Here is a 57,347-nt window from a genome sequence, read left to right on the forward strand (position 1 = left end):
GTGACGCCTTCGGCCTGGAATTCCTGCACCAGGGTCGCCGCGGCGGACTGGCGTCCGTCGCTGGCTTCGATGCGGATGACGAGCGGCTCGGTCCGGTCCGGCGGGAACACCACGCTGGCCACGTCCTCGCAGGCCATGGACCAGACGATGCCCATGGCCGCGGGTTCGGCGTAGCTGCCGGACACGGGGCAATCGCGGGACAGGTCCAGGCTGCCGTCATGGCCCGCCACGAATACCGCTTGCGAGCGCCATGGCGCGCCGCACATCGTCATGCTGGCCGTGACCGTGATGAAGGCGTAGGCCGGAAAGCCGCTCACGCGGATCTCGCGCGTCACGTCGAGCAGGGCGCGTTCCGGGGTGACGGTGATGCTGGGTTGTTCTGCCACGGTGGCTCCTTAGCTCTTCAGGTCGGTCTTGGGCACGCCGTTGGCCTTGATGACCTGGGCCCACATGGCGGATTCATCGGCGATGACCTTGTCCAGGTCGGCCGACGAGGTGAACTCCACGGTCACGCCCTGGTCCGCGAACTGCTGCACCAGGCTGGGATCGCGCGTGCCTTCGCGCACGGCGTTCTCCAGCGCCGCGACCACGGGCGCCGGCATGGCGGCCGGACCCGAGATCATCATGCGGGTATAGAGCTCGAAGCCGTCCACGCCCGCTTCCTTCATGGTGGGAACGTCGGGCAAGCTGGACAGGCGCTTGTCGGAGGTGACCGCCAGCACCTGGAGCTTGCCAGACTTGATGTTGGGCAGCGCCGAGGTCGGGAAGTCGAAGGTGCTCTGCACCGTGCCTGCCATCAGGTCCAGCAGCGCGGGGCCGCTGCCCTTGTAGGGCACGTCCTGGAACTGCGTGCCGGTCTTGGACTGGAAATGCAGCAGCGCCAGGTGGTTGATCACGCCGCGGCCCGCATGCGCGCAAGTGATGTCGCCGGGCTTCTTCTTGGCCAGCGCAATGAATTCCTGCACGTTCTTCACGCCCAGGTCGGGATGCACGATCAGCAGCATCGGCGACTTGCCCATGGAGCCCAGCTGCTTGAAATCCGACTGCTGGTAAGGCAGGTTGTTGTAGAGCAAGGGATTCAGGATCATGCCGTTGGTGCCGGCGAAACCCAGCGTGTAGCCATCGGGCTCGGCGCGCGCCACCGCCACCGTGGCGATGATGGCCTGGCCGCCGGGACGGTTTTCCACCACTACGCTCTGCTTCAAGGTCTTGCCCATGCGCTCGGCCAGGGCGCGCGCCGCGATATCGGTCAGCCCGCCAGGGGCAAAGCCCACCAGCAGGCGCACGGGACGGGTCGGAAAGGTATTCTGGGCCCAGGCGGGGCGCGAGATCAGGGGCAGCGCGGCGAGCGCGCCCAGGGCATGGCGGCGGGTAAATCGCATACAACTCTCCAGGCAAGGACAACGCCTCCGCGCCCGGGAGAGGCCGCGGGGCAAAGCAATCGAAGGGAAAGGACGCGCGGGCCGCTCACCTTACGGCGAGCTGTCACGGCGTCAGTATGTTGTATGCAATACCGCGGACGGGCTATCTAGGGATATCCCGAGGCTCTCCGTGGAGCAAGCGAGCGTTTTATTCCGAACAGCGGTATTTGGTATGCGATCTGAGGGCGCTAGGCCTTGGTCATCAACTTCTTCCAACCTTCCAGCCCCAGCCGCTTCATCGTATCGATGTTCTTCTCGTAGATTTCGGCGGCGTCCGGGAAGGACTCCACCGCGCGGTCGATGCTGTCTTCGCGCAACAGGTGCAGGATCGGGTACGGCGACCGGTTGGTGTAGTTCTCGATGTCGTCCGGCTGCGTGTCGGCGAACTGGAACTGCGGATGGAAGGTGGCCACCTGCAGCTCGCCCACCAGACGCATGCGCTTGAGCAGACGGTCGGACAGGTCTTCGAAGTCATTGAAATCAATGAAATCGTCCAGCGCGTCGGGAATGATCAGCAGCGTGGTGTCGATCTTTTCCGGATCGGCTTCGGCCAGCAGCGCCAGTTCGTCCTGCAGGTCGGTCAGAACGCCTTCGGCGTCGGTGGCATCGCTGACGGCAAAGCGGATCTGGTCCTTGACCTGCACCGCCTTGGCGAAGGGACAGAGGTTCAGGCCAATCACGGCCTGGTTCAGCCAGTGCTTGGTCTCAGCGACCACGTTGGCGTAGGCGTCGGAAGAGGAAATCATGGGTGTCCGTCCTGGAAAAAAGAAAAGCGCGGGCGTTGCGGCCCGCGCTTTGAAGAGCGTCGCCGCCGCTTACGCGGTGGGCATGGCGGCCATGGTCTGGGCCACGGCTGCGGTCAGTTTCTTGCCGTAGGGCACGTGCAGGAATTCATTGGGGCCGTGGGCGTTGGACTTGGGGCCCAACACGCCGCAGACCATGAACTGGGCCTTGGGAAAGCCCTTCTGCAGGATGCTCATCAGCGGAATGGTGCCGCCCTGGCCAATGTAGCCGCAGGAAGCGCCGTAGTATTGCTGCGAGGCCGCATCCAGCGCCTGGGTCAGCCAGGGCGCCGAGGCCGGGGCGTTCCAGCCGGTGGCGGCGCCTTCGTTGGCCTTGAAGATCACCTTGGCGTTATAGGGCGCGTCGGCTTCCAGCAGGGCCTTGATCTCTTGCGAGGCGGCCACGGCATCGATCAGCGGCGGCAGGCGCAGCGACAGCTTGAATGCAGTGCGCGGGCGCAGCACGTTGCCGGCGCTGGACAGCGGCGGCAGGCCTTCGGCGCCGGTCACCGACAGCGTCGGACGCCAGGTGCGGTTCAGCAGCGCCTGCTCGGGTTCGGTCGTCATGGGCAGCACGAAGCCGCCGTCGGCGCCGCAGCTCCAGGGGAAACGGCGCCAGACTTCGTCGCCCAGGATGCGCGCGGTGGCGTGCACTTGTTCCACGCGTTCGGCGGGGATCTCGCAATGCAGGCTCTGCGGCAGCAGGCGGCCGGTGCTGCTGTCTTCCAGGCGGTCCAGCAGATGGCGCAGGATGCGGAACGAGGACGGCACCACGCCGCTGGAGTCGCCCGAGTGCACGCCTTCGTCCAGCACCTGGACTTCCAGCGTGCCCGACACCATGCCGCGCAGCGAGGTCGTCATCCAGAGCTGGTCGTAGTTGCCGGCGCCGGAGTCCAGGCACACCACCAGGGCCACGTTGCCCAGACGGTCGCGCAGCGCGTCCACATAGGGCAGCAGGTCGTAGCTGCCGGATTCTTCACAGGTTTCGACGATGCCCACGCAGCGCGGACGCGGAATGCCCTGCTTGTCCAGCGCCATGATGGCGGTCAGCGAGGCGTACACGGCGTAGCCGTCATCGGCGCCCCCGCGGCCGTAGAGCTTGCCGTCTTCGAGCTTGGGGGTCCAGGGGCCGAGGCCTGCGCGCCAGCCGGAGAATTCGGGCTGCTTGTCCAGGTGACCGTACAGCAGCACGGTGTCGCCGTTGTCGCTGCGGGTGGCGGGCGCGTCAAAGAAGATGACGGGCGTGCGGCCCGGCAGGCGCACCACTTCCAGCTTCAGGCCGGAGACCTTCTGCGCCTCGACCCACTGCGCGGCGTCGCGCACCACGCGCTCGATGAAAGCGTTCTTTTCCCAGTCCGCGTCGAACGCCGGGCTCTTGGCCGGGATGGCGATGTAGTCGGTCAGCGCCGGGATGATCTCGTTGTCCCATTTCTCGTCGACGAAAGCCTGCAGGGCCTTCGGGTCCAGGGTGGGAGGAAGAGCGTCTTCGGGGATGCGTGCGTTCATGGCGCGGGATCCTGTGTGCGGGAGGGGGTAGGCAATCCGCTATTTTATGCCTGTGTGGCGCGGCTGGCACCTTTTGTCCCTGGTTGTCGTCGGCGCCGGGAAATGGTGCCGCCATGTAGTGCCGCCATGTGGGCCGCAGATCTGGCCCATGAACAAAGCCCCCAAGGCGCAAACACGCAGGGGGCTTTGGTTCGGTTCACGGCCAGCCCTCCGGGCCGGCCGCCTTATGGGCCAAGGTCAGCGACGCAATCAGGCGCCGAGCAAAGCCGGTTCGCCGTTGCGGCCCACGGCCGGCGCGTCGGCGTCGATCACGCGGCCGGTCTGCAGCTTGAACACGGCCACGGCTTCGCGCAGGCGCTGCGCCTGGGTTTCCAGCGAGGCTGCGGACGCCGCGGCCTCTTCGACCAGCGCGGCGTTCTGCTGCGTCACGCTGTCCATCTGCGACACGGCCTGGTTGACCTGCTGGATGCCCTGCGACTGTTCTTCAGATGCGCTGGAAATTTCGTTGATGATGTCCGTCACGCGACGCACCGAGACCACGATTTCCTGCATCGTGGCGCCGGCGGCTTCCACCTGGTCCGAACCGACCGATACCTTCTGCACGGAGTCGTCGATCAGGCCCTTGATTTCCTTGGCGGCGGCGGCGCTGCGCTGCGCCAGGGCGCGCACTTCGCTGGCCACGACGGCGAAGCCCTTGCCCTGCTCGCCGGCGCGCGCCGCTTCCACTGCGGCGTTCAGCGCCAGGATGTTGGTCTGGAAGGCGATGCCGTCGATCACGCCGACGATGTCGGCGATGCGGTTGGAGCTGTCGGCAATGCCGCGCATGGTGCCGACCACGTCGCCCACGGCCTGGCCGCCGCGCGTGGCCACTTCGGACGCCGCCACGGCCAGTTCCGAGGCGCTGCGCGAGCTTTCCGCGTTGTTGCGCACGGTGGAAGACAGTTCATCCATGCTGGCGGCGGTTTCTTCCAGCGAGGCGGCCTGCTGCTCGGTGCGCGAAGACAGGTCGATGTTGCCCGCGGCGATCTCGCGCGCGCCGGTGTGGATCTCTTCCACGCCCAGCCTCACGGCCGACACGGTACGCGCCAGGCTATCCTGCATGCGCTTGACGGCGGCGTAGAGCACGCCGATTTCGTTGTTGCCGCGTTGCTCGATGCGGTTGCTCAGGTCGCCGCCGGCGATGCGGTCGAACAGGCGTCCGGCTTCATGCAGCGGACGGAACACCGCGCGGCCGAACACCGCGTACAGGCCCACCACCAGCGCGGCCACCACGACCAGCAGGCCGATCAGGACGGCGATCGCGCCGTTGATGCGAGTGGAGGCGTCGCGCGCCACGCGCTGGCCGACTTCGTCGGCGTAATCCACGTACTTCTGGATGGCGGCGGTAAAGGTCAGGCCCAGCGGCGTGACTTTTTCCAGGTTGAGGCGGTTGGAATCCTGTGCGTTGCCGGCACGGATGGCCGCGATCATGGGCACGATGGCGTCGCGGTGATAGACGTCGTAGGCCGCCAGCGCCGCGTCCAGCAGCGGCTTGCCCTGGGGCGAGGTTTCGGGTGTCTTGCGCGCTAGGTCGATCAGCTCGCCGGCCTTCTTGGTGTAGCCGTCCAGGCGCTGCATGCTGGCCAGGTTGTCCAGGCTTTTGCCTTCCATCAGCGCGGTCTGCGCGGCCAGCAGCACCAGGCGGGCGCGCAACAGTTCGGCGCCAGCGCCGTTCACCGCATTGGCGCGGACCAGGTTGGTGTCCAGCAGCACTTCGATGGAATTGCGGTTGGAGGTCAGCTGCTGGTGGACGGCGATGCCGGTTAGCAGGAAAAGCGCGAAGAAAACGGCTAAAGCGGTCGTCAAGACCGCGCGAATACTGAGATTCTTGAACATTGGGGTCACTCCGGGTTGCGTGTAGCGGCTACCTATGCTTTACGACAGGTTGCAATGAAAAGTTAAACATCTCATTTGATTGCATGAGGCATTTCGTTCCGCGCCGCGCTTGTCCAACACAATTAACAACGATTATCATTTGCAGTTTTGGACCTGACGGGAACCCATCGTGACGGCGGCCACCCAGCCCACGGCGCACCATGCCTTGAACCTGCTCTACCGCGACCATCACGGATGGCTGGCGGGCTGGCTGCGGCGGCGGCTGGGTTGCGCCCACGACGCCGCGGACCTGTCGCACGACACCTACGAACGGCTGCTGAACTCGGGCCGGCTGCCCGAAGCCGGCCAGGCGCGCGCCTTTCTCACCCAGATCGCCCGGGGCCTGGTGGTGGACCTGTACCGCCGCCGCGCCCTGGAAAGCGCCTACCTGGACGCCCTGGCCAGCCTGCCCGAAGCGCACATGCCTTCGGCCGAGGCGCGCGCGCTGGCGCTGGAAACGCTGATGGCGGTGGACGCCGCGCTGGACGCCCTGCCCGCCCGCGCCCGCCAGGTCTTCATCCTGTCCCGGTTCGAGGGCCGGACCTATTCCGACATCGCGCAAAGCCTGGGCGTGTCGGTGGCGCTGGTGCGCAAGCACATGCTGCGCGCCGCCCAAGCCTGCCTGGCCGCGCTGTGAGCGCCCGGCACGGGGACATCCCCGAACCGATACTGGCTCAAGGACTGGAATGGCTGGTCATCCTGTGGTCCGGCGAAGCCAGCGCCGACGAACGCGCCGCCTGGCAGCGCTGGCGCGCCGCCCATCCGGACCATGAGCGCGCCTGGCAGCAAGTGCAGCGGATCGATACGCGGCTGATGGACGTGTCGCCCGAGGCATCGGCCCAGGCTCTGGCCCGCTCGGGCCGGCAGGCGGGACGCCGCAAGGCCCTGCGCTTGATGGGCTGGGCGGTGCTGGGCGCCGGAGCCGCGGGCCTGGCGGCCCAACGCCTGCCTTGGCAGGCCTACGCCGCCGACTACCGCAGCGCCGTAGGCGAACGGCGCGAAATCACGCTGGCCGACGGCACCCGGCTCGTACTCAACGGGGACAGCGCCGTGGACATGGAATACACCGCCGACACACGCCGGCTGGTCCTGCGCCGCGGCGAGATCTACGTGCAAACCGGCCACGGCCCGGCCGCCGCGGGCCGCCCCTTCTTCGTCGCCACCGCCTTTGGCGACGTGCAGGCGCTGGGCACCCGGTTCACGGTGGAGCAGCAGCGCGACCGGATACGGGTCGGCGTCTATGAAGGCGCGGTGGAGATCCAGCCCTCGCGGGGCCGCCCCCTGCGCCTGGACGCGGGCCAATCCGCCGCGTTCACGCCGCTGGCGGCCGAGCCGATGCCGGAGGCCTTGCAGCAGGCGCCAGCCTGGCTGCGCGGCCAACTGGTGGCCGAACGCCTGCGCCTGGCCGATTTCCTGGACCAAGTCGGGCGGTACCGGCGCGGCGTGATCCGCTGCGACCCGCGCGTGGCCGACCTGATCGTGTCGGGCGTGTACGCCCTGGACGACACGGACCGGATCCTGGCCTCGCTTGCAAGAGCCCTGCCGTTGCGCGTGTCGCGCTACACGAGCTACTGGGTGGTGGTGGAACCCAGATAGCCCTCCATAAAAAAATTTCGCGAAAACCGTAGCACTTTTTATTTCTCGTTCGGGATACCTGCATATCCGCAGCATTCACGTCCGCAACGAGGAACCCACTACATGCAAGCCCGCTCCACTCCCAAGCCCGCCCGCAGCACGCTGGCGCTGGCCCTGACCGCTTTGGCGCTGGCCGCGCCCCCCGCCGCCATGGCCGCGGAACCGGGCGCCCCCTCGCCCCAGGAGCGGGCCGCCAGAAGCTACGACATTCCCGCCGGCCCGTTGGACCAGGTGCTTAACGCCTATTCGCAGCAGGCAGGCGTGACCATCACCATCGACGGCGCCCTGACCGCGGGCCGGCGCAGTCCCGGCCTGCGCGGCGCCTATGGCCTGAACGCGGGCTATGCCGCGATCCTGGCCGGCAGCGGCCTGGCGGCGCGCCTGGAAGGCGGCGGCTACGTGCTGCGTCCGCTGCCGCCCGGCGCGGCCGGCGTCTCCACGCTGGAGCCGGTCACCGTGCGGGCCTCAAGCGTAGCGCCCGACAGCTACGTGGCCGAGGAAACCCGGGCCGGCACCAAGACCGACACGCCCATCCTGGAAGTGCCGCAGTCGATCTCGGTGGTAACGCGCGCGCAGATGGAAGCGCAGAACGCGCAAAGCGTGACCGAAGTGCTGCGCTACGTGCCTGGCGTAACGGTGGAAACCTACGGCGTGGACCCCAAGGGTTTCGACTGGGTCATGCTGCGCGGCTTCAACGCCCAGGCCACCAGCGACTATAAGGACGGCCTGCGCCAGGCGACCTCCGGCTACACCCTGTTCCGCAGCGAACCTTATGCGCTGGATCGCATCGAGGTGCTGCGCGGCCCCTCTTCCGTGCTGTACGGCCAGGGCGACGCGGGCGGGGTCATCAACCGAGTGAGCAAACTGCCCTCGGCCACGCCGCACTACGAGGCCGAGCTGGAGTACGGCAGCTTCCAGCGCAAGCAGGCGGCGGTCGACCTGACCGGCCCGGCGACCGAAGACGGCACGCTGATGTACCGCGTCATCGGCGTGGCGCGCGACGCCAACACGCAATTCACCTATCCGAACGGCGACCGGATCTCCGACGACCGCCTGTTCCTGGCGCCTTCGCTGACCTGGGCCCCTTCCGCCGCGACCCGCTTCACGCTGCTGACGGAGTACCTGCGCGACCGCTCCGGCGGCACCATCGGCACGGTCACGGTCAACGGCAAGCCCACCAATCTGCGCAACGGCGATCCCAATTTCAACCGCTACGACCAGGACCAGAAGAGCATCGGCTACCTGTTCGAGCACCGCTTCAACGACACGCTGCAGGTACGGCAGAACCTGCGCTACGGGCGGGTCGATTCGATCCTGGACAACATGTTCCTGGCCGGCCTGACGCCCACCGGCATCGCCCGCACAGCCCGGCGCTACGACGAAAGCATGACCGCGCTGGCGTTGGACAACCAGGCTCAGTTCGACCTGCGCACCGGCCCGCTGGCCCATACGCTGCTGCTGGGCCTGGACTTCAACCGCAGCAGCGCCGACGTGTCGCGCACCATGGGGCCGGCGCCCAGCCTGAACCCGTTCGACCCGGTCTATGGCGTGGACGTGCCCACGCCAACCATACCGCTGGCCAACTACCTGGAGCGCACGCACCAGACCGGCCTGTATCTGCAGGACCAGGTCCGCTTCGATGAACGCTGGGTGCTGACCCTGGGCGGCCGCTACGACTGGTACAGCCAGAAGACCGAAAACCGGATCCTGAACAACGACACCGACCAGAGCGGCAGCCGCTTCAGCGGCCGCGCCGGCCTGAACTACGTCATGCCCAACGGCGTCGCGCCCTACGTCAGCTTCGCCCAGTCCTTCCTGCCCAATACCGGAACCTCTGCGCCGGCCAATGGCAGTTCTCCGTTCGCGCCCTCGCGCGGACGCCAATGGGAAGGCGGCATCAAGTTCCAGCCGCCCGGGTCGAATGCGCTCTACACGCTGGCGGTCTTCGACATCAAGAAGAGCAACGTGCTGACCAATGACCTGCAGAACCCCGGCTTCCAGGTCGCCTCGGGCGAGGTGCAATCGCGCGGCGTGGAACTGGAAGGCAAGTTCAGCCTGGGCGATGGCTGGGACTTCACCGGTTCCTATACCTATGTGCGTGCCCGCATCACCCGCGCCAACAACGGCACCGAAGGCAACCGTCCGGCCCTGGTGCCCGAGCACAGCGCCTCGGGCTGGCTCAACTACACGGTGCGCAACAGCGCCCTGGCCGGGCTGAGCCTGGGCGCGGGCTTGCGCTACGTGGGCTCGACCTACGGCGACAACGCCAACACGCTGAAGATCGCCGGGCGCACGCTGGTGGACGCGGGCGTGTCCTATGCGGTCGACAAGCACCTGACGCTGTCGGTCAACGCCACCAACCTGTTCGACAAGGAATACCTGGCGACCTGCTCCGACCTGAGCGATTGCTATCCGGGCAGCCGGCGCAGCGTCATCGGCCGGGTGAAGTACCAGTTCTGAAGTACCAGTCTTAAACGCCGCAATGAAAACGCCCCGCCAAGTAGCGGGGCGTTTCGCGCAAGCGCCGGGTAACGAGCCCCGGCGCCAGCGCATGGCTTACTTCAGCCAGACGCGCGCGTTGCGGAAGATGCGCATCCAGGGGCTGAACGCGCCGCCCTTGTCCGCCTTGCCCCATTTCTCGGGCGCCCACGACATCATGACGTTGCGCGTCACGCGTTCCGGGTGCGGCATCATGACCGTGAAGCGGCCGTCGGCGGTGGTGACCGAGGTCAGGCCGCCCGGGCTGCCGTTCGGGTTGAACGGGTAGGCTTCGGTGGCCTGGCCGCGGTTGTCGATGTAGCGTGCGGCGGCCAGCAGGCGGCTGGCGTCGCCCTGCTGCGAGAAGTCCGCATAGCCTTCGCCGTGCGCCACGGCCACCGGAATGCGCGCGCCTTCCATGCCGGCGAAGAAGATCGACGGCGACTTGGCCACTTCGACCATCGCCAGGCGGGCTTCGTACTTCTCCGACAGGTTGCGCGTGAAACGCGGCCAGAACTCTGCGCCCGGGATCATCGGCGCCAGCGCAGCCATCATCTGGCAGCCGTTGCAAACGCCCAGCGCGAAGGTGTCGGGACGCGCGAAGTAGGCGGCGAACTGGTCCGACAGCTTGCTGTTGAAGCGGATGGTGCGTGCCCAGCCTTCGCCGGCACCCAGCACGTCGCCGTAGCTGAAGCCGCCCACGGCCACCAGGCCTTGCACCTGAGCAAGATCCACGCGGCCGGACAACAGGTCGGTCATGTGCACGTCGACGGCTTCAAAGCCGGCGGTGTCGAAGGCCCAGCCCATTTCCACCTGGCTGTTGCAGCCCTGCTCGCGCAGGATCGCCACGCGCGGACGCTTGCCGGTGTTGATGAAGGGCGCGGCCACGTCTTCCTGGGGATCGAAGTCCACGTTGGGGCTCATGCCCGGGTCCGTGGCGTCGTTCCAGACGTCGAGTTCGGCCTGGGCGCAGGCCGGGTTGTCGCGGCGCGACATGATGCGGTAGGACACTTCGCTCCAGGCGCGGCCGAGTTCGGCGCGCGGCTGGCCCCAGACCTTCTTGCCGTCGCGGTAGAACTCGACTTCGTCGGCGCCGTTCAGGCCGCCGATGACATGCGAGTGCGCCGACAGGCCCGCGCCGCGCAGCACCTGCATGACGGCGTCGCGCTGGGCGGCCGGCACCTGGATGACGGCGCCGGCTTCTTCGGAGAACAGCGCCTTGAGCGTCAGTTCCTCGCGCTGCACCGCCACCTGCTCGGGGCGGATCTTGTAGTCGCCCCAATCCGCCGATTGCGGATCGAAGGTCAGCATGTCCAGGTTGACCGAGATGCCGGTGCGGCCGGCGAAGGCCATTTCGGTCAGGGTCGCGAACAGGCCGCCGTCGGAACGGTCGTGGTAGGCCAGGATGGTGCCGGCCTCGGCCAGGGTGCGGATGGTGACGAAGAAGGCGCGCAGGTCTTGCGGCGCGTCGATGTCCGGCACGGTTTCGCCGACCTGGTTATAGGCCTGCGCCAGGATCGAGCCGCCCATGCGATGGCGGCCGCGGCCCAGGTCGATCAGGATCAGCACGCTGTCGCCAGCGTCGGTGCGCAGCTGCGGGGTCAGGCTGGCGCGCACGTCGGCCACGGGCGCGAATGCCGTGACGATCAGCGACACCGGCGCCACCACCTGGCGCTGTTCGCCGTCCTGTTCCCAGGACGTCTTCATGGACAGGGAATCCTTGCCCACCGGGATCGACAGGCCGGTGGCCTGGCAAAGTTCGCTGACGGCCGACACGGTGTCGTACAGCGCGGCGTCCTGGCCGGCAACGCCGCAGGCGGCCATCCAGTTGGCCGACAGCTTGATGTCTTCCAGGCGCGCCACGTCGGCGGCGGCCAGGTTGGTCAGGGCCTCGGCCACGGCCATGCGGCCGGAGGCCGGCGCGTCCAGCATGGCGATCGGGGTGCGTTCGCCCATGGACATGGCTTCGCCGCGGAAGCCCTCATAGTCCGCCAGGGTCACGGCGCAATCGGCCACCGGCACCTGCCAGGGACCGACCATCTGATCGCGGCTGGACAGCCCGCCCACGGTGCGGTCGCCGATGGTGATGAGGAAGGATTTGTTGGCCACCGTGGGGTGGCGCAGCACGCGGTAGGCGGCTTCGGTCAGGTCGATGCCGGCCAGGTCCAGCGGCGCGGACACGCCGGGCAGGCGCGTGACGTCGCGGGTCATGCGCGGCGGCTTGCCCAGGATGACGTCGATCGGCACGTCCACCGGACGCACTTCGGCTTCGCCCTGCGGACGGATCGAGTCCAGGCCAGGCAGTCCCTCGCCGTCCACCACGCGCAGTTGGCGCTCCTCGGTGGCCACGCCCACCACCGCGTAGGGGCAGCGTTCGCGGCGGGCGATGGCGTCAAAGCGTTCCAGGTCCTTGGGCAGGATCGACAGGACGTAGCGTTCCTGCGATTCGTTGCTCCAGATTTCGGCGGGCGACAGGCCCGATTCTTCCAGCGGCACGCGCTTCAGGTCGAAGATGGCGCCGCGGCCGGCGTCGTTGACGAGTTCCGGGAAGGCGTTGGACAGGCCGCCCGCGCCCACGTCGTGGATCGCAATGATGGGGTTGTTCTCGGCCTGCTGCCAGCAGCGGTCGATGACCTCCTGGGCGCGGCGCTCGAGTTCAGGGTTGCCGCGCTGGACGGAATCGAAGTCCAGCTCGGCCGAGTTGCTGCCCATGCTGATGCTGGAGGCGGCGCCGCCGCCCATGCCGATGCGGAAGCCCGGACCGCCCAGCTGGATCAGCAGCGCGCCCGGAGGAATCACGTCCTTGTGCGTCAGGCCTGCGTCGATGCTGCCCAGGCCGCCCGCGATCATGATGGGCTTGTGGTAGCCCCAGCGCGTGCCGCCGGCGGTCTGCTCGAACGAACGGAAATAGCCCAGCAGGTTGGGACGGCCGAATTCGTTGTTGAACGCCGCACCGCCGATAGGGCCGTCGATCATGATGGACAGCGGCGAGGCGATGCGCTCGGGCAGGCCATGATGGTCGGCTTCCCAGGGTTGCAGCGCGTCGTCAAAGCGCAGGTGCGACACGGTGAAGCCGGTCAGGCCGGCCTTGGGCTTGGAGCCGCGGCCGGTCGCGCCTTCGTCGCGGATCTCGCCGCCCGCGCCCGTCGAGGCGCCGGGGAACGGCGCGATCGCGGTCGGGTGGTTGTGGGTTTCCACCTTCATCAGCGTGTGCACGGTGGTGTCGCGGCGGATGTACCTGGCGCCTTCGACGCCCTCGCCGGTCACGCCCGGCACGCCTGCCTGGAAGCGCTGGGCGGGGCCGCCTTCCATGATGGCGGCGTTGTCCGAATAGGCGACCACGGTGCCTTCGGGCTGCGCCTTGTGGGTGGCGCGGATCATGCCGAACAGCGTGTTGGGCTGTTCCTGGCCGTCGATCACCCACTGGGCGTTGAAGATCTTGTGGCGGCAGTGTTCGCTGTTGGCCTGCGCGAACATCATCAGTTCCACGTCGGTCGGATCGCGGCCCAGGTCGGTGAAGGACTTGGCCAGGTATTCGATTTCGTCGTCCGACAGCGCCAGGCCCAGCGAGATGTTCGCCTCGGCCAGGGCTTCGGCGCCGCGCGCCTGCACGTCGACCGTGCGCATGGGCTTGCCGGCCAGCGGCTGGAACAGCGCCTGGCCGTCGAAGCTGGCGTCCACCACGGTTTCCGTCATGCGGTCGTGCAGGCAGTCGGCCGCGCGCGCCAGCATGGCGTCGTCGAAGGACTTGGTACCCAGCAGGCCGCGCTCGGGAGTGATCACGTAGCGCACGCCGCGTTCGATGCGGTGCACCGACGCCAGGCCACAGTTGTGGGCGATGTCGGTGGCCTTGCTGGCCCAGGGCGAAATCGTGCCCAGGCGCGGAATCACCAGCAGGGACAGGCTCTTGGCCGGCGCGTCGCCGGTGGCGGGAGTGCCGTAGTCCAGCAATTGGGTCAGATGTTGCTGCTGTTCGGCCGTCAGGGCCGCGTCGGTGCTGACGAAGTGCTCGTAGCGGGCGGATATGTCGGCCACCGGCAAGCCGGCTTCCTTCAATTGCGCCAGGAGGCGATCGCGACGGAAGGAGGACAGGACGGAGGAACCAGGCAGATGCTGAACTAGGGACACGATGCGGGCGCCGTATAAAGAGAGGAGAGCAAAAAGAGATTTTACCTGTTTAGGGGGTTTTCCCGGAGCCGTTGTTCAATCGATCCCGAACGCCCCTGTTTCGGCCATTGTTACAAAAGAATTCCGAAGGCCGCGCACCGGGATGGTGCGAAGCAGCATCCGCGCCAACTCCGCGCCGCTGCGAATCTTTCCCAATACCGCTCGGCGCCCTGCCTGCGGTTTTATATTGCGTTGCAACATGTTGCGCTCATCCCGCACCGCGGGAAAACACGAACTTCCGGCCCCACGGCGCGACGGTAGGATGCAGCGACCCCCATTAACGCATGGCGCCTACCCGCGCGCCGGCCGCTGCCTCACATGTCCCGCCCCGAAGCCCCCGCCGAGCCTGTCGAACCGATCATTCCCGCAGAAGCAGATCCCGCAGTCAAAGTACCGCTGGCCATCGAGGACTGGCTGGCCGTGATCCTGCTGGCGACCCTGGCCATCATCACCTTCCTGAACGTGCTGGTGCGCTATTTCACCGACCAGTCCTTCGCCTGGACGGAAGAAATCTCGGTGTTCCTGCTGATCGTGCTGACCATGGCGGGCGGCAGCGTCGCCTTCGTGCGCAACCACCACATACGTATCGAGATCCTGGCGGACTCCGGCTCCCCGCGCCGCCAGCGCATCATGGCGCTGATCTCCAACGGCTGCGTGCTGGCCTTCTTCCTGCTGCTGACCGTGCTGTCGGTGAAGCTGGTTGCCGACGAATATATCTACGAGGAGACCTCGCCCGCCATCGGCGTGCCTACCTGGTGGTATTCGATCTGGCTGCCCGTGATGGCCGCGGCGATCTCGCTGCGCACCATCGGCACGCTGCGCCGCATCGCCAAGAGCGGACGCGCCGCCGGGCAGGATCAGCAATGATCGCCGCCATCCTCTTCATCGTCTTCATCGTCCTGATGCTGATCGGCGTGCCGGTCGGCGTGGCCCTGGGCCTGGGCGGGACCGTGGCCATCGTGCTGTCCAACCTCGACACGCCCTGGTATGGCCTGTTGACCGTGCCGCAGAACTTCTACGCCGGCCTGGCCAAGTATCCGCTGCTGGCCATCCCCATGTTCGTGCTGGTGGGCTCGATCTTCGACCGCTCCGGCGTGGCCAAGCGGCTGGTGGATTTCGCCATTGCCATCGTCGGCCGCGGCCCGGGCATGCTGCCGCTGGTGTCGATCGCGGTGGCCATGTTCCTGGGCGGCATCTCCGGCTCCGGCCCGGCCTGTGCCGCAGCGGTGGGCGCGGTGATGATCACCGCCATGTCGCGCGCCGGCTATCCGGGCTCGTTCTCGGCCGCCGTGGTCGCGGCCGGCGCCGCCACGGACATCCTGATCCCGCCCTCGGTGGCCTTCATCATCTACTCGGTGCTGGTGCCCGGCGCCTCGGTGCCGGCGCTGTTCGCCGCCGGCATGATCCCCGGCATCCTGGCCGGCATCGCCCTTATCGTTCCGGCGGTGTGGCTGGCGCGCAAGCACAAGATGGGCGCGCTCGAAGCCCACCTGCCCCGCCCGCCCTTCTGGGCCAGCCTGCGCGAAGCCTCATGGGGCCTGGCCGCACCCGTCCTGATCCTGGGCGGCATGCGCATGGGCTGGTTCACGCCCACCGAAGCGGCCGTGGTCGCAGTGTTCTACGGCCTGTTCGTGGGCATGTTCATCCACCGCACCATCAAGCTGCGCGACCTGTACACCATCCTGCGCGAAGCCGCCGAGCTTTCCGCCGTCATCATGCTGGTGGTGACGCTGGCCGGCATCTTCGCCTGGGCCCTGTCCACGCTGAGCGTGATCGATCCCATCACCCACGCCATCGTCAACTCCGGCCTGGGCGAATGGGGCGTGCTGGCGCTGCTGATCCTGCTGCTGATGACGGTGGGCATGTTCCTGGACGGCATTTCCATCTTCCTGATCTTCGTGCCGCTGCTCATGCCCATCGCCAACGCCTATGGCTGGGATCCGGTGTGGTTCGGCGTGATCCTGACCTTGAAGGTCGCCCTGGGCCAGTTCACCCCGCCGCTGGCCGTGAACCTGATGGTGTCGTGCCGCATCGCGCGCGTGCCGATGGAGTCCACGGTGCGCTGGGTGGTGTGGCTGCTGGGCGCGATGTTCCTGGTGCTGGTCGCGGTGCTGGTGTTCCCGCAGCTGGCGCTGTGGCTGCCCAAGAAGCTGGGTTATTGAAAGGGCCGAACGGGGCGACCTCAAGGGGCGCCCCCAAGGCCGGCGGTACCGGTATTCATTACAACAACAGACACGCAAAGAGAGGAGACGCAACATGAAATTCCGCAACCTGATCGGAGCAGCCCTGTGCGCGGCTGCCGTCGTCGGCATGGCGCCCGCGCACGCGCAGAACTACAAGTCCGAGTACAAGCTCTCCATCGTGGTCGGCACCACCTTCCCCTGGGGCCAGGGCGCCGAGATCTGGTCCAACCTGGTGCGCGAGCGCACCCAGGGCCGCATCAACATCAAGGTCTATCCCGGCACGTCGCTGGTCCAGGGCGACCAGACGCGCGAGTTCACCGCCATCCGCCAGGGCGTGATCGACATGGCCGTGGGCTCCACCATCAACTGGTCGCCGCAGGTCAAGCAGTTGAACCTGTTCTCCCTGCCCTTCCTGATGCCCGACTATGCCGCCATCGATGCGCTGGTGCAGGGCGACGTGGGCAAGGAGATGTTCAAGCTCATCGAGAAAGCCGGCGTGGTGCCGCTGGCCTGGGGTGAAAACGGCTATCGCCAGCTCAGCAATTCCAAGCACGAGATCAAGAAGCCCGAAGACATGAAGGGCCTGAAGCTGCGCGTGGTGGGCTCGCCGCTGTACATCGACACCTTCACCGCGCTGGGCGCCAACCCCACGCAGATGAGCTGGGCCGATGCCCAGCCGGCGCTGGCCAGCGGCGCAGTGGACGGCCAGGAAAATCCCCTGTCGATCTACACCGGTTCCAAGCTCTACACCGTCGGCCAGAAGTACCTGACGCTGTGGAACTACGTGGCCGACCCGCTGATCTTCGTGGTCAACCGCGAGGTGTGGAATTCCTGGTCCGAGAAGGACCGCGACATCGTGCGCCAGGCCGCGCTGGACGCCGGCAAGCAGCAGATCGTGATCGCGCGCAAGGGCGTGACGCCTGAAGACCCGTCGCTGCTGAAGGAAATCGCCGGCCACGGCGTGACCGTGACCTCGCTGTCGCAGGCGGACCACGAGGCCTTCGTCAAGGTGACCAAGCCGGTCTATGACAAGTGGAAGAAGCAGATCGGCGAAGACCTGGTGAACCTGGCTGAAAAGTCGATCGCCAGCCGCAAGAAGTAAGCCCGCCAGAACAAGCAGCAAGCCCCAGGGGAACGGCGGCGCAAGCCGCCAACCGAGGCAGGGACGTCAGATCCCGCCCACCAACGGGCGCCAGCCACAAGCTGGCGCCCGTTTTCTTTCATGCGGGATAGCTGACTTCCAGGATGTCCAGCTCTTCGATCCCGCCGGGCGTGCGCAGCACCACGGTGTCGCCCTCCTTGGCCTTGATCAGCGCGCGCGCCACCGGCGAGATCCAGCTGATCTTGCCCGCCAGCGGCTCGGCCTCGTCGACGCCCACGATGGTCACGTTGTGTTCCTCGCCGGCCTTGTCCGAATACAGCACCGTGGCGCCGAAGAACACCTGGTCGCGGTTGGGTTGCGCGGCCGGATCGACCACTTCGGCGATATCCAGCCGTTTGGTCAGGAAGCGCATGCGGCGGTCGATCTCGCGCAGGCGCTTCTTGCCGTACAGATAGTCGCCGTTCTCGGAACGGTCGCCATTGGACGCGGCCCACGACACCACCTGCACGACAGAGGGGCGCTCCACGTTCATCAGGTGCGTGAGCTCGCTGCGCAGGCGCTCGTAGCCGCCGGGCGTCATGTAGTTCTTGGTGCCGGCAGGCAGCGCCTGGGCTTGCGGCAGATCGTCGTCGTCCTCGTTGTCCGACTCTTTGACAAAGGCTTTGTTCATGGCGGTTGCGCCGGTCGGGCGCGATTACAGTCGATTGTGTGCAAGGGCTGGCGACATGGCCGCCGCCTGCGTCAGAACCAGTCGTGCCAGACCGGTTTGAGGTCGGGCGGCAGCGCCGGCAAGCGGCCCAGGTCCACCCGGCTTTCCTTCGGACTATGGAAGTCCGAACCGCGCGACGCCAGGAATCCATAGCGGCGCGCCACATCCGCATAATAGCGGGCCTCTTCCGGGGTATGGCTGCCGGTGTTGACCTCGATGCCGAGGCCGCCCAGCTGCAGGAATTCGTCGAACAGCGCGGCGAACTGTAGCGGCGTGTACTTGTAGCGGCCGGGATGCGCGATGACGGCGATGCCGCCCGCGCCGCGGATCCAGCCCACGGCTTCCGCCAGCGTGGCCCACTGCATGGGTACGTGGCCCGGGCGGTCGTCGCCCAGGTGCTTGGTGAACACGGTCTGCACGTCGGGGCAATAGCCGGCTTCGACCAGATAGCGCGCGAAGTGCGTGCGGCTGATGAGTTCGGGGTTGCCTGCGAACGGCAGCGCGCCTTCGTAGGCGCCGGGCATGCCCATTTCCGCCAGGCGTTCGCCGATGCGCTTGGCGCGTTCGGCGCGGCCGGAGCGGGTCTTGCGCAGGCCTTCGGCCAGCGCGGCGTTCTCGGGGTCGAAGCGCAGGCCCACGATGTGCACGGTGACGCCCGCCCAGGTCACGGAGATCTCGACGCCGGTGGCGAAGTCCATGTCCAGCTCGCGCGCCGCGCGGGCCGCTTCGGCCAGGCCGCCGATTTCGTCGTGGTCGGTCAGGGCCCAGACGTCCACGCCGTTGGCATGCGCGCGCTGCGCCACGTCGCGCGGCGCGAGGGCGCCGTCCGAGACGGTGGAATGGCAGTGCAGGTCGATATTCAATGTGCGCGCGTTCATCCAGCTATTGTAGAGAAGGCCCGGCAGCGTGGATAGCGCCGAGCCGTCCCTTGTTTACGGCGCGGTCAGGACAGCAGAAAGGACGCGACCGGATCCACCTGCTCGTCCGAGATCAAGGTGGGCGCATGGCCCACGCCGGCCACTTCATGGGCCTGCGCCCGCGGATTGCGCTTGAGCATTTCCTCGACCGTGGCGCGCGTCAGCAAGTCGGATTCCGCGCCGCGCACGATCAGCACGGGACACGGCAGGGAATCATACGAACGCCACAGGATCTGTTCGCCAGCCGCCAGTTCCTCGGGAGTCTGCGCGGCCAGGGCCTGCGACAGCGCCAGGTCGTAATGCTTGACCCATTTGTCGCCCTGCTGGGGATACAGATAGCGCGCCAGGTCCGCCCACTGCGCGTCGGTATGCGGGCCGAACGTGACGGAGTTGGCGCGCATGGTGGCCACGGCCTCTTCGAAGCTCGCGAACTCGCCCGGCTCGCCCACATACTGGCCGATGCGCGCCAGGGCGCCCGTCTCCAGACGAGGCCCGACGTCGTTGAGCACCAGTTTGTCCAGGTGGAAGCCTTGCTCGGGCGGCAGCATGCCCGCGTGCGGGCGCATGGCCAGCATGGCGCGCGCGAACACGGCCGCGCCCGACAACGCCAGGCCGATGAGCCCGCCCATGGACGTACCGACCCAGGCCAGCCGCGCCGGCTTCAGGCGCGCCAGCAGGGTCACCATGTCCGAGACGTACTGCGGCACCGTGTAAAACGCGGGATTGGCCAGCCAGTCGGAACGGCCGCGTCCCACCACGTCCGGGCAGACCACGCGATAGCGCCCCGCCAGCCGCCGCGCCAGCGTATCGAAGTCCCGCCCGCTGCGGGTCAGGCCATGTACGCAGACCAGCACCTGGTCGTTGCCCGGGTCGCCCCATTCCCAGTAGGCCATGCGGTGCAGGCCCGCCGGGCTGGCGCATGTGACGAAATCCAAACGGGGTTCCAGGCTGGCGTCCACCATCGATACACTCCACGAGTCGTTGCGCGCCATGGCGAAGGCGCGCCAGGCCGGTATCTTATAGGACGGCAGGCTGCGCCGCCGCAACACCCGGCGGTGGGGTTCTGGACTATCGGCCCGGTCGTCGCTACGATCCTTGCATCCGGATCGCCGCCCCCACCTCCACGCACCGCGGGGTGCCTTTGCCTATCGAGGCGATCCAATCATTAAATTGGAGTTGCGGACCTGTTAGGATCAGACTCGGAAGTTTCAAGCATTGCCAGATCAGTCATCCCAAAATTGATATGGAGTCCGTATGCAGCAGAGCAGTCCTTCCTCGCCGTTGGCCGCCGGCCATCAATCCGCCAGTTCCCCTCCCCCCGAACCTCCCAAAGTGCTCCAGGACGTCCTGGCCCGCGCCGATGTCCGCATCAACGGCAACCGCCCCTGGGACATACAGGTTCATGACAAGCATATGTACGAGCGCGTCTTCGCCAGCTGGTCGCTGGGCCTGGGCGAATCCTACATGGACGGCGAATGGGACTGCGACCAGCTCGACGAACTGTTCACCCGACTGCTGCGCGCCGACATGGGGTCGGCGGCGCTGGGCCTGGCGCGCGTCAAGCTGATCGCCGAGCACCTGCGCCACAAGCTGTTCAACCTGCAGTCCAAGAACCGCGCGTTCGAGGTCGGCGAACAGCATTACGACGCGGGCAACGACGTGTTCGAGGCCATGCTGGACAGCCGCATGATCTACTCCTGCGCCTACTGGGAAAACGCCCAGACGCTGGAAGAAGCGCAACTGGCCAAGCTGGAGATGATCTGCCGCAAGCTGCAGCTGCGCGAAGGCGAGACGCTGCTGGACATCGGCTGCGGCTGGGGCGGACTGGCGCGCTTTGCCGCCGAACGCTATGGCGTCAAGGTCACCGGCGTGACCGTGTCCAAGGAGCAACTGGCCCTGGCGCAGGAAAGGGTCAAGGGCCTGCCCGTGCAACTGCTGCTGCAGGATTACCGCGACCTGCAGGGTAGTTTCGACAAGGTGGTGTCGGTGGGCATGTTCGAGCATGTCGGCCCCAAGAACTACGACACCTACTTCAGCAACGTGCAGCGCCTGATGGCGCCGGACGGCGTGTTCCTGCTGCACACCATCGGCATCGCCTCCACCAGCCAGAGCACCGATCCCTGGATCGACCGCTACGTCTTCCCCAACGGCAAGCTGCCGTCCGCGCGCGAGATCGCCGCCGCCGTGGAAGGCCGCTTCATCATTGAAGACTGGCACAACTTCGGCGCCGATTACGACCGTACCCTGATGTCGTGGTGGGACAACTTCGAACGCGCCTGGCCCGGACTGGAATCGCGCTACGGCAACCGCTTCTACCGCATGTGGAAGTACTACCTGATGTGCTGCGCGGGCTTTTTCCGCTCGCGCGAGGGCCAGCTCTGGCAAGTGATGCTGACCCACCCGCAACGCCAGGAAATGTACCGTTCGCTGCGCTGAACGCGGTGACGCCATCGCCAGAAAGCCGCCCTTTAAGGGCGGCTTTCTTTTCTGCCGCGCCCACGGTAGATTCAGCGCCCTGCAGCGTCCTCGCGGATCATGTCGGCGGCCCGCTCCGCGATCATGATGGTCGGCGAATTGGTGTTGCCCGACGTGATCAAAGGCATCACCGAGGCGTCGGCCACACGCAGGCCCTCCAGGCCATGGACGCGCAGCCTCGCGTCCACCACCGCCCCGCCGTCCGCGTCGCGTCCCATCGCGCAGGTCCCTACCGGATGGAAGATGGTGGTGCCGATCTTGCCGGCCGCTTCCCGCAACTCGGTGTCCGTCTGGAACGCAGGTCCCGGCAGCCACTCCTGCGGCTGGTAGCGCTGCAAGGCCGGCGCCGCCGCGATCCGCCGCACCAGGCGGATCGAGTCCGCCGCCACGCGCAGGTCTTCCTCGGTGCTCAGATACCTGGGCGTGATGGCCGGCGCGCCCTGCGGCCCCTGCGCATGCACGCTGCCGCGCGAGGTCGGCCGCAGATTGCACACGCTGGCGGTGAAGGCGTCAAAGCCATGCAGCGGTTCGCCAAACGCGCCCAGCGACAGCGGCTGCACGTGGAATTCGACGTTGGCGCGCGCCTGGTTCGGATCCGACTTGGCAAACGCGCCCAGCTGCGACGGCGCCATGCTCATCGGGCCGCTGCGCTTGAGCAGGTACTCCAGGCCGATGCCGGCCTTGCCCAACCAGGTGGAGGCGATGCGGTTCAGCGTCTTCACGCCCTGCACCTGGATGATGACGCGCAGTTGCAGATGGTCCTGCAGGTTCTCGCCCACGCCCGGCAAGGCGTGCTGCAAGGCGATGCCGCTTTCGCGCAGGCGTGCGGGCTCGCCCACGCCGGAGAGTTCCAGCAGGTGCGGCGTGTTGACCGCGCCAGCCGCCAGCACCACCTCGCGGCGCGCGCGCAAGGTAGCGCTCTGGCCGTTGCGGCGCAGCTGCACGCCGACGCAGCGCTTGCCCTCGAACACCAGTTGCTCGGCATGGGCGCCCGTCATCACGCGCAGGTTCGGACGCTTTTGCACCGGCCGCAGGAATGCCTTGGCGGTATTCCAGCGCCAGCCGCCGCGCTGGTTCACTTCGAAATAGCCGCAGCCGAAATTGTCGCCGCGGTTGAAGTCCTGCACGCGCGGAATGCCCTCTTGCTCGGCCGCGCCGGCAAAGGCTTCCAGGATGTCCCAGCGCAGGCGCTGCGATTCCACGCGCCATTCGCCGCCTGCGCCATGGAATTCGTCCGCGCCGCGGTGATAGTCCTCGCTGCGCTTGAACACCGGCAGCACCTGGTCCCAGCCCCAGGCGGGGTCGCCGGACAGTTCGGCCCAGTCCTCGTAGTCCTGGCGCTGGCCGCGCATGTAGATCATGCCGTTGATCGATGAACTGCCGCCCAGCACGCGGCCGCGCGGGTAGATCAGGGAACGGCCGCCCAGACCGGCTTCCGCCGCGGTACGGTACATCCAGTCCGTCCTGGGATTGCCGATGCAATGCAGGTAGCCCACGGGGATATGGATCCAGTGGTAGTTGTCGCGGCCACCTGCTTCCAGCAGCAGCACCTGCACGGCAGGGTCGCGGCTCAGGCGGTTGGCCAGCACGCAGCCGGCCGAGCCCGCGCCAACGATGATGTAGTCGTATGTCTCCATAAGCTCTTCTTATCTTCTTGCCGGGGCGGTACGCCTGCGGACTGGGTGAGCCGACCCGGCTCTGGCGACCTTGCGCGCGCCGGGCATCTACCGTGACTCTCGCGCAGCCGGGTGGAACTGTCCAATGAATTGTTGAAAAACGGTTTATAAGCAACTTAAATAATGTTCAGCCCCTTTTGCTCGCCGCCTACTCCGGGAATCGCCCCATGGACCTGAAGCACATCCGCACTTTTGCCGCCGTGGCCCGTGAGGGCAACCTGACGCGCGCGGCCGAGCATCTGCACCTGACCCAGCCCGCGCTCAGCCTGCAGTTGAAGAACTTCCAGGAATCGCTGGACCTGACCTTGTTCTCGCGCACCGCCCAAGGCTTGGCGCCCAACGCCGACGGCCGCGCGCTGCTGCCTTCGGCGCAGCGCATCCTGGACGCGCTGGACGACTTCCAGCGCGCCCTGGGCGCCCTGCGCGACACCGTCCAGGGCGATCTGCGCATTGGCACCATCCTCGATCCGGAATTCCTGCGCCTGGGCGCCACGCTGCAATACCTGGTGGAGCACTATCCCAAGATCCGCCCCACCCTGCGCCACGGCATGTCCGGATCGGTGGCGAAACAGGTACGCGCGGGCGAACTGGACGTGGGTTTTTCCCTCGGCCCGCAAGGACGTGACGCGGCGCCCGCCGGGCTTGAAGCAATGCCGCTCGCCTCCTTCGCCTATTTCGTCGTGGCTCCCAAGGGCTGGGGCGCGCAGGTGGCCGGCCGCGACTGGGCCGCGATCACCGCCCTGCCCTGGATCTGGACGCCGCCGGATTCGGTGCACCACCGGCTGCTGTCGGACAAGTTCGACGCGCTGGGCGTCGCGCCCAACGCCGTGGCCGAAGTGGACCAGGAAGCGTCGATGCTGGACCTGGTGCGCTCGGGCGTGGGCCTGTCGCTGGCGCGCGACTCCGTCGCGCTGCGCGAATCCCAGGCCAGCGGGCTGGTGCTGGTCAAGGGCCTGGCGATCCAGGCCGAACTCGCCTTCATCACCCAGGCCTCCCGCCGCAGCGATCCCCTGGTCGCCGCTGCCTTCGCCGCCGTCCAGGCGGCGTTTGCCTAGACCGCTGCGCTGCGCCAAACGGGTGCGGCGCCGCACAGGAATATGCACCGCCTTGATGCACGCCGACCGGGGCGGTGCGACGCGCGACGCGGCCGCAAAAGCGATCCTGAGGCCGCTTTCCCTATGAAGCGCCCGGCGCGCCCACTCCCGCCGCTGACCGCCGGCATCCCTGGCATGGACTTTGCTTGATGATTCATGCGCGGGCCGCAAGGCCGGCGAGACAACTAGAGCAGTAACGGCAATGGCGCCCCGACCGCAAGGTCCAGGGCGCCTTTGCGTTTTCTGAAACCCGAATACCCAAGCCCACGGGGACATCCCATGAAAGTAGCGGCCTCATCCGATTCTCTGCAGACCCTCGTCGTCATCGGCAACGGCATGGTGGGCCACCATTGCGTCGAACAACTCATCGCCGGCGGCGCGCTTGCGCGCTACCGCATCCACGTCTACGGCGAAGAAAGCCGCCGCGCCTACGACCGCGTGCACCTGTCCGAATACCTGAATGGACGCGACGCCGAATCGATGGCGCTGGGCGACGCGGCGCTGTATGAACAGGAAGGCGTGACCCTGCACCTGGGCACGCCGGTGCTGGAGATCGACCGCCGCCGGCGCGAGATCGTGACCGCGCGCGGCCGCGGCGTCTACGACAAACTGATACTTGCCACGGGCTCCTACCCCTTCGTGCCGCCGATCACGGGCGCGGAAGGCGCATCGCGCCTGGTGTACCGCACGCTCGACGACCTGAACCTGATCCGCGCGGCTGCGCACGGCGCGCGCCGCGGCGTGGTGGTGGGCGGCGGCCTGCTGGGGCTGGAAGCCGCCCATGCGCTGAAGTCGCTGAAGCTGGAGGCGCACGTGGTCGAATTCGCGCCGCGCCTGATGCCGGTGCAGCTGGACGAGCAAGGCGGCGCGGCGCTCAAGGCGCGCATCGAGGCGCTGGGCGTGGGCGTGCACCTGTCGCGCGCCACCCAGGACATCAAGCCCGGCACGCAGTACCGCTACCGCATGCGCTTTGCCGAAGGCGCGCCGCTGGAAACCGACCTGATCGTGTTTTCGGCCGGCATCCGGCCGCAGGTGACGCTGGCGCGCAAGGCCGGGCTGACGCTGGCCGAGCGCGGCGGCGTGGCCATCGACGATCAGTGCCGCAGCAGCGATGAGCACATCTACGCCATCGGCGAATGCGCGGCCTGGAACGGCAGCGTGTTCGGGCTGGTGGCGCCCGGCTACCAGATGGCGCGCACGGTGGCGGCGGCGCTGTGCGGCAGCGGCCAGCAGACATTCAGCGGCGCCGACATGTCCACCAAGCTCAAGCTGCTGGGCGTGGACGTGGGCTCGATCGGCGACGCCCACGGCGCCACGCCCGGCGCGCGCAGCTACCGCTACATCGACGAAGCCGGCGCCGGCTACCGCCGCCTGGTGGTGTCCGCCGACGGCAAGCGCGTGCTGGGCGCGGTGCTGGTGGGCGACAACAGCTACTACGACACGCTGCTGCAATACGTGCAGAACGGCATCGCGCCGCCCGCGGACCCGGCCAGCCTGATCCTGCCGCAGGGCCAAGGTGCGCCGCTCCTGGGCGTGGATGCGCTGCCCGCCGCCGCCACCATCTGTTCCTGCCATAACGTGAGCAAGGGCGCGGTCTGCGCCGCGATCGACGGCGGCTGTGCCGACCTGGCCGCGGTCAAGGGCTGCACCAAGGCGGCTTCCGGCTGCGGCGGCTGCGCCAGCCTGCTCAAGCAGGTGGTCGAACACGAACTGGCCAGCCGCGGCGTGGCCGTGGACAAGAGCCTGTGCGAACACTTTCCCCACACGCGCCAGGAGCTGTACGCCATCGTGCGCGTCAACGGCATCGAATCCTTCGACGAGCTCCTGGCCAGCCACGGGCGCGGCCAGCAGGGTTGCGACATCTGCAAACCCGCGGTGGGCTCCATCCTGGCCTCGTGCTGGAACCGCCCGATCCAGGATCCCCATCTGGTGCCGCTGCAGGACACCAACGACACCTTCATGGCCAACATGCAGAAGAACGGCACCTATTCGGTGGTGCCGCGCATACCCGCGGGCGAGATCACGCCCGACGGCCTGATCGCCATCGGCGCGGTCGCCAAGAAGTACCAGCTGTACACCAAGATCACCGGCGGCCAGCGCATCGACCTGTTCGGCGCGCAACTGCACGAGCTGCCGGAAATCTGGGCGGAACTGATCGCCGCCGGGTTCGAGACCGGCCATGCCTACGGCAAGTCCACCCGCACGGTGAAGTCCTGCGTGGGCAGCACCTGGTGCCGCTATGGCGTGCAGGACAGCGTCAAGATGGCGCTGGACATCGAACACCGCTACAAGGGCCTGCGCTCGCCGCACAAGCTGAAGTTCGCAGTATCCGGCTGCACCCGCGAATGCGCCGAGGCGCAAAGCAAGGACATCGGCGTCATCGCCACCGAAAACGGCTGGAACCTTTACGTCTGCGGCAACGGCGGCATGCGCCCGCGGCACGCGGAGCTGTTCGCCACCGACCTGGACGACGCCGCCCTCATCCGCACCATAGACCGCCTCTTGATGTTCTACATCCGCACCGCCGACAAGCTGCAGCGCACCTCGGTCTGGCGCGAATCGCTGGAGGGCGGCCTGGACTACCTGAAGCAGGTGGTGCTGGAGGACAGCCTGGGCCTGTGCGCGGAGCTGGAAGCGCAGATGCAGCTGGTGGTCGACCGCTACGAATGCGAATGGGCCAACGCGCTGAACGATCCGGAAAAGCTCAAGCGCTTCCGCACCTTCGTCAACGACGCCAGCGCCGACCCCGGCATCCGGTTCGTGCAGGAACGCGGCCAGCCCCGACCCGCTCCCGCGCGCGTCATCGCCATTACCGAGGAGATTGCCTGATGGACGCCCTGATCCACAAACCCCAAGACTGGCGACCGGTTTGCCGGCGCCAGGATCTGGTGCCAAATTCCGGCGTGGTGGCGCTGGTGGATGGCGCGCAGATTGCCTTGTTCTACGTGCCGCAAGCCGCGGGCGACGGCGTTTATGCGATCGATAACCGCGACCCCAAGTCCGGCGCCAACGTCATCGGCCGCGGCATCGTCGGCCACGTAGGCGGCGAACTCGTCGTGGCCTCGCCGCTCTACAAGCAACACTTCCGGCTCGCCGACGGCGCGTGCGTGCAGTACCCGGAGCAACGGCTGCGGACCTGGCGGGCGCGCTTGAACGGCGATGCGGTGGAGATCGCCTGAAACGCAACGCCGCCGGCTCAGCCCAGCCCGATGCGCCGGGCGCCCGTCCTGAACAGCGCCTCGGCATCTCCGGCCAGGCGGAAGGCCGCCAGGAAGTCGTCCACGCAGTATGAGGGATGCGTCTTGCGGATCGCGGCCAGCAGGCCGGCGGTCTCATCGTCCTTGCCGGCTATCGCCAGGCAGCAGGCCGCGATCGCCAGGATGTGCACATGGGCGTTGGGGCGGGCCGCCGCCTTCAGCGCCCAGCCGGCGGCTTCCTCGAACCGGCCCAGGCGTACCAACGCCAATGCGCGCACGGCCAGCATGCCGAACAGCAGCGGGTCGTACGGGCTCAGGTCGCGAGAATGGTCGGACGAGCCTATCGCGGCCTCGGCGTCGCCCGACTGGCAATGGACGAAGCCCAGGGTGTAGTGCGCCAGGGCGAAATTCGGGCTCAAATCCACGGCGCGCGTCAACTCGGCCAGCGATTGATCCTGGCTGCCGCGCAGCCATAGCGCCCGGCCCATGGCCCAATGCGCCGCCGGGTCGCGGTCATCGGCGATCAGGCCCTGGCCGGCGGCTTCGAACGCCATGTCGATGGCCGGCGCCTGCTCGCCCCAACGCTGGAACGCGTCCTGCCAATGGGTGAATGACAAGCCCGCGTAGGCCCGCGAGAACGTCGGATCGAGCCTCAAGGCCATCTCGAAAAAGTGCCGCGCCTGCTCGTTGTCGGCGCGGTTGAAGCGGTACATATGCCACAGGCCGCGGTGATGGGCCTGCCAGGCGTCCAGGGAGTTCGGCGGCTTCAGAATGGCCCGGTTGCGCTCGGCGGCCTCGATTTCGATGTCGATGGCGGCCACGATCCGGTTGCCGATTTCGTCCAGGGCCAACAGGGCATCGTCCAGCTGCCGGTCGTAGACGTCCGCCCACACGATGCGCGCGGTCCGGGCTTCTATGAGTTCAACGGCTACGGCGATGCGGTCTTGCCGGCGCTGCAGCCACCCGCTCACGACATAGTCCACATTGAGCGTGCGGCCGGCCTCGTCGGGTCCCACGTTGCGCTGGTCCAGCGCGAACACCGTGCCTTGCGCTATGACGAACAGGCTGCGCAGCTTGGCCAGCCGGGTGATGATGTCATAGGCCAGGCCATCGGCCAGCCCGCCGCGCACGCCGGCCTGCGCCGAGCGGTCCACGAAGGGCATCACCGCGATCGACGCGCGGCCCGCGCGCTCCGCGGACGCCGCCTCTGACGCCGCTCCTGGCGCCGCCTCGAGCCGCGGCGTCTCGCTTGCCCGCCCCCTCAGATTCCGCCACGTATCGCGCAAGGGCCGCCAGTCCAACCCGTCCGCCTCGAAGGCGCGGACCGCCGCGGCCAGATGCTCCTCGCCTTCGCGCCATTGACCGCGCTGCGCCAGCAAGCCCAGCAGCAGCTCATGCGCACGCCGGTCGAAGGGAGCGAGCTGCAGCCACTTGTCCAGGCAGGCGAAGGTATCGCCCGACCCTGCCGGAAGGCTGGCCGCCAGATGTTCCAGGACCGCGGCATGGCACGCCCTCAAACGCCGGCGCTGCGCGGTCAGCCAGTTGTTGAAAAAGGGGTTGCGGTCGATCTCCAGCCCCTCGAGGAAATCGCCCGAAAACAGCGCGGCCAGCGCTTGCAGCCGCCCGCAGTCCAGCTGGGCGATGCCCTGCTGCATCGCGCTGCCGATTTCGATGGCGTCGACGTGGCAGTCGACGAGGTCCAGCCTCACCGTGTCCTGCACGGTCTCCACCCTGCGCCGGCCGGGCTCGTCCAGCAGAGTCCTGGCCTTGCTGAGACACCAGCGCAGCTCGCCGCGCGGATCGTTCGGAACGTCCCACAGCAGTTCGCACAGATGCGCGCGTTGCACGGGATGCGGGGCCAACGCCAGATAGGCAATGAGCGCGCGCAGCTTGCGCGACGGCGGCAGCGCCAGGGCCGTGCCCGCCCGGCTGATCGCCATGGGTCCGAGCAGGCGCAACCGGACCTCGCCGCCGGGGTCGGAACCGGACGGCTGCGCGGGGCCGGCCGAACCCTCGGCCGATTCCACGCCGGCTACCACGCTCGCCTCCATGGCCCGCTCTTAACTTGGATTCCGGGAAGCACGGCACACGCAAACCCGCGCGGCGCCGGTTGCGGTTCCCCGGCAGGCCCGCATCGCGCACTGCCGCATACACAGAGCCTTAACGGAGACAGACCATGTCCATTTCCTCCCTCGCCACCAGCCCCGTGCGCGATTCCGCGCAGCCCGACCTGGCCGCCTTGAAGACACGCCAGCAGGGCACCTGGGCTTCCGGGGACTATGCCGTAGTCGGCACCACGCTGCAGATCGTAGGAGAACAGCTGTGCGAATCGCTGGACGTCCGCGCCGGACAGAAGGTGCTTGATGTCGCCGCCGGCAACGGCAATGCCTCGCTGGCCGCCGCCCGCCGCTGGTGCGATGTCGTTTCGACCGACTATGTGCCAGCGCTGCTGGGACGCGGCCGCGAACGCGCCGCCGCCGAGCACTTGAAGATCGAATTCCAGGAAGCCGACGCCGAGGCCCTGCCGTTCCCGGATGGCGGATTCGACGCGGTCGTCTCGACCTTCGGGGTGATGTTCACCCCCGACCAGGACCAGGCGGCCGCCGAAATGGTCCGCGTCTGCCGCGCTGGCGGGAAGATCGGCCTGGCCAACTGGACGCCTGACGGTTTCATCGGCCAGGTCTTCAAGACCATCGGCAAGCATCTGCCGCCGCCCGCCGGGGTCAAGTCGCCGGCGCTGTGGGGCATCCGGGCGCGCATCGACGAAATGTTCGGTCCGCATGCCTCGTCGATCCAGGCCGAGCCCCGCCACTTCGTGTTCCGCTACCGCTCCCCGGAACACTGGCTGCAGGTCTTCAAGACCTACTACGGCCCCCTGCTCAAGGCGTTCGGCGCATTGGACCCGGCGGCGCAAGCCACGCTGACCAGCGACCTCATGGTGCAAATAGACCGGTATAACCGCGCTGGCGATGGCACGATGGTCGTACCCAGCGAATACCTGGAGATCGTGGTGACGCGCCGGTGACCGGACCTTGATGCCTGGCTTGGGCCGGTCCGGGCCATCCACGCGGACAGCGGACGGGAAGCGATCCATGGCGCAACGCCTTCACGGCCGCCCGCGGAATGGCCCGGGCGGCCGATGTAGAGCAACCATACGATGAGGTAGGCAATGGCGTGCCGGCCATTGCCGGACGGGGTGCGAGCCCTTATGCGGAATCATACGCCCGCCATGGCTCGCGCGCCGCTATAGCGCCGAGGCCAGCGCGTACTCCATATACAGCTGCCGCAGCTCGCGGCACACGGGTCCGGGCCGGCCCGTGCCGATGGGCTGGCCGTCCAGCTCGATGACCGGCAGCACGAAGTGCAATGCCGACGTCAACACCAGCTCCGTCGCCCGCCGGCATTCGTCCAGCGTGAACTTGCGTTCTTCCACCGCCACCCCGCGCTTGGCGGCCAACGCCAGCACCGCGGCGCGCGTGCAGCCCGGCAGTATCTCGCGCGACAAGGGCCGCACCACGATCCGTCCTTGCGCATCCACCAGCAGCGCGCTCGACGACGAGCCTTCCGTCACCACGCCGCCGGCATCGACCATCAACGCCTCGAACGCGCCCGCGGCCTGCGCGGCCTGCTTGGCCAGCACCTGGGCGATCAGCGACACGCTCTTGATGTCGCGCCGCTGCCAGCGCATGTCCGGCACGCTTGCCACCCGCACGCCAGATTCCGCCAGCGGATTCACGCGCAAGGACTTCTCGCTGACGTACATCATCACGGTGGGCTCGACGTCGGCGGGAAATGCGAAGTCGCGCTTGCTGTCCGCGCCGCGCGTCACCTGCACATAGACGGACCCTTCGCGCAAGCCGTTGCGCAGCACCAGTTCGCGGCAACGCGCCAGCAGCGTGTCGCGCGGCAGCGGATTGCGGATGCCGACTTCGGCCAGGCTGCGCGCCAGACGGGCGGCGTGCCGCTCGAACTCCAGCAGCAGGCCGTCGATCACCGCGATCACCTCATAGACGCCGTCGCCAAAAAGAAAGCCCCGGTCCAGCGCCGGGATGACGGCCTGCTCGGCCGGAACAAGACTGCCGTTGATATGGAAAATGGAGGACATGGAAGTTCTTGTGGGTAAGGGAAATCAGTGGCTGATGATGCGGGACAGGAAGGCGCGCGAGCGCGCCGACGCGGCGTTGCCGAAGAACGCCTCGGCGCTGGCGTCGTCGACGATCTCTCCGGACTCCATGAACACGACGCGGTCGGCGACGCGGCGCGCGAATCCCATTTCGTGCGTGACGACCATCATGGTCATGCCGTCGCGCGCCAACCCCGTCATTACGTCCAGCACTTCGCCGATCATTTCCGGATCCAGCGCCGAAGTCGGCTCGTCGAACAGCATCACCACCGGGTCCATGGCCAGCGCCCGCGCAATCGCGACCCGCTGCTGCTGGCCGCCCGAAAGCTGTCCCGGATGCTTGCCGCCATGCGCCGCCACGCCGACGCGCTCCAATAGCGCGGCCGCCTTCTCCAAAGCCTGCGCGCGGCTGCGGCCCAGCACGCTGACCTGCCCCAGGCAGACGTTCTCCAGCACCGTCAGATGCGGGAACAGCTCGAAATGCTGGAACACCATGCCGACGCGGGCGCGCAGCTTGGGCAGGTCCGTGCCGGGCGCGCCGACGTCGGTGCCGTCGACCACGATGCGGCCCGCATCGAAGGGTTCCAGCCGGTTCACGCATTTGATCAGCGTGGACTTGCCCGACCCGGACGGCCCGCAGACCACCACGACCTCGCCGCGCCGCACGCGCAGCGAACATTGCTTGAGCACCGGCAGATCGCCGTAGCGCTTGCCGACCTGTTCGATCTCGATCATGTATGTAGACTCCTCATGGAAACAGCTTCAGGCCCCGATCCGGGCGCGCAGCGCCCGCACGCCGCGCGAAGCGGTGAACGAGATCACGAAAAACACCAGCGCCACCAGCATGTACATCTCCACCAGGCGGTTGTCGCGCTGCGCGATCTTGGTCGCGGCCCCAAGGAAATCCGTGAGCGACAGGACATAGACCAGCGCCGTTTCCTGGAAGATGACGATCACCTGCGTCAGCAGCACCGGCAGCATGTTGCGGAACGCCTGCGGCAGGATCACCTTGCGCAGCACCTGTCCGTGGGTGAGGCCCAGGGCGCTGCCCGCCGCATACTGGCCGTGCCCCACGCTGCCCACGCCTGCCCGGATGATCTCGGAGAAATACGCGGCCTCGAACAGGATGAAGGTAATGAAGGCCGACCCCATGGCGCCCAGCACGATGGGCCGCTCAGCCCCCGTAACCGCCTGCAATGCGTAAGGCAGGATGAAATAGATCAGGAAGATCACCAGCACCAGCGGCAGCGAGCGGAACAGGTTCACATACACCGTGGCGGGCCAGGCCAGCAGACGGCCGCCGTACAGCCGCGCAATCGCCAGCAAGGTGCCCAGCAGCAGGCCGCCCACGGTCGACGTGAAGGTCAGCAGCAGGGTAAAGCGCAGGCCCGACAGGATCAGGTACGGCAGCGCGTCGACGATGGCTTGCAGGTCGAAATCCGTCATGCCCTGCCCCCTTTCGCCGCACGCCCGCCGACTGCGCGCCCCGGAATGCGCAACTTGTATTCGAGCGCCCGCATCACCACGATCACAATCAGGTTGAGCGCCAGATAGGCCATGGTCGCGGTCAGGAACGCCTCGAACACCTGGAACGAAAACTCCTGCATCGCGTGAGCCTGGGCGGTCAGTTCCGCCAGCCCGATGGTCAGCGCCACCGAAGTGTTCTTGATGGTGTTCAGGCAATCCGAAGTCATGGTGGGCAGGACCGTGCGCAGCGCATTCGGCAACAGCACGTGCCAGTACAGCTGGGGCAAGGTCAGTCCCAGCGCCAGGCCCGCGTTGCGCTGCCCTTTGGGCAGGGCCTCGATCCCGGCGCGCAGCTGTTCGCCGATGCGCGCCGACATGTACATGCCGATGGCCAGCGCCGCCGTGTAGAAGGACGCGTCGGGCAACTGCTTGATCCAGTCTCCGGCCGCGGCAGGCAGCAGCTCCGGCAAGACGAAGTACCACAGGAACATCTGCACGATCAGCGGGATGTTCCGGAACACTTCCACATAGACGGCCCCCGCCGCGCGCACCCCGCGGTAGGGCAGCGTGCGCGCGACGCCGACCGCCAGGCCCAGCGCCAGCGCGATCAGCCACGCCAGCGCCGCAGTCTTGACCGTCACGCTCAACCCGTCCAGCAGGGTTTGCAGATAGGTTTGCCCGCCATCGGGCGACGGGGCCAGCAGCACGCCCCAATTCCATTGATATGCCATGCTTTTCTCGATGATCAGGCCGCGCGCGGTCCCGGCCCCCGGGGCGGGGCCGCGCATCGGCGTATTGCGGCAGGTTCCGGGCCTAGCGGTAGGCGGCGGGATCGCCCGAATCGGTGGGCGTGGCGACCACGCGCTTGAGCGCCTCGCTCATCGCCACGTTCAGGTTGATGCCCTTGGGCGGCAGCGGGCTGCGGTACCAGCGGTCATACAACGCCTGGAACTCGCCGCTGGCATAGAGCGTCTTGATGGTGTCGTCCACCAGCGCCTTGAACTGCGGATCGTCGCGGCGCAGCATGATGGCGTAGGGTTCGATCGACAGAGACTCGTCGGACACCTCGTAGCGGTCCGGCTGCTTGGCGTTGGCGATCAGGCCGTAGAGCAGGATGTCGTCCATGACGAAAGCGGCGGCGCGGCCGGTCTCGACCATCAGAAAGCCTTCCGCGTGTTCCTTCACGGGCACGATCCTCATGCCCAGCCCGCGCTTTTCGTTCAGCTCGTTGATCTGGCGGATGTTCGCGGTCCCGGAGGTAGAGGCCACGACCTTGCCCTTCAGATCGTCGACGCTGCGCAACTTGGAGGACTTCTGGCTGAGGAACCGGTTGCCGGTGACGAAGGTCGTGACCGAGAACGCCACCTGCTGCTGGCGGTCCAGGGTGTTGGAAGTCGAGGCGCATTCCAGGTCTATGGTGCCGTTGCCCATCAGCGGAATGCGCGTGGCGGAGGTGACGGGCAGATACTTCACCTGGATGTCGCTGCGCTTCAGACGGGCCTGCACCGCGCTGACGATGCGATTGCAGATGTCGATCGAGTAGCCGACAGGCTTCTGGTTGCCGTCGTAGTAGGAAAACGGAATCGAGGTCTCGCGATGGCCGATGGTGATCGCGCCGGTGTCCGCGACCTTCTTCAGCGTGCCGTCCAGCTGCTGGGCCGCGACGGGGCCTGCCATTGCAACCGTCAATGCCGCGATCAATGCCTTGATGGAAAGTGCCATGCTTTTCTCCTTGGGATTCATGTACTTGTGGGGTGCTGCGCAGGACTCGCCGCCGAGCGCGCCCGTCTCCCGGCCGTGGCGGGAGCTTCGGGCGCGGCCAGTCAACGTTGGGTATAGAGGTTGAACACGCGCTCCACCGGCTCTTGGGCTGGTCCCTGGCGGCGCGCATACATGCAGATCTGCATCGGGACGGCGCAGCGCCTGTCCTTGATCGCCACGATCTCTCCCGCGTCCACCGACACCCGGGCGCTGGACTCGGGCAGCCACGCCAAACCCACGCCGGCGCTGACCAGCGTGCGGGCGCCGTCCACGAAATCGGTTTCGCAGACGCGCTGCAGGACGGGGCGTTGCAAGAGGTCGCCGCAAGACAGGTCGACCAGCCGCCGGAAATAGGCGCCCTGGGCGTGCGACACATAGGGGTAACGCGCGGCAGAATCGGCGTCGTACAGCGCGGTCTCGTCCACCGGCATCGAGGCGGGGCGGAACAGTCGCAGGAAGTCGGGCTCCATGCCGGTCCGCATATAGGCTTGCGGATCCAGCTGTATGTCTTCCGCGGCGTGGCGAAAGCACACCAGCAGGTCCACCACGCCGGCCGCCAGCCACTCGACCGAATCATGCACATTGCCCACATGCAGGCGCAGCGACTCGACCCCGCTCTCTTCCTTCCAACGGACGCACCAGCCCGGGAAGTGCGAGGTTGCCAGGCAATGGGGCATGGCCACCCTGAGGACCGCGCCGTCATGGCCGGTGACGCCGGCCTCGCCGCGCGCATCCACCACCTTGCGCACGATTTCGGCGGCGTTGGAACGGAACTGTTCGCCCGCCGCCGTCAGACGCAAGGGAAAGCAGCCGCGGTCTATCAGCGCGGCGCCCGCCCAGGTTTCCAGGGACTGGATGCGGCGGCTGAATGCCGACTGCGATACATGCCGCAGCTCAGCCGCCGTGGTGAACTGTCCGCATTCCGCCAAGGTCAGGAAATCCTGGAACCAACGTAGATCCATTGCAACCGCCGCGCCGTCAGAGTGAATGCGAGGCAGTATAGGGACCGCGCCCGGCGGGCTTATGCATAGTTTGCATAACGCCCCCGCAGTCAGGGTTACTCCCGACTTTTCCGTCTAGGGCAGGTTTTCCCGGAAGATCACCTGGCTGCGCGCCAGCTCCACCCCGTTCATCGGACTGCGCTTGTCGCGCAGGTTGCAGAAGATGCGCACGCAGCTCATCAGCGCCTCCATCGGGCTTTGCGTGATGACGGCGTCCATGGTGCCGTCGATCAGCAGCGCGCGGGTGTCGGGCGTGAGGCCGTGACCGATGAAGACCACCCGGTGTTGCTGCCCGGCTTCCTTCAGCGCGCGCGCCACGCCATCCGAGGCTCCGCCGATGTTGTAGATGCCGGCCAGCTGCGGATACTGCTCCAGCAGCTGGCGGGTCTGCTCGTAGTTGCGCTGCGCGTCGTCGTAGCCTTCGCGCAGGTCCACCACCTGCATGGCCTGGAACTGTTCGGCGTACAGCTGCAGGAAGCCGCCTTCCCGCTCTTCGTGGGCGCGGTAGTGGCGCGACCCGGCGATCAGCGCCACGTGCGCCGCGCGCGACCCGATGAAGCGTGCGATCAGGTAGCCCGCGGTGCGCCCGGCCGCGCGGTTGTCCAGGCCCACATAGGCCACGCGGGCGCTGTTGGCCAGATCGGAGATCAGCGTCACCGCAGGCACGCCCTGCTGCGCCAGCAGGTTGACGGCCTCACGCACCGCCGGGTGTTCCAGCGCCATGAAGGCGATGCCGTCGGCGCGCTTGCCGTGCTTGGCCAGGGCCTGCGCCAGCGCGTCCGGATTGAAGCTCTCCACGTACTCGACCTGGCACCTGGCGTTGAGCGGCCCGAAGTGCTCCTGCGCATAGCTGACGGTATCGCCCAGCATGCGCAGGTAGCGGTTGCTGCCGCGCGGCAGCAGGAACACCAGCCGCAGGGGCTCGGGCGCGGCCGCCGCGCGGACCTCCTGTTCGGGCAGGTAGTCGAGTTCGATGGCCGCCTTGAAGACTTTCTGGGCGGTGCTGGCGCGCACGCCGGGCCTGCGGTTCAGGACCCGGTCGGCCGTGGCGGTGGACACTCCTGCGCGCTCCGCCACATCGGCCAGACGCGCGAGCTTGCGTTCGGGAGGCATGCGATTCACATCAAAATCCATCATTAATCAGGTTTGACGATATTGGCAACGATTCACTATTGTCCACTCTGCCGCATGGTACTGGCGCTGTTGTGGCACATCAAAACACATCATAACCAAGATTATGGAGACAACCATGAAGCTGCTGACACGCCGTAGCGCCCTGCGCCGCCTTTGCGCGGTTCCCGCCGTCGCCCTGACCTCGGGCTTCCCGCTGATCGCCCGCGCCGCCGACTACACGCTCAAGTACGGCAACAACCTGCCGGTCACGCACCCGCTGAACATCCGCGCCCAGGAAGCCGCCGAACGCATTCTCAAGGAAAGCAACGGCCGCGTGGACATCAAGATCTTCCCGAACAACCAGTTGGGCGGGGACACCGACATGCTGGCCCAGGTGCGCTCGGGCGGCATCGACTTCTTCACCCCTTCCGCACTGGTCATCGCGACCCTGGTGCCGGTGGCGGCGATCAATGCCGTGGGCTTCGCCTTCAAGGACTACAACCAGGTCTGGAGCGCCATGGACGGCGCGCTGGGCGCCCACGTGCGCGCCGCCATCGCACAGCGCCGCCTCTACGCCTTCGAAAAGATGTGGGACAACGGCTTTCGCCAGACCACCAGCAGCAAGGCGCCGGTCAAGTCCGCCGCGGACATGGAAGGGCTGAAGATCCGCGTGCCGGTCAGCTCGCTGCCGATCTCCATGTTCAAGGGCCTGGGCGCCGCCCCCGCCAGCCTGCAGTTCAGCGAGGTCTATTCCTCGCTGCAGACCAAGGTGGTGGACGCGCAGGAGAACCCCTTGCCCATCATCCAGGTGGCCAAGCTGTACGAAGTGCAGAAATACTGCTCGCTCACCAACCACATCTGGGACGGCTACTGGTTCATCGCCAACGGCCGCATGTGGGAAGGCCTGCCGCAGGACCTGAAGACGGTGGTGGCGCGCGGCATCAACGAGGCCGGCCTCGCCCAGCGCGAAGACATCAAAAAGCTCAATGCCTCGGTGCAGTCGGACCTGGAGGGCAAGGGCCTGCTGTTCAACCAGCCGTCGGCCGACAGCTTCCGCGAGCAATTGCGCGCGGCCGGCTTCTACAAGGAATGGCAGGGCCGCTTCGGCAACGAAGCCTGGACCCTGCTGGAGCAGGCCGTCGGCAAGCTGGCCTGAGGACGCGCCATGTCCTCCCTGTCCGCTCCCCACGCCGCGCCGCAGGCGCTGCCGGCCCATCCGCTGCGCCGCGCCGCCGGCGCCCTAGACGCGCTGCTGGGCAGCGTGGTCGAACACGTGGCCGCGGCCATCGTGCTGATCGAGATCGCCGTGTTGTTCGCGGGCGTCGTCGCGCGCTACGCCTTCCACAGTCCGCTGGTCTGGTCCGACGAGCTGACGTCCATCCTGTTCCTGTGGCTGTCGATGCTGGGCGCGGTGGTCGCCCTGCGGCGCGGCGAACACATGCGGATGACGGCGCTGGTCAACAACGTCAGCCCCGCGCGCCGCGCCCAGCTGGAAACGCTGGCGCTGGCCGCATCGCTGGCCTTCCTGGCGCTGATCCTGGCACCCGCCGTGGAGTACGCGCATGAAGAACACTTCATCATCACGCCCGCGCTGGAGCTGAGCAACGCCTGGCGCGCCGCCGCGATTCCGGTGGGCATGGGACTGATGGCGGTGGTGGCGCTGCTGCGCCTGCTGCGCACCCAGACCGCGCCGCAAATGCTGGCGGCGCTGGCGGGAGCCGCGGCGGTGGTCGCGCTGTTCTGGGTGGCGCAGCCCCTCTTCGCCACGCTGGGCAAGCTGAACCTGCTGATCTTCTTCGTGGGCATCGTCGCCGCCACGGTGTTCTCGGGCGTGCCCATTGCCTTTTCGTTCGCGCTGGCCACGTTCTCCTACCTGGCCCTGACCACCAACACGCCCATGGTGGTGATGGTGGGCCGGCTGGACGAGGGCATGTCGCATTTGATGCTGCTGGCGGTGCCGCTCTTCATCTTCCTGGGTTCGCTGATCGAGATGACCGGCATGGCGCGCGCCATGATCCAGTTCCTCGCCAGCCTGCTGGGCCACGTGCGCGGCGGGCTGTCCTACGTGCTGATCGGCGCCATGTATCTGGTGTCCGGCATCTCGGGTTCCAAGATCGCCGACATGGCGGCCATCGCCCCCGTGCTGTTCCCCGAAATGCAGAAGCGCGGCGCCAAGCCCGGCGACCTGGTGGCGCTGCTGTCGGCCACCGGCGCGCAGACCGAGACCATTCCGCCGTCGATCGTGCTCATCACCATCGGCTCGGTGACGGGCGTTTCCATCGCCGCGCTGTTCACGGGCGGGCTGCTGCCGGCCGTGGTGCTGGGCCTGGCCCTGTGCTCGGTGGTGTGGTGGCGCTACCGCAAGGAAGACCTGAGCCTGGCGCAGCGCTTCAGCGCCCGCGAGATCGGACGCTTCTTCGTCATCGCGCTGCCCGCCGTGGCCCTGCCCTTCGTGATCCGCGCCGCGGTGGTCGAAGGCGTGGCCACCGCCACCGAGGTCTCGACCATCGGCATCGTGTATTCGGCAGTGGTCGGCCTGCTGATCTACCGGCGCTTCGACTGGGCCCGCTTGAAGCCCATGCTGATCGAGACCGCCTCGTTGTCGGGCGCCATCATGCTGATCGTGGGCTGCGCCACCGCCATGGCCTGGGCGCTGACGCAGTCCGGCTTCTCCGGCGACCTGGCCAAGCTGATGGCCGGCATGCCCGGCGGCAGCTACGGCTTCCTGGCCGTGTCCATCGTGGCCTTCATCATCCTGGGCAGCGTGCTGGAAGGCATACCCGCCATCGTGCTGTTCGGCCCGCTGCTGTTCCCGATCGCGGCGCAGGCCGGCGTGCACGAGGTGCACTACGCCATGGTCGTGATCTTCGCCATGGGCATAGGCCTGTTCGCGCCGCCCTTCGGCGTGGGCTACTACGGCGCCTGCGCCATCAGCCGCGTCGATCCCAACGAAGGCATAGGCCCGATCTGGGGCTACGTCGCCGCGCTGCTGGTGGGCCTGGTGATCGTCGCTGCCTTCCCCTGGTTCTCCATCGGTTTCCTGTGAGGTCCGCGGCCCGCACCGGACCGCATCCTCCCGACATCCTCAAACCTCTCCCGCAAAGAATCCATCATGAGTCGTTTCCTGGGCGAAATCCGCCAACTCGGTTATGTGGTGCACGACATCGAAGCCGCCATGGACTACTGGAGCAGCACGCTGGGCGTGGGGCCCTGGTACTACAACCCGCGCGTGCCCATCGTGAACTACCAGTACGACGGCGAGCGCCACGAACCGCACAACTCGGTGGCGCTGGCGAATTCCGGCTTCGTGCAAGTCGAGCTGATCCAGACGCGCAACGACGTGCCCTCCATGTACCGCGACTTCCTGCAGGCCGGCCGCACCGGGCTGCAGCACGTGGCCTATTGGACCGAAAGCTACGACGCCGACCTGGAGCGCCTGCTGGCGCAGGGCTTCAAGCCCAAGATGAGCGGCGAAGTAGGCGAGAAAGGCCGCTTCATCTACTTCGACACCGAGTACCACCCCGGCACCGTGATCGAGCTGTCCGAAGTGGCCGGTCCCAAGGGCCGCCTGTTCGACCTGATCCGCGACAGCGCCCGGGATTGGGACGGCAGGGACCCCGTGCGCCCCTTCCCCGATCTGAACCGGATCTGATCCCCTTACCTGCCACCTCCGCCATGAATTCCCAATCGTTTACCGCCACCTACCTGATCGAAACCCCGCTGGACCCCGGCAAGGTCGCGGAGATCATGGCTGGCGAGCAATCCTGCGGCACCTTCACGCGGGTGCAGGGCGAAACCGACGAACTGCGCGCCCGCGCCCGGGCGCGGATCGAGTCCATCGAACCCCTGGAGTCCGCATCCGCGCCCAGCCTGCCCAACGCCTGGCTGGCGCGGCAGCCGGGCGGCATGCCTGGCCGCTACCAGCGCGCCCGCGTGCGCATCGCCTTTCCCGTCGCCAACGTCGGCGCCAACCTGCCGACGCTGGCAGCCACGGTAGGCGGCAACCTGTACGACCTGGGCGAAGTCACGGGGCTGCGCCTGGAAAGCATGGAACTGCCGGCCAACTACCGCGCCCAGTTCGACATGCCGCGCGCGGGCATTGCCGGCACGCGGCAACTGACCGGCGTGGCGCACGGTCCGCTGGTAGGCACCATCATCAAGCCCAACGTCGGCCTGTCGCCCGAGCAGACCGCGCATCTGGCGGCGCAGCTGTGCAATGCAGGCGTGGACTTCATCAAGGACGACGAGGTCTGCGCCAACCCCGCTCACGCGCCGCTGGCGCAACGCGTCGCCGCCGTCATGGCGGTGGTGCGCGCGCACCGCGAGCGCACCGGACGGCAGGTCATGGTGGCGTTCAACATCAGCGACGAGACCGACGCCATGCGCCGCCACGCCGACCTGATCGAACGCGAAGGCGGCTCCTGCGTCATGGCCAGCCTGAACCATTGCGGCTACTCGGCCATCCAGACCTTGCGCCGCAGCACCCCGCTGGCGCTGCACGGCCACCGCAACGGTTACGGCGCGCTGTCGCGCCACCCCATGCTGGGCGTGGGCTTCCAGGCTTACCAGACGCTATGGCGGCTGGCCGGCGTGGACCATATGCACGTGCACGGCCTGCAAGGCAAGTTCGCCCAGGAAGACGCCGAAGTCGTCGAGTCCGCGCGCGACTGCCTGGCCTCGCTGACTCCCGGGATCAATGACCCCGTCATGCCGGCGTTTTCGTCCGGCCAATGGGCTGGCACCGTGCCCGCCACCTGGGCCGCCGTGCGCAGCGACGATCTGCTGTTCATGTCCGGCGGCGGCATCCTCGCCCACCCGGACGGACCCGCCGCAGGCGTGCTCAGCATCCGCCAGGCCTGGCAGGCCATGCGCGACGGCGAGCGCCTGGAAGACTACGCGCGCAATGCCCCGGAACTGCGGCGCGCCATCGAGTTCTTCGGCAGCCGCGCATGAGTTCAGCGGCGCAAGACGCAACGCGGCCGCGGCTGGGCTGGTACGGCGACGACTTCACCGGCGCCACGGATACGCTGGCCGAAACCGCGCGCGCCGGCCTGCGCAGCCTGCTGTTCCTGGGCGTGCCGACGCCGGACCAGCTGCGCCGCGCCGGACCGCTGGACGCCATTGGCATCGCCGGCGCGGCGCGCGGCATGGCGCCAGCCGAAATGCAGGCCGAACTGCAGGCCGTGGGCCGCTACATGGCGGGTGCGGGCGTGCGCGTGCTGCATTACAAATGCTGCTCCACCTTCGACAGCGCGCCGCACGTGGGCAGCATCGGCGCCGCCGTGCGCGAACTGCACCGCCACATGCCCAACCCGCTGGTGCCTATCGTGGGCGGGCAGCCCAGCATCGGCCGCTATTGCAGCTTCGCCCAGCTGTTCGCGCGCGCGGGGTCCGCGCCCGAGATCCATCGCATCGACCGCCATCCGGTCATGAGCGCGCATCCCGTCACTCCCATGCACGAAGCCGACCTGCGCCTGCACCTGGCGGCGCAAGGCTTGGCGGACATCCGCTCCTTGCCGCACACGGCCTACCCGCGGCTGCGGCGGGCGGCGGATGCGCCGCTGCTGGACGACTGGATCGACCAGGTCATCGAAAGCACCGACGGACCGCTGCTGCTGGATCTGGTCGACGAAGAACAGCTGGCCATCATCGGCCGGCTCATCTGGCGCGCGGCGTCCTGCCTGCCGTTACTGGCGGTCGGCCCCAGCAGCGTGCAGCAGGCGCTGGCCCGTGCCACGCCAGCCGGCGGCGGCAGCGCCGCAGCCGCGCCGCTGCAACCGGCCTCGGGCCCCGTGCTGGCGGTCGCCGGCAGCCTGTCTCCGGTCACGGCCAGGCAGATCGCCGCGTGCCGGCAATACCAGCTCCAGCCGCTGCAGGCGCAACGGCTCTTGCAAGACCCTGCCTACGCCGCCCAGCAAGCCCAGTTGGCCGCCGCCACGCTGGCCCAGGGGCGTAACGTGCTGGCGCACACCGACCGGCCCGCCCAGCCCCTTGCACCCCATCAGACCGCCGCGACCGCCCGCGCCACCGGTCAACTGGTGGCGGATATCGTGCGCGCCAGCGCGCAAGCCGGCGCGCGCCTGTCACGCATCGGCATCGCCGGCGGCGACACCTCCAGCCAGGCGACGTTGGCCCTGGGCGTCTGGGGCCTGGCGTTCCGCTGCGTGCTGGCGCCCGGCGTGACGGTCAGCCTGACGCGCAGCGATGACCCTGTGACCGACGGCATTGAACTGATGCTCAAGGGCGGACAGATGGGCGGCGATCTGCTGTTCGATGAGTTGGCGTCGGGAGCGGCCTGAGCCGGCATGACGCGCCACGGCGCGCCATGCCCTCAGAACTTGTGCCGGATGCCCAGCGCCAGGGCGGCCTGGCTGTCCTTGCCCGGGGGTAGCGTGGCAAGCGGCGCAAAGTTCAGCGCGGAGTTACGCGCATAGGCGCCGACCGCATACAGGTCTGTGCGCTTGGACAGCCCGCTGTAAAGCAGCTGCAAGACATGCTGTTTGGGATTCGGCGGATTTCCTCCCCCTGCGTCGGCCTTCACGTCGTCGTAGTAAAACGCGGCAGTGACCTGCAGGACCCGCGAAAGGCGGTACCCGACTCCGATCCACCACATGTCGTCGCGCTGGTTCAAGCTGCCTCGGGCCGTCTTGTCCTGCGCCCAGCGGTAGCCCGCCGTCAGGTGCCAAGGATCCGGCGCGTAGGAAGCGCTCAAGGCCAGCTTGCGCAGCCGGTTCGACGCGGTTGTCGGCTTTGCGCCGCCGGCCTCGTCGTAGACTGCCGCCAGGCCAAACAGGCCGGACAGGTAGCTCGCTCCCCCGCCCCAGGCCGACCGCTGATAACGCGTGCCCGCCGCATCATCGAGCTGATAATGCGCCTGCGCCGACAGCGCCCCCGTCCCGACGCGATACTTGACCAAGTTGTCGTGACGCACACCACCCAAGAGAGCCCCCGAAGGCTCGTAGGCCGGCGCGTAGGCCTGAGGCACCATCGGGAACAACAGGCTGAACATGCTGGTGTATTGCCTTCCCAAAGTCACCATGCCGTAGGGGCTGTTCAGACCCAGGAAGGCCTGGCGGTTGAACGGACGTCCCTCCTCGGCCATGGTTCCCGTATGCGTATTCAAGCCGCCTTCAAGCGTGAAAACAGCTTGCATCCCGCCACCCAGGTCCTCCACTCCCTGCATACCCCAACGGGAACCCGACAACCCGCCGGAGCCCATCCGCATCGAGGATCCGCCGGACGAAGACGATCGCCCCGCCGACGCGCCGCGCTTCTTGTTATCGATGTTGTTGCTCTTGTACTCGATATACGTGTCCGCTATTCCGTAGAACTTGAGACTGGACTGCGCGAACACCGCAGGCGAGTGCGCGGCATAGACAGCCAATGCCGCGCACATCGCCGGGACCTTGAATTGCTTGCCACACTTCCTGTATTGCTTTCCATACTTCATGAACCACCCCCTTTGAAAATCGTTATGTTTGTCGTGGTCGGCAATAAGCCAGCCCCAGGACACTGCAACTCTCGGCGCCACGCGAACCGGTGTTCGAACGGCCTCGGACTACAGGTTGGTCAGCTTTGCCAGATAGTTTTCTTCGGTGCCATGCAGATCCTGATCCTGCGTCGCCAATGCCAGGATTCCCCGCTTATGCCTACTACTCCCGCGTCGATATCGGACTGATTCCCGCGTATTGGAGGAAGGCATTCCTGCTCATCCTTCCCGCCCCTCGCGACTGCACCAAAGCGTCTGTTCTTTTCTGTTCCACGCCTGTCTCCGTCGCTATAATCAGCCGCGATATTGACATCGCCAAACCCCGCAATTAAAGGGTCGCGCCGGAAATAAACGGTTTCGTTGCGGGAAAGAATATGAATCGCCTGGTCGCAATGAATGTCTTCTGCAAGGTCGTCGAACATGGAAGCTTTACGATCGCTGCAACGCGCTTGAACATGTCCACCGCCTCGGTGAGCAAGAACGTTTCTGCGCTGGAAGACCACATAGGCACGCCGCTGCTTGCGCGCACCACTCGCCGCATCGTGCTCACCGATGCGGGCAAGACCTACTATGAAAAATGCACCCGCATCCTCGAAGATGTGGAAGAAGCCGAACGCACCGCGGGGCAGGTACAGACCACGCCACGGGGCATCCTGAAGGTGCGCGCGCCGATCGCCTTCGGCGCAGCGGATCTGGGCCGCCTGATCACGGAATTCACCGCGATTTTTCCCGAGGTCACCGTTGAAATGACACTCAACGACAAGTATCTCGACCCGGCGGACGAAGACATCGACGTCGCGCTGTATATCGGCGCAACCCCCAAGCATTTCGCGGCGGGCGCCCAGACCATCGCCACCCTGCCCAGGGCGCTGGTCGCCGCGCCGACCTATCTAAAACGCCAGGGCACCCCAAAGGACATCCTGGATCTCGCCAGCCATCAGTGCCTGATCTATAAGCGCGGCGCCAACCACAACGAATGGCGCTTTACGCGAGACGACCTGAAGCAAACCGTGCATGTCAGCGGCCCCCTGCGCAGCAACAACAGCCTGACCCTGCGCGACGCAACGCTGAACGGCGCCGGTATCGGACTGCTGCCCGCTTATCTGGTCGCGCAGGACCTGGCCGACGGCCGTCTCATGTCCCTGCTGCCGGATTGGCAGCCCGCGGAGCGAAACCTGTATGCCGTGTACCCGCAGCCGCGGCGCTCATCGCCCAAGGTGCGCGAGTTCATCAATCTGTTGGCCAGCAGCCTGGACCTGGGTGCTGCTTGCTCACGCTAGCAGCGGGTTATGCTGCCGACGCGCCCGCCTTTGCGGGTTCCTACGATCAGGAGACTTGCCCACATGAACTGGCCGATACGCGCTTGCACCATGGCAGCGATCGCCCTCTGCGCGTCCGCGGCTGTTTCCGCCGCCGCCCCTGCGAATCAGGCCGAATGGACCACTGGCGCAATGCGCAAACTGCAAAGCCATCTGGAAATGCCCAGGGAAGCGTACGAACTTGACGGTCCCCTAAGCCTGCGCCTGCGCCTCACTGTCCTGCGGGACGGCAAGATCGACGCGGTGGACCTCGCCAGTTCCTCGGGGTATGTCGCCATCGACAAGGCCGCGGTCCGCATGGTCCGGCGCGCCAGCCCGCTGCCCGCCTTCACCAGCGACATGCAGGCCGACAGGGAAATCCTGATGCTGCCGGTGCGGTTCCAGATGATCGAGGAGCCCGCCAGCGACGCCGAGCGCCGCTACGCCGACCGGACGCGCGGATTCGGCGTCACCGTGCCCGCTGCCTATCGGATCGTGAAGAGCGGCAAATCCGACGAATTCGATGTGCTGGTCGAGATCGTCCGCGCCAACGGCGCGCCGCAAGCCGCGGGCGCGGCCGGCTACCTGTGCGGCGTCGGCTTCAGCACGCCGCGCAAATCGCTGAAGACGCATCCCGGCGCCGAAGCGCCGCTCTCTGCCGCCGAGCGCATGGCTGCGGCCGAAGCGATCCTGGCCGCGCAGGGCGAATCGCCCGAGCAGCGCAGCGGCTTCGAGTTGCAGGGCGCCAAGGGCATCGACTATGTCGCGCCCGCGGGCGCAGGACCGGATGGCACGCGCCTGCTGGAATACAACGCCTTGCTGGATACCGCGACGCTGCGCGTCGCGATGCGCTGCACCGCGACTGCCGAGGACATGCCGGCAGCCTTGCCCGCGTTCCGCAAGATACGGGACGGCATCAGCCTGGGCGGGCATACGGCTGCACCGGCCGCGCGCTAATCCAACATTTCGAAGTACGGCGCCATGCGCTCGCGCGACCTGAGAATGTGGTCGCGCATGGCATCCTGAGCGCCATCGGCATCACGCTCGCTCAGCGCCCGCACGATGCGTGCATGCTCGGTCACGGCTTCTTCCGTGACCCTCGAGTGGAAGCGCAGCCGGAACAGATGGGTATGCGCGTACAGCCGGGCCAGCGCTTCGGCAAGCAGTTCATTGCCGCTCTGCTCCGCGATCCAGGAGTGGAACTGCGCGTCCAGCACGGCGAATTTGCCATAGGCCACGCGCGCATCATCGGCGCTCGGGGCGCTCATTGCCGCAGACAGCGCCGCCAGTTCCTGCAGTGACGCGTCCGTCATGCGTTGCGCCGCCAGCCCGGCACCGAATGGCTCCAGCTGCAAGCGCAGTTCGTACATCTGCTCGAAACGCCTGCGCGTAGGCATGGGCGCCGCGCTGTATCCCACGTGATGCGTCTTGACGACCAGCCCTTCGGTTTCAAGCCGGATCAGCGCGGCGCGTATCGGCGTTTGCGATACGCCTAGCTCACGCACCAGCGCATCGACCGCGATGCGCATGCCGGGCGCGATCTTCAGGGAAATGAGCTGCGACAGCAGCGTTTCATAGACCTCGTCGCCCAACGACCGCACGCGCTCGCCCAGGCGCTGGCCGGCCGCGGGCATGGTCGAGGGTACGGCTGCGGAACCGCGAGAGAGTGTCGTCATGGTTGTTTCACCCGATTTGCCAACTATGTGTTGACGTCCAATTTGTTACGAGGTTAGCATAAATCAGATCGTATTTCAGATCCGATCGGATTTAACAACTTAACGACACTATGACGACAACGATAAAAATGGGGGAGGCAAGGCAGGTTTGCATCCGCGCGCTGGAACTGGCCGGAGCCCCGACCGACCACGCTGCGACGCAGACCGACCTGCTGCTTGAAGCCGAATTGCGCGGGCGCGCGTCCCACGGCCTGCTACGCCTGCCGCGCATCATCGAACGCATCCACAACGGCGTGGCCGACCCGAAAACCCGCGGCACGGCCGTCTGGCGCTCCCCAGCTTTCCTGGACATGGATGGCGAGCACGGCCTGGGGCCGGTGATCGCGCTGGCGGCCCTGGAGCAGATCCGCGAACGCGCTCGCGAGACCGGAATCGCCATCGCCGCGGTCAGCAACAACAACCATATCGGCATGCTGGCGCTCTACGCGGAAAGCGCGGCGCGCGAAGGCCAGATCCTTTTGGCCTTGTCGACCAGCGAAGCCCTGGTCCATCCCTGGGGCGGCCGTCAAGCCCTGATCGGCACCAACCCGATCGCTATCGGCGTACCCACCGCGGACGAACCGTTCGTGCTGGACATGGCCACCAGCCAGGTCGCCATGGGCAAGATCCACGACTACGCCAACCATGGCCGGCCACTCGAGCCGGGCTGGGCGCTCGACGGCGCCGGCAACCCCACCACGGATGCCGAAGCTGCCAAAGCGGGCGCACTGGCCCCCTTCGGTGAAGCCAAGGGTTACGCGCTGGGCCTGGCGTTCGAAGTGCTGGTCGCCAGCCTGACGGCATCCGCGCTGGGCAACGCCGTCAGGGGCACGCTGGATTCCCGCGAGATATGCAACAAGGGCGACGTCTTCATCGCGATCGAGGCCGGGTCGGGCGGGATTGCCAGCCGCGTCACGAGCTACCTGGATGACATCCGCGCCTGCCCTGCCCTGCTGCCCGGGCGGCCCGTCGCGGTGCCAGGCGATCGGGCGCGCACCGAACGCCGCCTGCGGCTGGATGCAGGCATCGAACTGGCCGACGAGGTCTGGCGCCGCATCCTCGACCTGGCGCAATGCGCCGCCTGAATTTCCCCAGACACCCTTTCAAGGATCCACAATGAATGAATTGTTTGGAATCATGCGCGCACCGCGCGCCGTGCTGTTCGGCAACGGCCAGCGCCTTGCGCTGGGCCGCGTCGCAGCCGCCCTGGGCCAGCGCGCGCTGATCTGCACCGACGAGCGCTTCGCCGCCACGGCGGAAATGTCCGAACTGCTGGCCACGCTGGAAAGCGCCGGCGTGCGCGTCCAGGTGTACGACCGCACCCAGCCGGACCTGCCCGTCGAGGGCGTCTACGAATGCGTGGCAGCGCACGGCGCGTTCCAGCCAGAGGTAATCGTCGGACTGGGTGGCGGCAGCTGCCTGGACATGGCAAAGCTCGTCAGCCTGCTGCTGACGCATGGCGGGAAGGCCTCCGATTACTACGGTGAATACAAGGTGCCCGGCCCGGTGCTACCCGTGATCGCGCTGCCCACCACATCGGGCACGGGCTCCGAGGTCACGCCAGTCGCCGTGCTGGCCGATAGCGCCCGCGATCTGAAAGTGGGCGTCTCCAGTCCGCACCTGATTCCCCACACCGCCATCTGCGATCCTGAACTGACGCTGACCTGCCCCAAGGGACTGACCGCCATCGCCGGCGCCGACGCCTTGACCCATGCCATCGAGGCCCTGACCGCGGTCCGTCGCAGTCCGGATGCCGACATCGCGCAGACCCGCGTATTCGTTGGCAAGAACGCCTTCAGCGACCAGCAGGCGCTGATTGCCATCCGCGCGCTCGCGTCCTATCTGCCCCGCGCCGTCGACGACGGCTCCGACCTTCATGCCAGGGGTCAGGTCATGGCCGCGGCGCTTGCCGCTGGCCTGGCCTTCGGCGTGGCGGGCACCGCGGCGGCCCACGCCATCCAGTACCCGATCGGCGCGCTGACGCACACGGCGCACGGCGCAGGCGTGGCGACCCTGATGCCCTATGTCATGGATTTCAACGCAACGGCCTGCAGCGCGGACTATGCGGCCATCTCTATGGCGATGGGGGACACGGAAACCGATCCCGCGCGCCTCGCCGCCCGCGCGCCGCGCCATGTCTACGACCTGTTCTCGCGCATCGGCATCCCTGCAACGCTGGCTGGACTGGGCGTGCGCGCCGACCAGCTCGAATGGATCGCCGCGCAGTCCATGCTGGCCGCGCGCCTGGTCACGAACAATCCGCGACCGCTGGACCAGGACGGCATCGCCGCCATCGTGGCCGCCGCCTACGCGGGACGCGGCTCGTTTCGCGCATCTTGATAACCCGCCTTCCACCCACATCCGGAGCTGACGCATGACCATCGAGGCCAACAAGCTGTCTACAGACCTTTACATCGACGGCGCCTGGCGCGCCTCCACCTCGGGCCGTCGCATCGACGTGTACGACCCGTCGACCGAGCAGGTAATCGCCAGCGTGGCGGACGCCACGCTCGAAGACGCCGCCGCGGCCGTGGACGCAGCGGCGCGCGCTGCCGCAGGCTGGGCAGCTACACCCGCGCGCCAGCGCGGCGAAATCCTGCGCAAGTGCTATGAACTGATGGTCCGCGACGCCGACCATCTGGCACATCTGATTTCCCAGGAGAACGGCAAGGCGTTGACGGACGCGCGCGGCGAGGTCGCCTACGCCGCCGAGTTCTTCCGATGGTTTTCCGAGGAGGCGGTGCGCATCAATGGCGACATCAGCGTATCGCCCGGCGGCGCCAGCCGCATCATCGTGCAGTACCAGCCCATAGGCATCGCCCTGCTGGTCACCCCGTGGAACTTCCCCGCGGCCATGGCAACCCGCAAGATCGCGCCCGCGCTGGCCGCCGGCTGCACCTGCATCCTCAAACCCGCGACCGAGACCCCCTTGACCGCTTACGCCGTCATGCGCCTGCTGGAAGAAGCCGGCGTGCCTGCGGGCGTGGTCAACGTACTGACGACCTCCTCGGCTGGCAAGTTCGCCAACGCGGTGCTGGATGATCCGCGCGTGCGCAAGCTCTCCTTCACCGGTTCAACGGAAGTGGGCCGCGTGCTGCTGCGCAAGGCGGCGGATTCCGTCATCAGCTGCTCGATGGAGCTGGGCGGCAATGCGCCGTTCCTGGTCTTCGACGACGCGGACATCGATGCCGCCGTCGAAGGCGCCATGATCGCCAAGATGCGCAACGGCGGCGAAGCCTGCACGGCGGCCAATCGCTTCTACGTGCAGCGCGGCGCAGTCGAGGAATTCAGCGCCCGCTTCGCCGCGCGCATGGCCGCGCTGAAGACCGGCGACGGCGTCGATCCCGGCACCCAATGCGGCCCCTTGGTCAATGCGGGCGCGGTGGACAAGGTGGCATCGCTGGTGGCCGACGCCGTCGCCAAGGGTGCGCGGATCAAGGCCGGCGGCAAGCGGCTGGACCGCGCCGGGCACTTCTACGAGCCCACCGTGCTGGTGGATGTGCCCGCCGACGCCGACCTGCTTGCCGAGGAAATCTTCGGTCCCGTGGCGCCCATCGTGGCGTTCGATACCGAGGACGAAGCCGTGGCCTTGGCCAACGCCACGGAGTATGGGCTGGTCGCATACGTCTATACCCGCGACCTGGCGCGCGGACTGCGCGTATCCGAACGCATCGAAAGCGGCATGATCGCCCTGAACCGCGGCCTGGTATCCGATCCCGCGGCGCCTTTCGGCGGCGTCAAGCAAAGCGGCCTGGGCCGCGAAGGCGCGCACCATGGGCTGCTTGAGTTCATGGAAGCCAAGTACATATCCACCAATTGGTAAGCCCTGACGGCCGCGTCCCGGGCGCGGCCGTCCCTCTGATTGCAAAACCCTCACGAGGAGACAGCCACACATGGCTAAGTATGAAATTGCGACCATCGACGGCGATGGCATCGGTCCGGAGGTCTGCCAATCGGCGATCACCGTACTGAAGGAAGCCTGCGGCGCCGACCTGCTCTCATTCAGCAGCTACGACGGCGGCGCCGACCACTACGTCAGGTCGGGCCAGGTTTTGCCCGACGACACCTACGCAGCCTGCAAGGCGGCTGACGCCATCCTGCACGGCGCGGCCGGCATGCCGGGCGTGACCTACCCCGACGGCACCGAAGTCGGAAACGACCTGCATCTGCGCCTGCGTTTCCGGCTGGACCTGTACGCCAACGTGCGCCCGATCCGCTTGTACCAGGGCGTCGATTCGCCGCTCAAGAATTTCAAGCCGGGACAGATCGACTACGTCATCGTGCGCGAAAACACCGAAGGCCTGTACGCCAGCCGCGGCGGCGGAATCGTGCTGCGCGATGAAGTGGCGACCGACACCATCGTCGTCACCCGCAAGGGCATCGAACGCGTCGCCCGCTTTTCCTTTGAGCTGGCGCGCCAGCGCAACGGCGCGCCGCGTGACGGCAAGCGCCGCGTCACGGTGTGCGACAAGGCCAACATCCTGCGCACCTACGCCTTCTTCCGCGCGGTCTGCGATGACGTGGCCGCCAGCTATCCCGACGTCGAAATCGATTACGCCTATGCCGACGCCATCACAGTGCACATGCTCAAGCGGCCGGATTTCTATGACGTGATCGTGGCGGAAAACATGTTTGGCGACATCATTTCCGACCTGGGCGCCGCCACGATAGGCGGCATGGGCCTGTCGGCGTCTGCAGAACTGGGCGACACCCACGGGCTCTTCCAGGGCGCGCACGGATCCGCGCCCGACATAGCCGGCCAGAACGCCGCCAGTCCGCTGGCCACCATTCTGTCGGGCGCGCTCATGCTGCGCTGGCTGGGCGACAAGCATGCCGATGCCGCGCTCTCCGATTCCGCGCAACGCATCGAGCGCGCGGTCGAACAGGTGCTCGCCATAGGCGACCACGCGCCACGCGACCTGGGCGGCACGGCAAGCTGCACCGACATGACCCAGGCCGTCTGCCGCGCGTTGTCGCGCTGACGGCAAGGCCCCCCACCTAGAAAAGAAAATACGAGGAGACACCCCATGCTACGCATCACCCCCTTCCTGTGCGCCGCCCTGACCGCAGCAGCCTTTGCCGCTCCCGCCGCCGCCCAGGACTATCCCAGCCGCGCCATCACGGTCATCGTGCCCTTCGCGCCCGGCGGCACCAGCGACACGCTGGGCCGCCTGGTGGCCACGTCGCTGTCCAAGCAATTGGGCCAGACGGTGGTCGTCGAAAACTCAGGCGGGGCCGGCGGCCTCATCGGCATGCAGAAGCTGCAGAAGAGCGCACCGGACGGCTACACCCTGGCCTTCAACAACATGTCGCTGGCGATCCTGCCGCATCTGCATCCCAAGGCCAACTACGATCCGCAAAAAGAATTGGCGCCCATCGGCATCGTCGCGACCGTGCCCATGGTGCTGTCGGTCAGCAACAAGAGCGGCATCCAGGATCTGCCCGCCATGCTCAAGCGCATCCGCGACGTGAACGCCGTCAAGCTCAACCTGGGCTCAAGCGGGCCGGGCAGCACGGCGCACCTGGCCGAGGCCATGTTTCTGCACTTCGCCGACGCACGCGGCGAACTCATTCCCTATCGCGGCACAGGTCCCGCGCTGACCGACCTGATGAGCGGCATGATCGACGGGGTCATCGACCAGACCGTGACCATGCTGCCCCTGCATCAGGACAAGCGCGTCAAAGCCATCGCCGTGACCGGAACCGCGCGCCTGGCGCAAAGTCCGGACATCCCCACCTTTGCCGAGGGCGGACTGCCTGAGTTCGATCTGGCCATCTGGAATGGCCTGGTGGCGCCGGCTGGCACGCCGCAGCCTGTGGTCGAAAAACTGGCCGCCGCCCTGTCGCAGGCGATAGACACCCCAGAGTTCAAGACTCGTCTGGAACAATTGGCGGCGCAAGCGCCTGCCGCGCAGGAACGCGGCCCCATCGCATTCTCCGATCTGCTCAACCGCGACTCGCAACGCGTATCGTCGCTGGTCAAGAGCGCGAACCTGCTCGGCGCCAATTGAACGCCGCGGGCGGCCTCAGTCAGCGCCCATGCCAATACCGCCGCCCGCGTTCACGCTCAGCCCACATATGCAGACCCCCAGCGCCTGAAGTCGCCATCACCGCGCCATCGCGGTCGCTGCGCCAAAACGCCGCGCCCGCGCGCGTCCACCGCAGTTCCACCGCGCGGGCCGGATGGCGAAAGCGGTTCAAATGCCCCACCTGTGCGATCGCATGGCCGGCTGCGGACGCGTCCACCAAGTCCCTGCCCGAGGACGATGCCGAACCGTGATGCGGCGCCATCACCACGTCGACTCCGGGCAATACCCGGGCCAGCGCATTTTCCTGAGCCACGCCCACATCGCCCGTCAGCAGCAGCGCATGCGATGTCCCCTGCACCAGCAGCACGCAGCTATCGGCATTGCGGCCCTGCCCGTTCCTGCCGCCGGCATCCGCGGGGTTCAGGAAGGTGAATGTCACGCCGTCCACCTCCCAGCTCATGCCGCGCCGGCAACGCCCCACATCGGCGGGCAACGGCGGCGTGGCGCTGCCGGCCTGCGGCCACATCCGGATATCGCGGCGCAGGAACGCAGCGAGATCGAACGATGCGTAGCTGCGCCCTGCCGGAACCGCCGCCAGCACCGCGCGCAATCCGCCCACGTGGTCCAGGTCGGCATGCGACAGGACCAACACGTCCAACCGCCGGATACCCCGCGCCAGCAGGAACGGCGCGACGACGCGTTCGCCCGCGTCGCTGCCGCCGTAATGGCGCGGCCCCGCGTCAAACAGCAAGGCCTGGCTGGCCGTCTCTACCAGGATGGCGCTACCCTGCCCCACATCCATCGCGCTCATGCGCCAATATCCTTGCTCGGGCCGGTCGGGCCGCCAAAACAGCAACGGCAGCATGCAGAGCCATCCCAGATGCCTGCCCGGCCATCCGCGCACCTGCAGCGCCCAGACCATGCCCGCCAAGGCCAGCAGCAGCCAGGGCCACGACGCCGCCGCAACCGGCACGCTGGCCCAGGACGCGTTGCCCACCCAGGACACCGGCGCCATGATCAGGTCGAACGCCTGCAGGCCCCATAGCCCGGCCAACTCGGCCAGCCCCTGCGCCCCCGGCAAGACCGACAAGGCGGCACACGCCAAAGCCAGCGGCGTCACGACGAAGGTCACGACGGGAATCGCCACCGCATTGGCCAACGGCGATCCCAACGACACCTGATGCACCAGGTAGGCCAGCAAGGGCGTCAGGCCCACGGTCACCATCAGCTGCAGGCGCACCGCTTGCGCCAGCCTGGCCGAGCAGCGCCGGCGCCAGCCGGCTTCGCGGTCGACCGGCGCATCTGCGATGCGCAACAGCACCGCCACCGCCCCGAACGACAGCCAGAATCCCGGCGACACCGGCGCCCATGGATCCAACGCCACGACCGCCGCAGCCGCGCATGCCAGCACCCGGCCGCCCGAAAGCGGCAGACGCGACACCGCGGCCGCCAGCACCACCGACAGCATGAAGAACGTGCGGCGCGCCGGCACGCCCCAGCCCGCCAGCAGGCAATACAGCAGTGCGACCAGCGCGGCCGCCGCCCCGCCCGCCACGCGCGCGGGCACGTGCTCGGCCAGCCCCGCGCCGCGCCAGCGCCCTCGCCGCCACAACGCCGCCACCAACAGCCCGGCGATGCCCGCTATCGAGGTCACATGCATGCCGCTGATCGACACCAGATGCGTGATGCCGCTGCGGTTGAACAGCAGCCAGTCCTCGCGCGCGACGCCGGCCTGATCGCCGATGGCCAGGGCGACCATCACTGGCGCATAGCGATGTTCCCCCAAGGCCGCGCGCAAACCCTCCCGCACGCTGTGGCGCGCCCGCTCGATGGCAATGCCCGGCGTTGCCCATGGCCTGTCCGCCAGCAGCCTGGGCTGTCCGCGCACCGTAGCCACCGCCCGTATCCCTTGCGCGAACAGGCGCCCTTCCACATCCGGCCCCGCTGGATTCAACAAGCCGTGCGGACGCCGCAACACCAGCGCCATGCGCCAGACCTGGCCGGGCTTGATTTCGGGAATCAGCGCCTGCGGGCCGGGCGGCGCCTGCCACGAGACCTGAACGCGCGAGGGAATGCCGGGTGGCGCGGGCTCATCCAGTTCGGCCAGAAAGCGTTGGCCGCGCTCGTCGCCATCCGGCAGGCTGGCCACGCGCAGCGCCAGGCGCGACACGGCGTCCTGATGCTCATCCGACAGCGCATCGTCCAACCTGGCTTGGGCTTGCAGACTGGCGTTCAGCGAACCCGCACACACGCCCAGCATCAAGGCGGCAAGCTGGCGCGCCAGACCGGGCCGCGAGCGCAGGCAGGCAACCAGCCCAAGCAGGCAAGCCCCTGCCAGCCACCATGCGGCGCCTGCGCCGGGCAGCCGCGGGGACACCTGGACCAGTCCCGCGCCAGCCACGAACGCGACGCAGAAAATTCGGCCAGTGATAGCGATCTCCCAAAACCGGGGAGCGTAGGCGCATGCATTGCCGCATGGGCATGGGAGTGACCGGATTTGCCCACCTCGGCTGGGCGCAAGCGCAGCCAGGGTGCCGCCGCACGCGATATTTCCTGTATTGTTTCGGTGCTCGGCAAAATGCTTCACTCATTAATGAGATAAGTCCATGGCCCCTCCAGAAACGATCCCAGCCGCCTCGTCCTCGTTCCCGGCGACTGAGCTGACCAACGCTTTCGTCGCTTTCCTGTTTTCCGCGTCTGCGCCGGTAGCGATCATCCTGAGCGCGGGCGTGAAAGGGGGACTCAGCCAGGCCACCCTCGCCTCCTGGATCTTTGCGGCCTTCGTGCTCAACGGCATCCTTACCATCGTGATGTCGGCCATTTACCGGCAGCCGCTCGCCTTCCTGTGGACCATCCCGGGCGCGGTGCTGGTCGCCAGCGCCCTGCAACACCTGCCCTTTGCCGAGGTCGTCGGCGCCTATTTGCTGACCGCCGCGCTGATGCTGGTACTGGGGCTGACCGGCTGGGTCGGCGCCATCATGGACCGCATCCCCATGCCCATCGTCATGGGGATGGTCGCGGGCGTTTTTCTGAGCTTCGCGCTGGACTGGATCCGATCATTCGCCTCCGATCCGTGGCTGGCTGGCGCCATGACCGCGACCTTCTTCGCGGTCTCGTTGTTCCCCGCGGTGCAAAAGCGGCTCTCGCCCATCATCGGCGCGCTCATCGCCGGCGTATGCACGCTGGCGTTCACGGGCAGGACGCCCGCGCTGGAACATGTGACGTTCGCGACCTCGCTGGCAAGCCCGCAGTTCTACGCCCCGGTATTCTCTTGGGGCGCCGCGTTCGAACTGGTGTTGCCGCTGGCCGTGACCGTGATCGCGGTGCAGAACGCGCAAGGCATTGCCGTGCTGCGCAACTCGCTGCACCGCCCGCCGGTCAACGCCATCACCAATGCCTGTGGCGTGTTCTCGGCGCTGACCGCCTGCCTGGGCTGCGTCTCCACCTGTCTGGCCGGGCCGTCGAATGCCATCATCGCCTCCGGCGCCAACGCGTCGCGGCACTGGCTGGCCGCGGTCTTCCTCGGGGTGATGGTGATCGTGTTCGGGCTGTTCTCCCCGCTGGTCACGCAGGCGCTGCTGGCCACGCCCGCGGCCTTTGTCGCCACGCTGGCGGGACTGGCGCTCTTGCGCATCCTGCAAGGCGCATTCCACACCGCGTTCCGCCAGCACTTCACGCTGGGCGCCCTGGTTGCCTTCCTGGTGACGCTGGGCGGCCTTCCGCTGCTGGGCATCGGCGCGCCCTTCTGGGGCGTGGTGTTCGGCGTGGCGACCAGCTTCATCCTGGAGCGCGGGGACTTTGCGAAGCAGTCGGCGGCTTGAGATCGCCTGCGCAACAGCGCCCCTCAATCAATTCGGTTCTTCATCAGGACGATGGCTTCTCCGACCAGTTTTCCCTTGAGGAAACGTTGGTTCTTCGCGATGTTGCCATCGGCCGTCAGCTGATACCCGGTGACGAAGACCGACTGGCTGACGTTGCCCCCTATGGCCAACGCAACCTCGGTGCCTACCGCCACGATGATGTCGGAATGGCTGGGAGCTTCCGGATTCTTTGAGGCTGCGAGATATTGATCGAACGTGTAGGGCTTGTCCCGCC

Annotated in this window: 48 protein-coding genes (2 of these 48 only partly in view); 24 read left to right on the forward strand and 24 right to left on the reverse strand. The window is 67.3% G+C overall.

The genetic code is table 11. The annotated features are described in order from the left end of the window. From IB257_RS06460 to IB257_RS06480, 5 genes are all read right to left on the reverse strand, one after another. Positions 1-386: the 5' end (the start) of an acyl-CoA thioester hydrolase/BAAT C-terminal domain-containing protein gene (locus tag IB257_RS06460; RefSeq protein ID WP_192492060.1), read on the reverse strand. 913 nt of this gene lie to the left of the window's left edge; the window shows 386 of its 1,299 coding nt (coding positions 1-386); the start codon lies at positions 384-386; the stop codon falls past the left edge of the window. Positions 387-395: 9 nt separating this feature from the next. Further along, positions 396-1,382 (reverse strand): tripartite tricarboxylate transporter substrate binding protein, encoded by a 987-nt coding sequence (locus IB257_RS06465; RefSeq protein WP_054456251.1) that lies wholly within the window; start codon positions 1,380-1,382, stop codon positions 396-398. A 227-nt stretch (positions 1,383-1,609) separates the two neighbouring features. Beyond that, complete coding sequence (locus IB257_RS06470; protein ID WP_192492061.1) at positions 1,610-2,167, reverse strand: DUF1415 domain-containing protein; 558 nt, start codon at positions 2,165-2,167, stop codon at positions 1,610-1,612. A gap of 69 nt (positions 2,168-2,236) precedes the next feature. Further along, on the reverse strand, positions 2,237-3,709 hold the full coding sequence (locus IB257_RS06475) for a M20 family metallopeptidase (protein WP_054456249.1): 1,473 nt from the start codon (positions 3,707-3,709) through the stop codon (positions 2,237-2,239). A gap of 249 nt (positions 3,710-3,958) precedes the next feature. Continuing rightward, positions 3,959-5,584: a methyl-accepting chemotaxis protein gene (locus IB257_RS06480; protein ID WP_192492062.1), complete on the reverse strand. Its 1,626-nt coding sequence runs from the start codon at positions 5,582-5,584 to the stop codon at positions 3,959-3,961. A 169-nt stretch (positions 5,585-5,753) separates the two neighbouring features. Here IB257_RS06480 and IB257_RS06485 point away from each other — a divergent pair, with 169 nt between their 5' ends. The 3 genes from IB257_RS06485 (at position 5,754) to IB257_RS06495 (ending at position 9,718) form a co-directional block, all read left to right on the forward strand. Further along, complete coding sequence (locus IB257_RS06485; RefSeq protein ID WP_054456247.1) at positions 5,754-6,260, forward strand: sigma-70 family RNA polymerase sigma factor; 507 nt, start codon at positions 5,754-5,756, stop codon at positions 6,258-6,260. Further along, positions 6,257-7,219, forward strand: coding sequence for a FecR family protein (locus tag IB257_RS06490; RefSeq protein WP_192352344.1), 963 nt, complete (start codon positions 6,257-6,259; stop codon positions 7,217-7,219). Before IB257_RS06485 ends, IB257_RS06490 begins: the two co-directional genes overlap by 4 nt. A gap of 102 nt (positions 7,220-7,321) precedes the next feature. Further along, positions 7,322-9,718, forward strand: a complete 2,397-nt coding sequence (locus IB257_RS06495; RefSeq protein WP_192492063.1) for a TonB-dependent siderophore receptor — start codon at positions 7,322-7,324, stop codon at positions 9,716-9,718. 96 nt (positions 9,719-9,814) lie between these two features. Here IB257_RS06495 and purL read toward each other — a convergent pair whose 3' ends face one another. Next, positions 9,815-13,864, reverse strand: a complete 4,050-nt coding sequence (gene purL / locus IB257_RS06500; protein WP_192328469.1) for a phosphoribosylformylglycinamidine synthase — start codon at positions 13,862-13,864, stop codon at positions 9,815-9,817. Between the two features lie 75 nt (positions 13,865-13,939). Further along, positions 13,940-14,104, reverse strand: a complete 165-nt coding sequence (locus IB257_RS06505) for a hypothetical protein (protein ID WP_192492064.1) — start codon at positions 14,102-14,104, stop codon at positions 13,940-13,942. Positions 14,105-14,221: 117 nt separating this feature from the next. Here IB257_RS06505 and IB257_RS06510 point away from each other — a divergent pair, with 117 nt between their 5' ends. The 3 genes from IB257_RS06510 to IB257_RS06520 all read left to right on the forward strand — a co-directional run bounded on the left by IB257_RS06510 (position 14,222) and on the right by IB257_RS06520 (position 17,188). Further along, positions 14,222-14,770 carry a TRAP transporter small permease gene (locus IB257_RS06510; protein WP_054456244.1) on the forward strand — a complete coding sequence of 183 codons (549 nt, stop codon included), beginning with the start codon at positions 14,222-14,224 and terminating at the stop codon, positions 14,768-14,770. Continuing rightward, the gene (locus IB257_RS06515; RefSeq protein WP_054456243.1) at positions 14,767-16,065 is read left to right on the forward strand and encodes a TRAP transporter large permease; all 1,299 of its coding nucleotides are present in this window, start codon (positions 14,767-14,769) and stop codon (positions 16,063-16,065) included. The genes IB257_RS06510 and IB257_RS06515 overlap by 4 nt, the downstream gene beginning before the upstream one ends. Positions 16,066-16,159: 94 nt before the next feature. Next, positions 16,160-17,188 carry a DctP family TRAP transporter solute-binding subunit gene (locus IB257_RS06520; protein WP_119451268.1) on the forward strand — a complete coding sequence of 343 codons (1,029 nt, stop codon included), beginning with the start codon at positions 16,160-16,162 and terminating at the stop codon, positions 17,186-17,188. Positions 17,189-17,306: 118 nt separating this feature from the next. Here the strand turns inward: IB257_RS06520 and greB are convergent, their stop codons facing one another. From greB to IB257_RS06535, 3 genes are all read right to left on the reverse strand, one after another. Beyond that, positions 17,307-17,858: a transcription elongation factor GreB gene (greB, locus tag IB257_RS06525; RefSeq protein ID WP_119451267.1), complete on the reverse strand. Its 552-nt coding sequence runs from the start codon at positions 17,856-17,858 to the stop codon at positions 17,307-17,309. 71 nt (positions 17,859-17,929) lie between these two features. Further along, the gene (locus tag IB257_RS06530) at positions 17,930-18,775 is read right to left on the reverse strand and encodes a 3',5'-nucleoside bisphosphate phosphatase (RefSeq protein WP_175162247.1); all 846 of its coding nucleotides are present in this window, start codon (positions 18,773-18,775) and stop codon (positions 17,930-17,932) included. Positions 18,776-18,840: 65 nt separating this feature from the next. Next, a complete protein-coding gene (locus IB257_RS06535; RefSeq protein WP_119451266.1) occupies positions 18,841-19,776 on the reverse strand; it encodes an alpha/beta fold hydrolase in 936 nt (311 codons plus the stop codon). A gap of 292 nt (positions 19,777-20,068) precedes the next feature. Between IB257_RS06535 and cfa the strand changes: the two genes are divergently transcribed. Beyond that, positions 20,069-21,250: a cyclopropane fatty acyl phospholipid synthase gene (cfa, locus tag IB257_RS06540; protein WP_192492065.1), complete on the forward strand. Its 1,182-nt coding sequence runs from the start codon at positions 20,069-20,071 to the stop codon at positions 21,248-21,250. Between the two features lie 71 nt (positions 21,251-21,321). Here cfa and IB257_RS06545 read toward each other — a convergent pair whose 3' ends face one another. After that, positions 21,322-22,926: a GMC family oxidoreductase gene (locus IB257_RS06545; protein ID WP_192492066.1), complete on the reverse strand. Its 1,605-nt coding sequence runs from the start codon at positions 22,924-22,926 to the stop codon at positions 21,322-21,324. A 206-nt stretch (positions 22,927-23,132) separates the two neighbouring features. Here IB257_RS06545 and IB257_RS06550 point away from each other — a divergent pair, with 206 nt between their 5' ends. The 3 genes from IB257_RS06550 (at position 23,133) to nirD (ending at position 27,238) form a co-directional block, all read left to right on the forward strand. Next, positions 23,133-24,020 (forward strand): LysR family transcriptional regulator, encoded by an 888-nt coding sequence (locus tag IB257_RS06550; RefSeq protein ID WP_192492067.1) that lies wholly within the window; start codon positions 23,133-23,135, stop codon positions 24,018-24,020. A gap of 318 nt (positions 24,021-24,338) precedes the next feature. After that, positions 24,339-26,888: a nitrite reductase large subunit NirB gene (gene nirB, locus IB257_RS06555; protein ID WP_192492068.1), complete on the forward strand. Its 2,550-nt coding sequence runs from the start codon at positions 24,339-24,341 to the stop codon at positions 26,886-26,888. Next, positions 26,888-27,238, forward strand: a complete 351-nt coding sequence (nirD, locus tag IB257_RS06560) for a nitrite reductase small subunit NirD (protein WP_175213666.1) — start codon at positions 26,888-26,890, stop codon at positions 27,236-27,238. Before nirB ends, nirD begins: the two co-directional genes overlap by 1 nt. A gap of 17 nt (positions 27,239-27,255) precedes the next feature. On the opposite strand, the gene IB257_RS06565 is transcribed toward nirD, so the two are convergent. Then, the gene (locus IB257_RS06565) at positions 27,256-29,307 is read right to left on the reverse strand and encodes a transcriptional regulator (protein WP_192492069.1); all 2,052 of its coding nucleotides are present in this window, start codon (positions 29,305-29,307) and stop codon (positions 27,256-27,258) included. 125 nt (positions 29,308-29,432) lie between these two features. Between IB257_RS06565 and IB257_RS06570 the strand changes: the two genes are divergently transcribed. Then, a complete protein-coding gene (locus tag IB257_RS06570; protein WP_192492070.1) occupies positions 29,433-30,281 on the forward strand; it encodes a class I SAM-dependent methyltransferase in 849 nt (282 codons plus the stop codon). A 219-nt stretch (positions 30,282-30,500) separates the two neighbouring features. Here IB257_RS06570 and IB257_RS06575 read toward each other — a convergent pair whose 3' ends face one another. From IB257_RS06575 to IB257_RS06605, 7 genes are all read right to left on the reverse strand, one after another. Then, positions 30,501-31,361, reverse strand: a complete 861-nt coding sequence (locus IB257_RS06575; RefSeq protein WP_175162233.1) for a D-amino-acid transaminase — start codon at positions 31,359-31,361, stop codon at positions 30,501-30,503. A 24-nt stretch (positions 31,362-31,385) separates the two neighbouring features. After that, positions 31,386-32,114: an amino acid ABC transporter ATP-binding protein gene (locus tag IB257_RS06580; RefSeq protein WP_054456231.1), complete on the reverse strand. Its 729-nt coding sequence runs from the start codon at positions 32,112-32,114 to the stop codon at positions 31,386-31,388. Between the two features lie 27 nt (positions 32,115-32,141). Continuing rightward, positions 32,142-32,825 (reverse strand): amino acid ABC transporter permease, encoded by a 684-nt coding sequence (locus IB257_RS06585; RefSeq protein ID WP_054456230.1) that lies wholly within the window; start codon positions 32,823-32,825, stop codon positions 32,142-32,144. Beyond that, positions 32,822-33,577, reverse strand: a complete 756-nt coding sequence (locus tag IB257_RS06590) for an amino acid ABC transporter permease (RefSeq protein ID WP_054456483.1) — start codon at positions 33,575-33,577, stop codon at positions 32,822-32,824. The genes IB257_RS06585 and IB257_RS06590 overlap by 4 nt, the downstream gene beginning before the upstream one ends. A gap of 82 nt (positions 33,578-33,659) precedes the next feature. Further along, on the reverse strand, positions 33,660-34,568 hold the full coding sequence (locus IB257_RS06595) for a transporter substrate-binding domain-containing protein (protein ID WP_119451261.1): 909 nt from the start codon (positions 34,566-34,568) through the stop codon (positions 33,660-33,662). A gap of 101 nt (positions 34,569-34,669) precedes the next feature. Then, the gene (locus IB257_RS06600) at positions 34,670-35,569 is read right to left on the reverse strand and encodes a LysR family transcriptional regulator (RefSeq protein WP_119451260.1); all 900 of its coding nucleotides are present in this window, start codon (positions 35,567-35,569) and stop codon (positions 34,670-34,672) included. 114 nt (positions 35,570-35,683) lie between these two features. After that, positions 35,684-36,745, reverse strand: coding sequence for a LacI family DNA-binding transcriptional regulator (locus IB257_RS06605; protein ID WP_054456227.1), 1,062 nt, complete (start codon positions 36,743-36,745; stop codon positions 35,684-35,686). Between the two features lie 112 nt (positions 36,746-36,857). On the opposite strand from IB257_RS06605, the gene IB257_RS06610 reads away from it, so the two are divergent. The 5 genes from IB257_RS06610 to IB257_RS06630 all read left to right on the forward strand — a co-directional run bounded on the left by IB257_RS06610 (position 36,858) and on the right by IB257_RS06630 (position 43,020). Next, positions 36,858-37,877: a TRAP transporter substrate-binding protein gene (locus IB257_RS06610; protein WP_054456226.1), complete on the forward strand. Its 1,020-nt coding sequence runs from the start codon at positions 36,858-36,860 to the stop codon at positions 37,875-37,877. 9 nt (positions 37,878-37,886) lie between these two features. Next, positions 37,887-39,767 (forward strand): TRAP transporter large permease subunit, encoded by a 1,881-nt coding sequence (locus IB257_RS06615; RefSeq protein WP_192492071.1) that lies wholly within the window; start codon positions 37,887-37,889, stop codon positions 39,765-39,767. A 66-nt stretch (positions 39,768-39,833) separates the two neighbouring features. Next, positions 39,834-40,373: a VOC family protein gene (locus IB257_RS06620; RefSeq protein WP_125470655.1), complete on the forward strand. Its 540-nt coding sequence runs from the start codon at positions 39,834-39,836 to the stop codon at positions 40,371-40,373. Between the two features lie 23 nt (positions 40,374-40,396). After that, positions 40,397-41,674 carry a ribulose-bisphosphate carboxylase large subunit family protein gene (locus IB257_RS06625; RefSeq protein WP_192492072.1) on the forward strand — a complete coding sequence of 426 codons (1,278 nt, stop codon included), beginning with the start codon at positions 40,397-40,399 and terminating at the stop codon, positions 41,672-41,674. After that, a complete protein-coding gene (locus IB257_RS06630; RefSeq protein WP_192328501.1) occupies positions 41,671-43,020 on the forward strand; it encodes a four-carbon acid sugar kinase family protein in 1,350 nt (449 codons plus the stop codon). Before IB257_RS06625 ends, IB257_RS06630 begins: the two co-directional genes overlap by 4 nt. Positions 43,021-43,052: 32 nt before the next feature. Here IB257_RS06630 and IB257_RS06635 read toward each other — a convergent pair whose 3' ends face one another. Together IB257_RS06635 and IB257_RS06640 are read right to left on the reverse strand one after the other, a co-directional pair. Next, positions 43,053-44,171: a porin gene (locus tag IB257_RS06635; protein ID WP_192492073.1), complete on the reverse strand. Its 1,119-nt coding sequence runs from the start codon at positions 44,169-44,171 to the stop codon at positions 43,053-43,055. A gap of 119 nt (positions 44,172-44,290) precedes the next feature. Beyond that, positions 44,291-44,632: a hypothetical protein gene (locus tag IB257_RS06640; protein ID WP_166738284.1), complete on the reverse strand. Its 342-nt coding sequence runs from the start codon at positions 44,630-44,632 to the stop codon at positions 44,291-44,293. Here IB257_RS06640 and IB257_RS06645 point away from each other — a divergent pair. Both IB257_RS06645 and IB257_RS06650 read left to right on the forward strand, forming a co-directional pair. Continuing rightward, entirely contained in the window at positions 44,603-45,490 is an 888-nt protein-coding gene (locus tag IB257_RS06645; protein WP_225588830.1) for a LysR family transcriptional regulator, read from the forward strand. The genes IB257_RS06640 and IB257_RS06645 overlap by 30 nt on opposite strands. Positions 45,491-45,553: 63 nt before the next feature. Next, positions 45,554-46,465 carry a TonB family protein gene (locus IB257_RS06650; RefSeq protein WP_192492074.1) on the forward strand — a complete coding sequence of 304 codons (912 nt, stop codon included), beginning with the start codon at positions 45,554-45,556 and terminating at the stop codon, positions 46,463-46,465. On the opposite strand, the gene IB257_RS06655 is transcribed toward IB257_RS06650, so the two are convergent. Next, positions 46,462-47,184, reverse strand: a complete 723-nt coding sequence (locus IB257_RS06655; protein ID WP_119451254.1) for a GntR family transcriptional regulator — start codon at positions 47,182-47,184, stop codon at positions 46,462-46,464. The genes IB257_RS06650 and IB257_RS06655 overlap by 4 nt on opposite strands. Before the next feature lie 110 nt (positions 47,185-47,294). Here IB257_RS06655 and IB257_RS06660 point away from each other — a divergent pair, with 110 nt between their 5' ends. From IB257_RS06660 to IB257_RS06680, 5 genes are all read left to right on the forward strand, one after another. Further along, positions 47,295-48,308, forward strand: coding sequence for an Ldh family oxidoreductase (locus IB257_RS06660; protein ID WP_225588753.1), 1,014 nt, complete (start codon positions 47,295-47,297; stop codon positions 48,306-48,308). A 31-nt stretch (positions 48,309-48,339) separates the two neighbouring features. Continuing rightward, positions 48,340-49,563, forward strand: a complete 1,224-nt coding sequence (locus tag IB257_RS06665; RefSeq protein WP_119451252.1) for an iron-containing alcohol dehydrogenase — start codon at positions 48,340-48,342, stop codon at positions 49,561-49,563. 34 nt (positions 49,564-49,597) lie between these two features. After that, complete coding sequence (locus IB257_RS06670) at positions 49,598-51,046, forward strand: NAD-dependent succinate-semialdehyde dehydrogenase (RefSeq protein WP_054456212.1); 1,449 nt, start codon at positions 49,598-49,600, stop codon at positions 51,044-51,046. 70 nt (positions 51,047-51,116) lie between these two features. Then, positions 51,117-52,205: an isocitrate/isopropylmalate dehydrogenase family protein gene (locus IB257_RS06675; RefSeq protein ID WP_192492075.1), complete on the forward strand. Its 1,089-nt coding sequence runs from the start codon at positions 51,117-51,119 to the stop codon at positions 52,203-52,205. A 45-nt stretch (positions 52,206-52,250) separates the two neighbouring features. Next, a complete protein-coding gene (locus IB257_RS06680; RefSeq protein WP_192492076.1) occupies positions 52,251-53,234 on the forward strand; it encodes a tripartite tricarboxylate transporter substrate binding protein in 984 nt (327 codons plus the stop codon). Positions 53,235-53,253: 19 nt separating this feature from the next. Here the strand turns inward: IB257_RS06680 and IB257_RS06685 are convergent, their stop codons facing one another. Next, positions 53,254-55,629 (reverse strand): DNA internalization-related competence protein ComEC/Rec2, encoded by a 2,376-nt coding sequence (locus tag IB257_RS06685; RefSeq protein WP_370540090.1) that lies wholly within the window; start codon positions 55,627-55,629, stop codon positions 53,254-53,256. 229 nt (positions 55,630-55,858) lie between these two features. Between IB257_RS06685 and IB257_RS06690 the strand changes: the two genes are divergently transcribed. Further along, positions 55,859-57,073: a benzoate/H(+) symporter BenE family transporter gene (locus tag IB257_RS06690; RefSeq protein WP_054456207.1), complete on the forward strand. Its 1,215-nt coding sequence runs from the start codon at positions 55,859-55,861 to the stop codon at positions 57,071-57,073. A 23-nt stretch (positions 57,074-57,096) separates the two neighbouring features. Here the strand turns inward: IB257_RS06690 and IB257_RS06695 are convergent, their stop codons facing one another. Then, a protein-coding gene (locus IB257_RS06695) for a DUF2272 domain-containing protein (RefSeq protein WP_192492077.1) crosses the window boundary here: on the reverse strand, positions 57,097-57,347 show its final stretch. Its footprint extends 610 nt past the window's final position; 251 of the gene's 861 nt are visible here — the last part of the coding sequence; its start codon lies beyond the right edge, outside the window; the stop codon is at positions 57,097-57,099.

It is taken from the genome of Achromobacter sp. ACM03 (assembly GCF_014851665.1).
Taxonomy (GTDB): Bacteria; Pseudomonadota; Gammaproteobacteria; order Burkholderiales; family Burkholderiaceae_B; genus Achromobacter; species Achromobacter aegrifaciens.

What these genes read in the sequence shown, in the direction of transcription:
- IB257_RS06545 (WP_192492066.1), bottom strand. Translation starts at nt 22,926, where the DNA reads ATGGAGACATACGACTACATCATCGTTGGCGCGGGCTCGGCCGGCTGC.
- IB257_RS06630 (WP_192328501.1), top strand. Translation starts at nt 41,671, where the DNA reads ATGAGTTCAGCGGCGCAAGACGCAACGCGGCCGCGGCTGGGCTGGTAC.
- IB257_RS06505 (WP_192492064.1), bottom strand. Translation starts at nt 14,104, where the DNA reads ATGTTGCAACGCAATATAAAACCGCAGGCAGGGCGCCGAGCGGTATTG.
- IB257_RS06605 (WP_054456227.1), bottom strand. Translation starts at nt 36,745, where the DNA reads ATGATGGATTTTGATGTGAATCGCATGCCTCCCGAACGCAAGCTCGCG.
- IB257_RS06570 (WP_192492070.1), top strand. Translation starts at nt 29,433, where the DNA reads ATGTCCATTTCCTCCCTCGCCACCAGCCCCGTGCGCGATTCCGCGCAG.
- IB257_RS06470 (WP_192492061.1), bottom strand. Translation starts at nt 2,167, where the DNA reads ATGATTTCCTCTTCCGACGCCTACGCCAACGTGGTCGCTGAGACCAAG.
- IB257_RS06635 (WP_192492073.1), bottom strand. Translation starts at nt 44,171, where the DNA reads ATGAAGTATGGAAAGCAATACAGGAAGTGTGGCAAGCAATTCAAGGTC.
- IB257_RS06585 (WP_054456230.1), bottom strand. Translation starts at nt 32,825, where the DNA reads ATGACGGATTTCGACCTGCAAGCCATCGTCGACGCGCTGCCGTACCTG.
- IB257_RS06580 (WP_054456231.1), bottom strand. Translation starts at nt 32,114, where the DNA reads ATGATCGAGATCGAACAGGTCGGCAAGCGCTACGGCGATCTGCCGGTG.
- IB257_RS06530 (WP_175162247.1), bottom strand. Translation starts at nt 18,775, where the DNA reads ATGAACGCGCGCACATTGAATATCGACCTGCACTGCCATTCCACCGTC.
- nirD (WP_175213666.1), top strand. Translation starts at nt 26,888, where the DNA reads ATGGACGCCCTGATCCACAAACCCCAAGACTGGCGACCGGTTTGCCGG.
- IB257_RS06625 (WP_192492072.1), top strand. Translation starts at nt 40,397, where the DNA reads ATGAATTCCCAATCGTTTACCGCCACCTACCTGATCGAAACCCCGCTG.
- IB257_RS06665 (WP_119451252.1), top strand. Translation starts at nt 48,340, where the DNA reads ATGAATGAATTGTTTGGAATCATGCGCGCACCGCGCGCCGTGCTGTTC.
- IB257_RS06640 (WP_166738284.1), bottom strand. Translation starts at nt 44,632, where the DNA reads ATGTTCGACGACCTTGCAGAAGACATTCATTGCGACCAGGCGATTCAT.
- IB257_RS06680 (WP_192492076.1), top strand. Translation starts at nt 52,251, where the DNA reads ATGCTACGCATCACCCCCTTCCTGTGCGCCGCCCTGACCGCAGCAGCC.
- IB257_RS06520 (WP_119451268.1), top strand. Translation starts at nt 16,160, where the DNA reads ATGAAATTCCGCAACCTGATCGGAGCAGCCCTGTGCGCGGCTGCCGTC.
- greB (WP_119451267.1), bottom strand. Translation starts at nt 17,858, where the DNA reads ATGAACAAAGCCTTTGTCAAAGAGTCGGACAACGAGGACGACGACGAT.
- IB257_RS06535 (WP_119451266.1), bottom strand. Translation starts at nt 19,776, where the DNA reads ATGGTGGACGCCAGCCTGGAACCCCGTTTGGATTTCGTCACATGCGCC.
- IB257_RS06480 (WP_192492062.1), bottom strand. Translation starts at nt 5,584, where the DNA reads ATGTTCAAGAATCTCAGTATTCGCGCGGTCTTGACGACCGCTTTAGCC.
- IB257_RS06610 (WP_054456226.1), top strand. Translation starts at nt 36,858, where the DNA reads ATGAAGCTGCTGACACGCCGTAGCGCCCTGCGCCGCCTTTGCGCGGTT.
- IB257_RS06675 (WP_192492075.1), top strand. Translation starts at nt 51,117, where the DNA reads ATGGCTAAGTATGAAATTGCGACCATCGACGGCGATGGCATCGGTCCG.
- IB257_RS06565 (WP_192492069.1), bottom strand. Translation starts at nt 29,307, where the DNA reads ATGGAGGCGAGCGTGGTAGCCGGCGTGGAATCGGCCGAGGGTTCGGCC.
- IB257_RS06465 (WP_054456251.1), bottom strand. Translation starts at nt 1,382, where the DNA reads ATGCGATTTACCCGCCGCCATGCCCTGGGCGCGCTCGCCGCGCTGCCC.
- IB257_RS06550 (WP_192492067.1), top strand. Translation starts at nt 23,133, where the DNA reads ATGGACCTGAAGCACATCCGCACTTTTGCCGCCGTGGCCCGTGAGGGC.
- IB257_RS06660 (WP_225588753.1), top strand. Translation starts at nt 47,295, where the DNA reads ATGACGACAACGATAAAAATGGGGGAGGCAAGGCAGGTTTGCATCCGC.
- IB257_RS06515 (WP_054456243.1), top strand. Translation starts at nt 14,767, where the DNA reads ATGATCGCCGCCATCCTCTTCATCGTCTTCATCGTCCTGATGCTGATC.
- IB257_RS06620 (WP_125470655.1), top strand. Translation starts at nt 39,834, where the DNA reads ATGAGTCGTTTCCTGGGCGAAATCCGCCAACTCGGTTATGTGGTGCAC.
- IB257_RS06655 (WP_119451254.1), bottom strand. Translation starts at nt 47,184, where the DNA reads ATGACGACACTCTCTCGCGGTTCCGCAGCCGTACCCTCGACCATGCCC.
- IB257_RS06595 (WP_119451261.1), bottom strand. Translation starts at nt 34,568, where the DNA reads ATGGCACTTTCCATCAAGGCATTGATCGCGGCATTGACGGTTGCAATG.
- IB257_RS06690 (WP_054456207.1), top strand. Translation starts at nt 55,859, where the DNA reads ATGGCCCCTCCAGAAACGATCCCAGCCGCCTCGTCCTCGTTCCCGGCG.
- cfa (WP_192492065.1), top strand. Translation starts at nt 20,069, where the DNA reads ATGCAGCAGAGCAGTCCTTCCTCGCCGTTGGCCGCCGGCCATCAATCC.
- IB257_RS06495 (WP_192492063.1), top strand. Translation starts at nt 7,322, where the DNA reads ATGCAAGCCCGCTCCACTCCCAAGCCCGCCCGCAGCACGCTGGCGCTG.
- IB257_RS06575 (WP_175162233.1), bottom strand. Translation starts at nt 31,361, where the DNA reads ATGTCCTCCATTTTCCATATCAACGGCAGTCTTGTTCCGGCCGAGCAG.
- IB257_RS06475 (WP_054456249.1), bottom strand. Translation starts at nt 3,709, where the DNA reads ATGAACGCACGCATCCCCGAAGACGCTCTTCCTCCCACCCTGGACCCG.
- IB257_RS06590 (WP_054456483.1), bottom strand. Translation starts at nt 33,577, where the DNA reads ATGGCATATCAATGGAATTGGGGCGTGCTGCTGGCCCCGTCGCCCGAT.
- nirB (WP_192492068.1), top strand. Translation starts at nt 24,339, where the DNA reads ATGAAAGTAGCGGCCTCATCCGATTCTCTGCAGACCCTCGTCGTCATC.
- IB257_RS06615 (WP_192492071.1), top strand. Translation starts at nt 37,887, where the DNA reads ATGTCCTCCCTGTCCGCTCCCCACGCCGCGCCGCAGGCGCTGCCGGCC.
- IB257_RS06670 (WP_054456212.1), top strand. Translation starts at nt 49,598, where the DNA reads ATGACCATCGAGGCCAACAAGCTGTCTACAGACCTTTACATCGACGGC.
- IB257_RS06510 (WP_054456244.1), top strand. Translation starts at nt 14,222, where the DNA reads ATGTCCCGCCCCGAAGCCCCCGCCGAGCCTGTCGAACCGATCATTCCC.
- IB257_RS06645 (WP_225588830.1), top strand. Translation starts at nt 44,603, where the DNA reads ATGAATGTCTTCTGCAAGGTCGTCGAACATGGAAGCTTTACGATCGCT.
- IB257_RS06600 (WP_119451260.1), bottom strand. Translation starts at nt 35,569, where the DNA reads ATGGATCTACGTTGGTTCCAGGATTTCCTGACCTTGGCGGAATGCGGA.
- IB257_RS06650 (WP_192492074.1), top strand. Translation starts at nt 45,554, where the DNA reads ATGAACTGGCCGATACGCGCTTGCACCATGGCAGCGATCGCCCTCTGC.